Origin of the sequence: Streptomyces sp. NRRL S-337 (assembly GCF_000720175.1) — a bacterium.
Classification (GTDB): domain Bacteria; phylum Actinomycetota; class Actinomycetes; order Streptomycetales; family Streptomycetaceae; genus Streptomyces; species Streptomyces siderophoricus.
Genome location: NZ_JOIX01000051.1, coordinates 1 through 53097, shown reverse-complemented (window position 1 = coordinate 53097; position 53097 = coordinate 1). Strand labels below are relative to the sequence as shown.

The 53097-nt window shown below is 71.6% G+C and carries 49 protein-coding genes and 1 pseudogene; 28 read left to right on the top strand and 22 right to left on the bottom strand.

Annotation, left to right across the window (positions count from 1 at the left end):
• Window positions 1–1011: 1011 nt before the first annotated feature.
• Genes IG62_RS0128470 through IG62_RS45350 form a run of 9 tightly spaced genes read left to right on the top strand, consistent with a single transcriptional unit; the run spans window position 1012 to window position 12205 of the window.
• The gene (locus IG62_RS0128470; protein WP_030809364.1) at window positions 1012–1590 is read left to right on the top strand and encodes an acyl carrier protein; all 579 of its coding nucleotides are present in this window, start codon (window positions 1012–1014) and stop codon (window positions 1588–1590) included.
• 48 nt (window positions 1591–1638) lie between these two features.
• Complete coding sequence (locus IG62_RS0128465) at window positions 1639–2943, top strand: beta-ketoacyl-[acyl-carrier-protein] synthase family protein (protein ID WP_030809361.1); 1305 nt, start codon at window positions 1639–1641, stop codon at window positions 2941–2943.
• Between the two features lie 8 nt (window positions 2944–2951).
• A complete protein-coding gene (locus IG62_RS0128460; RefSeq protein WP_030809358.1) occupies window positions 2952–4130 on the top strand; it encodes a beta-ketoacyl synthase N-terminal-like domain-containing protein in 1179 nt (392 codons plus the stop codon).
• The gene (locus IG62_RS0128455; protein ID WP_030809355.1) at window positions 4127–5416 is read left to right on the top strand and encodes a beta-ketoacyl-[acyl-carrier-protein] synthase family protein; all 1290 of its coding nucleotides are present in this window, start codon (window positions 4127–4129) and stop codon (window positions 5414–5416) included. The genes IG62_RS0128460 and IG62_RS0128455 overlap by 4 nt, the downstream gene beginning before the upstream one ends.
• Entirely contained in the window at window positions 5406–6788 is a 1383-nt protein-coding gene (locus IG62_RS0128450; RefSeq protein ID WP_078872298.1) for a beta-ketoacyl synthase N-terminal-like domain-containing protein, read from the top strand. Before IG62_RS0128455 ends, IG62_RS0128450 begins: the two co-directional genes overlap by 11 nt.
• A gap of 21 nt (window positions 6789–6809) precedes the next feature.
• Entirely contained in the window at window positions 6810–9695 is a 2886-nt protein-coding gene (locus IG62_RS0128445) for an aminotransferase class III-fold pyridoxal phosphate-dependent enzyme (protein WP_030809348.1), read from the top strand.
• Between the two features lie 33 nt (window positions 9696–9728).
• Window positions 9729–10475 (top strand): 3-oxoacyl-ACP reductase family protein, encoded by a 747-nt coding sequence (locus IG62_RS0128440; RefSeq protein ID WP_030809345.1) that lies wholly within the window; start codon window positions 9729–9731, stop codon window positions 10473–10475.
• Between the two features lie 13 nt (window positions 10476–10488).
• Window positions 10489–11319 (top strand): SDR family NAD(P)-dependent oxidoreductase, encoded by an 831-nt coding sequence (locus tag IG62_RS0128435; RefSeq protein ID WP_234326788.1) that lies wholly within the window; start codon window positions 10489–10491, stop codon window positions 11317–11319.
• Window positions 11309–12205 carry a thioesterase II family protein gene (locus IG62_RS45350; protein WP_078872297.1) on the top strand — a complete coding sequence of 299 codons (897 nt, stop codon included), beginning with the start codon at window positions 11309–11311 and terminating at the stop codon, window positions 12203–12205. Before IG62_RS0128435 ends, IG62_RS45350 begins: the two co-directional genes overlap by 11 nt.
• Here the strand turns inward: IG62_RS45350 and IG62_RS0128425 are convergent.
• The 7 genes from IG62_RS0128425 to IG62_RS49670 all read right to left on the bottom strand — a co-directional run bounded on the left by IG62_RS0128425 (window position 12095) and on the right by IG62_RS49670 (window position 20213).
• Entirely contained in the window at window positions 12095–13759 is a 1665-nt protein-coding gene (locus IG62_RS0128425; RefSeq protein ID WP_420711120.1) for a type VI secretion protein, read from the bottom strand. The two genes, IG62_RS45350 and IG62_RS0128425, sit on opposite strands and share 111 nt — an antisense overlap.
• The gene (locus IG62_RS0128420; protein WP_030809334.1) at window positions 13756–15183 is read right to left on the bottom strand and encodes an ATP-binding protein; all 1428 of its coding nucleotides are present in this window, start codon (window positions 15181–15183) and stop codon (window positions 13756–13758) included. The genes IG62_RS0128425 and IG62_RS0128420 overlap by 4 nt, the downstream gene beginning before the upstream one ends.
• A gap of 29 nt (window positions 15184–15212) precedes the next feature.
• Complete coding sequence (locus tag IG62_RS0128415) at window positions 15213–16778, bottom strand: SCO6880 family protein (protein ID WP_030809331.1); 1566 nt, start codon at window positions 16776–16778, stop codon at window positions 15213–15215.
• Complete coding sequence (locus IG62_RS0128410; RefSeq protein WP_030809328.1) at window positions 16775–18103, bottom strand: membrane protein; 1329 nt, start codon at window positions 18101–18103, stop codon at window positions 16775–16777. Before IG62_RS0128410 ends, IG62_RS0128415 begins: the two co-directional genes overlap by 4 nt.
• Window positions 18093–18953, bottom strand: a complete 861-nt coding sequence (locus tag IG62_RS0128405) for a hypothetical protein (protein ID WP_030809325.1) — start codon at window positions 18951–18953, stop codon at window positions 18093–18095. Before IG62_RS0128405 ends, IG62_RS0128410 begins: the two co-directional genes overlap by 11 nt.
• 549 nt (window positions 18954–19502) lie before the next feature.
• Window positions 19503–19811, bottom strand: a complete 309-nt coding sequence (locus IG62_RS0128400) for a hypothetical protein (protein WP_030415911.1) — start codon at window positions 19809–19811, stop codon at window positions 19503–19505.
• A gap of 279 nt (window positions 19812–20090) precedes the next feature.
• A complete protein-coding gene (locus IG62_RS49670; protein ID WP_267887923.1) occupies window positions 20091–20213 on the bottom strand; it encodes a hypothetical protein in 123 nt (40 codons plus the stop codon).
• 192 nt (window positions 20214–20405) lie between these two features.
• Between IG62_RS49670 and IG62_RS0128390 the strand changes: the two genes are divergently transcribed.
• Together IG62_RS0128390 and IG62_RS0128385 are read left to right on the top strand one after the other, a co-directional pair.
• Window positions 20406–21407: a bifunctional lytic transglycosylase/C40 family peptidase gene (locus IG62_RS0128390; RefSeq protein WP_030809321.1), complete on the top strand. Its 1002-nt coding sequence runs from the start codon at window positions 20406–20408 to the stop codon at window positions 21405–21407.
• Between the two features lie 204 nt (window positions 21408–21611).
• Window positions 21612–22337, top strand: coding sequence for a phosphatase PAP2 family protein (locus tag IG62_RS0128385; RefSeq protein ID WP_030809318.1), 726 nt, complete (start codon window positions 21612–21614; stop codon window positions 22335–22337).
• 107 nt (window positions 22338–22444) lie between these two features.
• On the opposite strand, the gene IG62_RS0128380 is transcribed toward IG62_RS0128385, so the two are convergent.
• Both IG62_RS0128380 and IG62_RS42425 read right to left on the bottom strand, forming a co-directional pair.
• Window positions 22445–24052, bottom strand: a complete 1608-nt coding sequence (locus IG62_RS0128380; protein ID WP_030809315.1) for an FAD-binding oxidoreductase — start codon at window positions 24050–24052, stop codon at window positions 22445–22447.
• Window positions 24053–24198: 146 nt separating this feature from the next.
• Complete coding sequence (locus tag IG62_RS42425) at window positions 24199–24378, bottom strand: hypothetical protein (RefSeq protein ID WP_037839533.1); 180 nt, start codon at window positions 24376–24378, stop codon at window positions 24199–24201.
• A gap of 173 nt (window positions 24379–24551) precedes the next feature.
• On the opposite strand from IG62_RS42425, the gene IG62_RS0128370 reads away from it, so the two are divergent.
• Window positions 24552–25418 carry a hypothetical protein gene (locus IG62_RS0128370; RefSeq protein WP_030809312.1) on the top strand — a complete coding sequence of 289 codons (867 nt, stop codon included), beginning with the start codon at window positions 24552–24554 and terminating at the stop codon, window positions 25416–25418.
• Between the two features lie 96 nt (window positions 25419–25514).
• Window positions 25515–25754: a hypothetical protein gene (locus IG62_RS0128365; RefSeq protein ID WP_051798716.1), complete on the top strand. Its 240-nt coding sequence runs from the start codon at window positions 25515–25517 to the stop codon at window positions 25752–25754.
• A gap of 7 nt (window positions 25755–25761) precedes the next feature.
• On the opposite strand, the gene IG62_RS0128360 is transcribed toward IG62_RS0128365, so the two are convergent.
• The gene (locus IG62_RS0128360) at window positions 25762–26166 is read right to left on the bottom strand and encodes a metal-sensitive transcriptional regulator (RefSeq protein WP_030809306.1); all 405 of its coding nucleotides are present in this window, start codon (window positions 26164–26166) and stop codon (window positions 25762–25764) included.
• Window positions 26167–26360: 194 nt separating this feature from the next.
• Between IG62_RS0128360 and IG62_RS0128355 the strand changes: the two genes are divergently transcribed.
• Together IG62_RS0128355 and IG62_RS0128350 are read left to right on the top strand one after the other, a co-directional pair.
• Entirely contained in the window at window positions 26361–26981 is a 621-nt protein-coding gene (locus tag IG62_RS0128355; RefSeq protein ID WP_030809303.1) for a DUF47 domain-containing protein, read from the top strand.
• A 9-nt stretch (window positions 26982–26990) separates the two neighbouring features.
• Complete coding sequence (locus tag IG62_RS0128350) at window positions 26991–27989, top strand: inorganic phosphate transporter (RefSeq protein ID WP_030809300.1); 999 nt, start codon at window positions 26991–26993, stop codon at window positions 27987–27989.
• Between the two features lie 135 nt (window positions 27990–28124).
• Here the strand turns inward: IG62_RS0128350 and pstB are convergent, their stop codons facing one another.
• The 4 genes from pstB to pstS all read right to left on the bottom strand — a co-directional run bounded on the left by pstB (window position 28125) and on the right by pstS (window position 32285).
• Entirely contained in the window at window positions 28125–28901 is a 777-nt protein-coding gene (pstB, locus tag IG62_RS0128345; RefSeq protein ID WP_030809297.1) for a phosphate ABC transporter ATP-binding protein PstB, read from the bottom strand.
• Between the two features lie 52 nt (window positions 28902–28953).
• The gene (pstA, locus tag IG62_RS0128340; protein ID WP_030809294.1) at window positions 28954–30036 is read right to left on the bottom strand and encodes a phosphate ABC transporter permease PstA; all 1083 of its coding nucleotides are present in this window, start codon (window positions 30034–30036) and stop codon (window positions 28954–28956) included.
• A complete protein-coding gene (gene pstC, locus IG62_RS0128335) occupies window positions 30033–31025 on the bottom strand; it encodes a phosphate ABC transporter permease subunit PstC (RefSeq protein ID WP_030809290.1) in 993 nt (330 codons plus the stop codon). Before pstC ends, pstA begins: the two co-directional genes overlap by 4 nt.
• A 135-nt stretch (window positions 31026–31160) precedes the next feature.
• A complete protein-coding gene (gene pstS, locus IG62_RS0128330; protein WP_030809287.1) occupies window positions 31161–32285 on the bottom strand; it encodes a phosphate ABC transporter substrate-binding protein PstS in 1125 nt (374 codons plus the stop codon).
• Window positions 32286–32630: 345 nt separating this feature from the next.
• On the opposite strand from pstS, the gene IG62_RS0128325 reads away from it, so the two are divergent.
• Together IG62_RS0128325 and IG62_RS0128320 are read left to right on the top strand one after the other, a co-directional pair.
• Window positions 32631–33818, top strand: a complete 1188-nt coding sequence (locus IG62_RS0128325; protein ID WP_078872296.1) for a C40 family peptidase — start codon at window positions 32631–32633, stop codon at window positions 33816–33818.
• A gap of 323 nt (window positions 33819–34141) precedes the next feature.
• Window positions 34142–35530, top strand: a complete 1389-nt coding sequence (locus IG62_RS0128320) for a PP2C family protein-serine/threonine phosphatase (RefSeq protein WP_030809284.1) — start codon at window positions 34142–34144, stop codon at window positions 35528–35530.
• A gap of 51 nt (window positions 35531–35581) precedes the next feature.
• Here IG62_RS0128320 and IG62_RS0128315 read toward each other — a convergent pair whose 3' ends face one another.
• The 4 genes and pseudogenes from IG62_RS0128315 to IG62_RS49135 form a co-directional block, all read right to left on the bottom strand.
• Complete coding sequence (locus IG62_RS0128315; RefSeq protein ID WP_030415896.1) at window positions 35582–35929, bottom strand: DUF2516 family protein; 348 nt, start codon at window positions 35927–35929, stop codon at window positions 35582–35584.
• 190 nt (window positions 35930–36119) lie between these two features.
• A complete protein-coding gene (locus tag IG62_RS0128310) occupies window positions 36120–36764 on the bottom strand; it encodes a hypothetical protein (protein ID WP_030809283.1) in 645 nt (214 codons plus the stop codon).
• Between the two features lie 31 nt (window positions 36765–36795).
• Window positions 36796–37239, bottom strand: a complete 444-nt coding sequence (locus IG62_RS0128305) for a helix-turn-helix domain-containing protein (RefSeq protein ID WP_030415894.1) — start codon at window positions 37237–37239, stop codon at window positions 36796–36798.
• A gap of 98 nt (window positions 37240–37337) precedes the next feature.
• Window positions 37338–37430: pseudogene (locus tag IG62_RS49135) on the bottom strand (VOC family protein); the annotation flags it as partial.
• A 159-nt stretch (window positions 37431–37589) separates the two neighbouring features.
• Here IG62_RS49135 and IG62_RS0128300 point away from each other — a divergent pair.
• Window positions 37590–39977, top strand: coding sequence for an ATP-binding cassette domain-containing protein (locus tag IG62_RS0128300; protein ID WP_030809281.1), 2388 nt, complete (start codon window positions 37590–37592; stop codon window positions 39975–39977).
• Window positions 39978–40292: 315 nt separating this feature from the next.
• Entirely contained in the window at window positions 40293–41357 is a 1065-nt protein-coding gene (locus IG62_RS0128295; protein ID WP_030809279.1) for a methyltransferase, read from the top strand.
• Here the strand turns inward: IG62_RS0128295 and IG62_RS0128290 are convergent.
• Window positions 41354–42238, bottom strand: a complete 885-nt coding sequence (locus tag IG62_RS0128290) for an NAD(P)H-binding protein (protein WP_030809277.1) — start codon at window positions 42236–42238, stop codon at window positions 41354–41356. The genes IG62_RS0128295 and IG62_RS0128290 overlap by 4 nt on opposite strands.
• A gap of 70 nt (window positions 42239–42308) precedes the next feature.
• On the opposite strand from IG62_RS0128290, the gene IG62_RS0128285 reads away from it, so the two are divergent.
• From IG62_RS0128285 to IG62_RS0128260, 6 genes are all read left to right on the top strand, one after another.
• Complete coding sequence (locus IG62_RS0128285) at window positions 42309–42755, top strand: winged helix-turn-helix transcriptional regulator (RefSeq protein WP_030809275.1); 447 nt, start codon at window positions 42309–42311, stop codon at window positions 42753–42755.
• 120 nt (window positions 42756–42875) lie between these two features.
• The gene (locus IG62_RS0128280; RefSeq protein ID WP_030809272.1) at window positions 42876–43421 is read left to right on the top strand and encodes a hypothetical protein; all 546 of its coding nucleotides are present in this window, start codon (window positions 42876–42878) and stop codon (window positions 43419–43421) included.
• A gap of 247 nt (window positions 43422–43668) precedes the next feature.
• Window positions 43669–44511, top strand: a complete 843-nt coding sequence (locus tag IG62_RS0128275) for a DUF4097 family beta strand repeat-containing protein (protein WP_030809271.1) — start codon at window positions 43669–43671, stop codon at window positions 44509–44511.
• A gap of 60 nt (window positions 44512–44571) precedes the next feature.
• The gene (locus tag IG62_RS0128270; RefSeq protein ID WP_234326787.1) at window positions 44572–45747 is read left to right on the top strand and encodes an ATP-binding cassette domain-containing protein; all 1176 of its coding nucleotides are present in this window, start codon (window positions 44572–44574) and stop codon (window positions 45745–45747) included.
• Window positions 45744–46553, top strand: a complete 810-nt coding sequence (locus tag IG62_RS0128265) for an ABC transporter permease (RefSeq protein ID WP_030809266.1) — start codon at window positions 45744–45746, stop codon at window positions 46551–46553. The genes IG62_RS0128270 and IG62_RS0128265 overlap by 4 nt, the downstream gene beginning before the upstream one ends.
• A 123-nt stretch (window positions 46554–46676) precedes the next feature.
• Window positions 46677–48005 (top strand): cytochrome P450, encoded by a 1329-nt coding sequence (locus IG62_RS0128260; RefSeq protein ID WP_078872294.1) that lies wholly within the window; start codon window positions 46677–46679, stop codon window positions 48003–48005.
• A gap of 93 nt (window positions 48006–48098) precedes the next feature.
• Here IG62_RS0128260 and IG62_RS0128255 read toward each other — a convergent pair whose 3' ends face one another.
• The gene (locus IG62_RS0128255; RefSeq protein ID WP_030809259.1) at window positions 48099–48908 is read right to left on the bottom strand and encodes a maleylpyruvate isomerase family mycothiol-dependent enzyme; all 810 of its coding nucleotides are present in this window, start codon (window positions 48906–48908) and stop codon (window positions 48099–48101) included.
• 95 nt (window positions 48909–49003) lie between these two features.
• Window positions 49004–49816 (bottom strand): putative protein N(5)-glutamine methyltransferase, encoded by an 813-nt coding sequence (locus tag IG62_RS0128250; protein ID WP_030809257.1) that lies wholly within the window; start codon window positions 49814–49816, stop codon window positions 49004–49006.
• 558 nt (window positions 49817–50374) lie between these two features.
• Here IG62_RS0128250 and IG62_RS0128245 point away from each other — a divergent pair.
• The 3 genes from IG62_RS0128245 to IG62_RS0128235 all read left to right on the top strand — a co-directional run bounded on the left by IG62_RS0128245 (window position 50375) and on the right by IG62_RS0128235 (window position 52481).
• A complete protein-coding gene (locus IG62_RS0128245; RefSeq protein WP_030809254.1) occupies window positions 50375–50800 on the top strand; it encodes a hypothetical protein in 426 nt (141 codons plus the stop codon).
• Window positions 50797–51123, top strand: coding sequence for a winged helix-turn-helix domain-containing protein (locus IG62_RS0128240; RefSeq protein WP_030809251.1), 327 nt, complete (start codon window positions 50797–50799; stop codon window positions 51121–51123). The genes IG62_RS0128245 and IG62_RS0128240 overlap by 4 nt, the downstream gene beginning before the upstream one ends.
• 365 nt (window positions 51124–51488) lie before the next feature.
• Window positions 51489–52481, top strand: a complete 993-nt coding sequence (locus IG62_RS0128235; protein ID WP_030809248.1) for an aldo/keto reductase — start codon at window positions 51489–51491, stop codon at window positions 52479–52481.
• Between the two features lie 64 nt (window positions 52482–52545).
• On the opposite strand, the gene IG62_RS0128230 is transcribed toward IG62_RS0128235, so the two are convergent.
• Window positions 52546–52920 (bottom strand): VOC family protein, encoded by a 375-nt coding sequence (locus IG62_RS0128230; protein WP_030809245.1) that lies wholly within the window; start codon window positions 52918–52920, stop codon window positions 52546–52548.
• Between the last annotated feature and the right edge of the window lie 177 nt (window positions 52921–53097).

The window sequence follows — 53097 nt, the reverse complement described above, 5'->3', positions numbered from 1 at the left end:
TCTTCGTCGGCAGCGTCAGATGTGTATAAGAGACAGGCCGGGGGCCGGGGGCTGCGGGCTGCGGCTCGGGTCGGGCTCGGCTCGGTTGCGGAGGGTCGGGTGGGGCAGGGCCCGGTGGGTGGCGGTCTTCGGGGGTGGGGCCAGGTCCCGTAGGGGGCGCCGGTCTTCAGCAGGCAAGCGGGGTTCAGAGTTCCGGTCCCGGGCGGGGGTCCGGTGCCCGGTGGGATGCCAGTCCAGCCAGTCCGGGGCAGGGGAGTGGGGGGCCTGAGTTCCGGCCCCAGGTGGGGTAAGGGGCGGTGTGGTGGCGGGCTTCGTTCGGGAATAACCGGCCCGGGGGTATGTGAATCCCGCGTTAAGTTTTTCATTACCACGGAACCTTTTGAGTTGACCCCGCGGGTATGCGATTGGGTCACGTGACCTATCGCACAATCCCGTGACGCTTCTGGGGAGCTCTGGTAACGTTTTTGTCGCGCCTCCGGGAGAGGCGGTGCAGGTCCTTTCGGTGGGGCACGACGTGGTGGTCGCCGACGTTTTAAGGCCTGTTCCTGTGTAAGCAGGAATCGGGGGATCATTTGCTACGGGGGATGGCATGTGTCACGCGTTCAGAGATGTCTGAAGCGATATCCGAAGTGATGTCCGAAGCGGCGTCCGTCACGATGTCCGGCGCGATGACCGTCGGGATGTCCGGTGGTCGGGCATTCCGCTTCCCGGGAGGGTTTCCCGGCGTTCTGTGTCCCTGGGCCGAGTGTGCCGCCATGGCGGCCGCCGCCTCTTGTCGGGCGTACTGAGCTGAATTTTCCGACGGTTTTCCGGTAATTCATTCCGGCTTTTCGAAGCCGTTCCTTACCGTGCCGTTTTGGCGCTCAGTGATGTCCTCTCACCGCACTTTCCTTCCGGTTTCCATCCGGTTGACGAAACGTGCCGCCGGGTAATTTCCGCTGCCGTTTTCCAGCATTTTCCATGGCCGGTAAAAGGTGGCGTGCAGAGTGCTTACGAAACGAGGAGAGAACCATGCAGAACCCTTACGAGGCAGACCGGATCCACGACATCGTCCGCGAGGGACTGGCGCAGGTGCTGGGCAGCAGCGTCGACGAGATCACCGCGGACGCCACCCTCGTCTCCGACCTCGGGGCCGAATCCCTCGACCTGGTCGAATTCCGCTTCGAGATGGAGACCAAGCTCGGCGTGGCGCTGCCCAAGTCCAATGTGCTCGACCAGCTGGCGTCGGCGCTCGGCGGGTCGGAGCAGCTCTACGACGAGCGCGGCGGGATCTCCGAGCTGGCCGCCGAGGTGCTGCGGCGCAGTGCGTTCGGCTACAGCGAGGAGCAGGTGCACGCCGGGATGCGTCCGTACGAGGTCGCCGCGGCGGCCACCAGCGCGCACTGGGCCGCGTTCACCCACCGGATCTTCGACCACCTGCCCGAGGTCTGCACCGAGTGCGCCGCCGACAAGGCGCAGATCGCGCCGTCCGGCAAGGTCCAGTGCGCCGGCTGCGGTGCCGCGCTGGAGGCGGCCGCCGGTGACGAGGTGATGGCCGAGGGCGTCCGCGCGGCGCTGGCCGCCCTGGGGCACGCCCAGCCCGTCGGCTGACCCGAGCCGGCCGCCGCCGAAGCCGTTCGACGTGCGAAAGGAAAGCAAGTGAACCCCCACATACCCACCGGGGCCGGTCATGAGGTCGTGGTGACCGGAATCGGCCTGGTGGCCGGTCGAATGACCGACCCCGAGGCGCTGTTCGACCATCTCGCGCAGGGGAACACCCTCATCGCCGAGCACCCGCTCCACAAGGAGTGGGGCGTGCCCTGCGCCGTCTCGGCCCACATCGACCCCGAGGTGCGGCGGTCCCTGGAGGAGGCGGTGCCGCCGGAGGCCCGCCCGCTGGGCCCGGCCGGCACGCTCGCCTGGCACGCCGCCGCCCAGGCCTGGGAGCGCAGCGGGCTGCCGCGGCGCCTCGAATCCGAACGCGGCGGCGTCTTCCTGGCCTGCAACCGCATGGTGATGGAGCCCGCCGAACTCGTCGCGCTGGCGGGTCATGTGGACTTCGAGGCGGGCGCGCTGGATCTGGACGGCTACCTCGACGCGGGCGGGCCGGACCCGCGGCGGCACGAGCGGGTCCAGCCGGACACCGCCACCGCGCGGCTGGCCGACTGGTTCGGTGCGGCCGGGGTGCTGGAGACGCACGCGGACGCCTGTGCCGCGGGCGGGATGGCCATCGGCAGTGCGTACCGCTACATCCGCAGCGGCACGCTCGACGTGGCGCTGGCCGGCGGTGCGGAGAGCCTGACGACGCTGTCCTCGGTCGCCGCGTTCTACGGGATCGGCGCGCTGGCGCCCGCCGGCGACCGGGACGCGGCGGAGCTCAGCCGCCCGTTCGACAAGGACCGTTCCGGGTTCGTCATCGGTGACGGCGCCGCGTTCCTGGTGCTGGAGTCGCGGGCGCACGCCGAGGCCCGGGGCGCGCGGGTGCTGGCCCGGGTCGCCGGTTACGCCGGGGTGACCGAGGCGGTGAAGATGACGTCCAGCTCCCGCGACGGCTCCGACTACGCCACCTGTATCCGGGCGGCGCTCGCGGACGGCGGGCTGACCCCGGACGACATCGACCACGTCAACGCGCACGGCACCTCGACCGAGGCCAACGACACCTGTGAGGCGGCGGCGCTGCACACCGTGTTCGGGGAGCGGGTGGGCCGGATCCCGGTCACCGGCAACAAGTCCGCCATGGGGCACTCGCTGGCGAACAGCGGGGCGGCCGAGGCGGTGCTGTCGGTGCTCAGCCTGCAGCGGCAGGCCGTGTTGCCGACCCTCAACTTCCACGAGCCGGACGAGGTGACCCGCGGCCTGGACATCGTCACCGAGCAGCGGCACACGCCGGTGACGACGGTGCTGTCCAACTCCTTCGGCTTCGGCGGGCAGAACTGCTCGCTGATCCTGGCGCAGGCGGGGTGAGCGAAGTGATGACGAACCTCGATGGGGTGCGGTTGACCGCACCCGGCTTATACACCGCGGCGGGCGCGGATCCCGCGTCGCTGTGGGAGGCCCTGGTGGCCGGCAAGGACACCGGCCGGCCCTACGAGTCGCTCGCGGGCACCTGGCCCGGCGCGGGCACCGTCTTCCTCGTCGACGACCCGGACGCGGCGACGCTCGGGGTGCACCGGCGGGTGCTGCGCACCTCCGAGAAGCAGGCCCGGATGGCGCTCTTGGGGGCGCGGCTGGCACTGACCGGTCCCTCGGTGACCGGTCCGGTGGGCGGGGAGGGCTGGGGGCTGTACCTCGGACTGCCCACCGTCGACGAGCAGTTGTTACGGTTCTCCGCCCTCGACGGGCTGCGGCGGGCGGCGGACGATTCGCCCGGTGCGGTCGCGGCGCTCTACGGCCGGGAGGTCCCGCCGTTCAGCGGGCTGTCCCACCTCAACAGCACGGCCGCCGCGCACATTTCGGCGACGTTCGGGCTGACCGGTGCGATGGCCGCGTACTCGCCGTTCTCCGACGCGGGCCTTACGGCCCTGGTCGACGGGGTGCTCTCGGTTGCCGAGGGCGAGAACGAGGCGGCCGTCATCGGTGCGGTCAGCCCGAAGGTGCATCCGCTGCTGTTCCCGCAGTACGAGGAGCTGGGGTGGACCGGTGCCGCCCCCGGGGAGGGGGCCGCGTTCCTCGTCGCCCGGCGCGCCGCGGACGTACCGGCGGCGCCGGACGGGCCGGCGGTGCGGCTGGCCGGTTACGGGCGCGGGTTCGGTGCGGACGATGCGGACCTGACCTCGGCGCTCACCGAGGCGGTGCGGGCGGCGCTGGAGATGGCCGGTACCGACGCCGCGGGGATCGGCTGGGTGCTGCCGGACGCCGGGTGGACGGCGGCCGGCGAACAGGCCCAGCGCGCCGCGCTCGGCCGGGTCTTCGGGCCGGCCGGCGGATGGCCCGCGGTGGCCGGGGCCGAGCGCGCCACCGGTGTGCTCGGGCCCGCCCATCCGCTGGTCCACGGGGTGCTGGCACTGCACGGGCTGGCCACCGGGCGGCTCCTCGCGGACGACGGGGAAACCGTCCGCGAGGAGCCGCTGCCGGTCGACCGGGCGCTGGTGCTGGCCTGCGGCGCACGCGGTCAGGTGTGTGCCGTCGTACTGGAAGGAGCCGGATCATGAGCCGCCGCGTCGTGGTGACCGGGCTGGGCGCCGTCTGCGGACTGGGGCTCGACTGGCAGACCATGTGGGAGGGCCTGTGCGAGGGCCGCTCGGCGATCCGCGGCTGGCAGCCGCCGGGCGTGGACGACTTCCCGGTGCGCTATGCGGCGCCGGTCGACGACGCGGCGTTCGCGGCGCGGTACGGGACCGACGCGGACCCGGCGGAGCCGGTGGAGCGGCGGGTGCGGTTCGGGCTGGCGGCGGCCGGCCAGGCGCTGGCCGACGCCGGTCTCGCGGCCGGCGGGGACGGGGCGCCGCAGGCGGGCCGGATCGGCACCGCGGTCGGCTCGGGCGTACCGGAACGTGACCCGCTGGAGCTGCTGCCGGCCCTCGGCGAGGACGGGCAGCCCAGCTGGCAGGCGCTGTACGCGCGGCGCGACCAACTGGACCGGGCCAGCGGCCTGTTCTGCACCAATGACGCGCTGGCCGCCGGGATCGCGGCCCGGCACCGGCTGCGCGGCCCGGCGCTGAACTTCAGCACCGCCTGCGCGGGCGCCACGCACGCCATCGGGCACGGGTTCCGGATGATCCGGCGCGGTGAGGTGGACGCGATGGTGGTGGGCGGCGCCGACTCGGTGCTGAACCTGCCCACCATGACCGGGCTGCACCTGCTGGGCGCGCCGTCCACTTCCGAGCTGTTCGGGGACCGGCTGTGCCGGGCCTTCGACCGGGACCGCAGCGGTCTGGTCGCCGCGGAGGGCGCGGCGATGCTGGTGCTGGAGAGCGAGGAGAGCGCCCGGCGGCGGGGCGCGACCGTCTACGCCGAGGTGGCGGGTTTTGGTAGCTCCCTCGACGCCTATCAGGTCACCGCCCCGCATCCGGACGGCGTGGGCGCGGCGCTGGCAATGCGCCGGGCGCTGGCCGACGGCGGGGTGGACCCGGAGGCGGTGGACTCGGTCAATGCGCACGGCACGTCCACGCCCCTGAACGATCCGATCGAGACCCGGGCGATCAAGGACGTCTTCGCCGGCGGTGAGCACTACCGGAAGCTGGCGGTGACGGCCAACAAGACGATGCTCGGGCATCTGATCGCGGCGGCCGGCGCGCCCGAGCTGATCGCGACGGTGCTGTCCGTGCGCGACGGCATCGTGCCCCCCACGCTCAACCTCACGAACCCGGACCCGGCCTGCGATCTCGATTACGTCCCGGACAAGGCCCGGCACCAGGAGGTGTCGGTGGCAGTGAGCAATTCCTTCGGCTTCGGCGGCCTCAACGCCAGTCTGGTGGTACGCGGTTATGACGACTGACCTCCCGAGTACGAACCCCTCGGACGAGCTCCACGACAACACCGACCCCCACACCCCCGACCTCTCTCGTGCGGCCTTCGACCCGGACGCGGTCGTCGTCACCGGCATCGGCGCGGTGCTGCCCACCGGGCGCGGCCCCGAGGCGCTGTGGTCGGCCTGGCGGCAGGCGCAGCCGGCGCTGTCGCCGTACCGGGACCCGTATGTGCGGACCCGGAAGATCAGCCACTTCGGGCATGTGCCGGACGCGCTCCAGGAGGAGAGCCGGGACAGCGTCCCGCACAAGCTGCGCAAGTTCGGGACGCCGTTCACGTTCAACGCGGTGCTGGCCGCGCAGGACGCGATGGCGGCGGCCGGGGAGAGCTGGCAGCAGGTGCCGGAGGAGCGGCGCGGACTGTACGTCGCGCAGGACGACTCCACCGACCTGAGTGCGGCGGCCTTCCACAAGGCGCTGGACAACGCCCGCACGGACCACTCGCCGGAGGCGGGGGTGAGCATGACGCGGCTGGTGGCGGAGGCGTTCGGCAACGCGGCCACCTTCAACCCGTTCACCGTCATCCGGGCGCTGAACAACAACACCCTCGCGTTGATCAGCATCGCGCAGCGCTTCCGGGGGGACTGTGCGGCGTTCGTGCAGGACGCCGGGGCGGCGCTGGGAGCCTTGCAGCGGGCCGCTTTCACGCTGCGCGAGGGGACGTGCGACACCGCGCTGGTGGTCGGCGCCGGCAGCTACAACGAGCCGCTGAAGCTGGCCGCGCAGTACCGCGCCGGCCATCTGACGCCCGGTGGGCCCGACGGGGCGGCGCTGCGCAGCTTCGACGCCGAGCGGGACGGCACCGTGCTGGCCGAGGGCGCGGTGGCGCTGGTGCTGGAGCGGGCCGGGGACGCGGTGGCGCGCGGGGCGCGGCCGCTGGTGACGTTCCTGGGGGCGGCGCTGCGGCCGGCGGTGGACAGCGGCGTCGGCCCGTCCGCGCTCGCCGAGGGCCCGCGCGGGTTGCTGGCCGAGCACGGCCTGACGCCCGACACGCTGGGCGCCGTCCTCGCCGACGGCAAGGGCACCGTCCGGCACGACGCCGCGGAGGCGGAGCTGCTGCGGGCGCTGCTGAAGGACAGCGGGGTTCCGGTCGGCTCGCTGCGGCCGGTCACCGGCACCCTCGGTGCCGCCGGGCCGCTGGCCGAACTCGCCCTGGCGCCACACCTGTTCGCCACCGGGGAGCTGCCGCAGATCGCGCATCTGCGGACCCCGCCGGACGACGGCACCGACTTCGTCATGGGCGCGCCCAGGAAGCGGCGGATCGACTCCGTCCTGAGTCTGCACAGCACCTTCAACGGGTTCGCCGGAGCCCTGCTGGCCCAGCGGCCGCACACGGACTGACGCACGAGGGGACACCAACACATGTCGCAGTTCACCGAGTTCGTGCAGCCTCAGATGGGCCGGATCTTCACCGCCCTGGGGCTGGACGTGGAGTACGTCCGGGCGGAGGGCAACACCCTCCACCACCGTGACGAGCAGGGCGCCGAGGTGCCCGTCCTGGACCTGATGGGCGGCTACGGCTCGCTGATCCTGGGCCACAACCACCCCGAGATCGTCGCCCACGCGCACGAGCTGCTCGACCAGCGGCGGGCCGTGCACGCGCAGTTCTCGCTGCGGGAGGAGGCCGGCCGGCTCGGCGCCGCGCTCAGTGACGTCGTCCGGCGGGAGACCTCCGTCAAGGAGCCGTACGTCGCGACGTTCGGCAACAGCGGTGCCGAGGCCGTCGAGGCGGCCGTCAAACACGCCGAACTGGTCCGGGTGCGTGCCGTCATGGAGCTCGCCGAGACGGTCGCCGCCCACGTGGAGCGGGCGCGGGAGGCGGTCGGCCGGGGCGAGGCCGTCGTCGACGAGGACGCCTTCCGCGCCGCCGCGGTGCGGGAGCGGGCACCGGAGGGCGGGGGGATCGAGGCGCTGCTGGCGGCGGTCGGGGCGCACAACGCGGCGGCGCTGGCCACCCGGCCGCTGTTCCTGGCGCTGGAGCGGTCCTTCCACGGCAAGCTCGTCGGCAGCGTCCAGCTGACGTACAACAGCGGCTTCCGGACCCCGTTCGCGAACCTCGGGACGCGGGTGCGGTTCGTGCCGATGGACCGGCCCGAGCTGCTGGACGACATCGCCGACGAGGAGCGGGTGACGCTGCTCGACGTCGAGACCGACGGCGGGCGGGTCCACGTCGTCGAGCGGGACCTGCCGGTGATCACCGCGTTCCTGGTGGAGCCGGTGCAGGGTGAGGGCGGCATCCATGCGCTGACCGTCGAGCAGGGCCGGGCCATCCGGCTGTTCTGCAACAAGGTCGGCACCGCGCTGATCATCGACGAGGTGCAGAGCGGTCTGGGCCGCTGCGGGGCGTTCCTCGCCAGCTCGCTGATCGGGCTGCGCGGCGACTACTACACGCTGTCCAAGTCGCTCGGCGGCGGGCTCGCCAAGATCTCCGCGATGCTGGTCCGGAAGTCGCTCTACCAGGGCGAGTTCGACATCATCCACAGTTCCACGTTCGCCATGGACGACTTCTCCTCAGCCATCGCCCGCAAGGTCGTCGAGCTGCTGGAGGCCGGCGACGGGCAGCTGTACCGGCAGGTCACCGAGCGCGGCGAGAAGCTCACCGCGGTGCTGAACGGCCTGAAGGCCGCCTACCCCGACGTCATCGAGGACGTCCGCGGCAAGGGCCTGTTCCTCGGCGTGCAGCTGCGCGACCAGGGCGGTGCCCGCTCGATGGTGCTGCGCGGCAGCGCGTACACCGGGTCGCTGGGCTATCTCCTCTCGGGCTACCTGCTGCGGCAGGAACGCATCCGGATCGCGCCGACCGGCAGCGCCGGCAACGTGCTGCGCATCCAGCCGTCCGCATATCTCACCGACGAGGAGATCGAGCAGCTGCGCGGGGCGCTGGACCGGCTCTGCCGCATCCTGCGGTACGAGGACACGCTCCACCTGGTCCACCCGGCCAGTGACCGCCGGATCCCCAAGCCGCGCGCCGAGATCCGGGACTTCCGGGGCGCGCTGCCCGGCTACGAGCAGGGCGCGCCGCGGCCGGTGACCGGGCCGGTGCGCAAGGTCGCGTTCCTCAACCACCTGATCGAACCGGCGCACCTGCGGCAGGTCGACCCGGCGCTCGCCGAGCTGAGCGACGCCGCGCTGCGCTCGTTCGTCCTGGGCATGGACCCGGTCAAGAAGGCCGCGCCCTATCCGGGCGTGCGGATCGACTCGCCGCTGGGCAGCGCCGTGGAGTTCGCGCTGTACCCGCTGATGGTGTCGTCCGAGCAGATGGGCGGCTATCTGGCGTCCGGTGACGTGGCGGGGATCCGCGCGGACATCGAGGAGCGGGTGCAGGCGGCCCGCGAGGACGGCTGCACGGTGGCCGGTCTGGGCATGTACACCTCGATCGTCACGAACAACTGCACCTCGCTGAAGGTCCCCGGCATCGCGTTGACCAGTGGTAACGCGCTGACCGTGGCGATGGGTGTGCAGGCGATGGAGCGGGGCGCGCAGGACCGGGGCTGGAAGGTCGAGGACGCCACGCTGGCCGTGGTCGGCGCGGCCGGCAACATCGCGTCGGTCTACAGCCAGCTGTTCGCCGAGCGGCTCGGCCGGATCGTGCTGGTCGGCAGCCGCCGCGACGGCTCCGCCCGGCGGCTGGGCAACACGGTGCACGGCATCTACCAGGAGTGCTGGTCGCGGATCGCGGCCGGCGGCGAACTCGCCGGCATCCCGGCGCGGCTCGCGGAGGAGCCGCTGATCACCAAGTGGCTGGCCGAGGGGCCGGGCGGCGACGACGCCGGGCGCGGCCGGGCCATCGCCGAGTACCTGACGGAGCGTTACGGCAGCGACCCGTTCCTGACCGTCACCCAGGACAGTGCGGCGCTGCGCGAGGCACAGCTGGTGCTTGCCGCCTCCAACAGCCCCGAACCGTTCCTGACCGGCGAGCACTTCGCCGACGGCGCGGTGATCTGCGACATCGCGGTGCCCAACAACGTGGTGCCGGGCGTGCCCGAGCAGCGGCCCGACCTGGCGTACATGCTCGGCGGGATCGTCGCCACCCCGAACGGCGAGAGCCTGCACCCGTCGGCGCGGGCCTTCCTGGAGGCCGGCCAGCTGTTCGCCTGCATGGCGGAGACCGCGCTGATGGGTCTGGCCGGCCTTACCCACCACTACTCGTACGGGAACATCAGCCGCCAACAGGTCATCGACATCGCGGCGCTGGCCGACGCGCACGGGCTGCGGCTGGCCGACTACAAGAGCGCCCACTCGGTCTGAGACCCCACTTCACGAAGCGTGCGAGAGGACATCATGGAATTCGAAGGCCAGGTGGCGCTGGTGACCGGCGGCAGCCGGGGCATCGGCCGGGCCATCGCCCTGAAACTGGCGGAGGGCGGCTCGGACATCGCGCTCAACTACCGCAGCGCGACCCGCGAGGCGGAACAGGCCGCCGAGCAGATCGCCGCACTCGGCCGCCGCGTCGAGCTCTTCCAGGGGGACGTCTCCGACCCCGTCGTGCCGCAGCAACTGGTCGCGGACGTACGGGCCGCCTTCGGGCGGATCGACGTCCTGGTCAACAACGCCGGCATCACCCGCGACGAACTGCTGGTCAACCAGAGCCTGAAGGACATCGAGCAGGTGCTGGCCACCAACCTGGTCGCGCCGATGCTCACCGTCCAGGCCGTGGCGCCCCTGATGATGCGCCAGCGCTACGGCCGGATCGTCAACATCTCCTCGTCGGCCGCCTCCAAGCCGGGCCGCGGGCAGTCCAACTACGCGGCGGCCAAGGGCGGTCTGGAGGCGTTCACCAAGGCGATGGCGGTGGAGCTGGCGTCCCGCGGGATCCTGGTCAACGCGGTCGCCCCCGGCGTCATCAACACGGAGATGACCGACGCCATCCGCAGCCACGGCGAGGACGAGATCATGCGCCGGCTGCTGGTGAAGTCCTACGCCGAACCCGAGACCATCGCCGACGCCGTGGCGTACCTGGCAAGCCCGCGCAACACGTACGCGACGGGCGAGGTGCTCCACATCGACGGCGGCCTGAAGATGGCGTGAGGGGACCACGATCATGACCGACGACATGACAACGGCCGGGGTCGCCGGCCTGCCGGACGGCGGTCCGGTGCCCGGCGAACTGGCCGGGAAGACGGCCGTGGTGACCGGCGCGGCCCAGGGCATCGGCCGGGAGACGGCCCTGCTGCTGGCCGAGGCCGGCGCCGCCCGGCTGATCCTCCTCGACCGGGACGCCGGGCAGCTGGAGACGGTCGTCAAGGAGGCCGCCGACCTCGGCGCCACCGCCGTGGCCGTCGCCGCGGACCTGCGCGACCGGGAACTGGTCCGCACCCGGCTCCGCGCCGAACTCCGGGCCGCCGGCACCCTCGACATCCTCGTCAACAACGCCGGCGTGGCCGACGAGAACGGGCCCGACGACGAGACCACCTGGCTGCGGGTGCTGGACATCAACCTGCACGGCACCTTCGCGGTCACCGCGGCCTGCCTGGAGTACCTCGTCGACCACGGGCGGATCGTCAACGTCTCGTCGATCCTCGGCAAGGCCGGCAAGATGCGGAACACCGCCTACTGCGCCTCCAAGCACGGCCTGATCGGCTACACCAAGGGCCTCGCCCTGGACCTCGCGGCCCGCGGCATCACCGTCAACGCCGTCCTGCCCGGCTGGATCGACACGCCCATGCTGCGCCGCGAACTCGCCGCGCAGGCCGAGGAGATCGGCGCCGACCCGGCCCGGATGCTGCGCCAGGCCCGCAAGGGCATCCCGCTGCGCCGGCTCGTCGAGGCGCGGGAGGCCGCGGAGCTGATCGGATTCCTGGTCTCCGGCCGGGCGTCGGCGATCACCGCGCAGAGCCTGACCGTCGACGGGGGCTACACCCGTGGAATGTAGCCGGTGGCTGCGCCGGCTGGGCCCGGCGCCCGCCGCGGACGGGGCGCAGCCGGCCGCCCGGGTGGTGTGCTTCCCGCACGCCGGCGGTGGCGCGGCCGCGTTCCGGCCGCTCGCCAAGGCGGTGGCGGCCGCCACCGCGGAGGCCGCGGCCGGCCCGTACGAGGTGCTGGCGGTGCGCTACCCGGGCCGCCACGACCGTATCCGCGAGGAACGCCTGGAGGACCTGCGCGAACTGGCGGCCCGGGCCTGCCGGGGGCTGCTGCCGCTCACCGGGCGGCAACCCCTGGTCCTGCTCGGGCACAGCATGGGCGCGCTGATCGCCTACGAGGTGACCCGGCTGCTGGAGGGGGCGGGCGCCGGCCGGCCGGTGCGGCTCGTCGTCTCCGGCGCCTGGGCGCCCTCCCGGGTCCGCGGTGGCACCGTCCACCTGCGCGACGACGACGGGCTGATCGAGGAGATCCGGCGCACCCAAGGCACCGACCCCCGGGTGCTGGACGACCGGGAGCTGCTGGCCATGGCGCTGCCCGTGGTCCGCAGCGACTACAAGGCCGTCGAGACCTACCGGTACCGCCCCGGCCCGCTGCTTCGCACCCCCGTCACCGCCCTGGTCGGGGACGCCGACCCGCTGGTGACGGTCGACGACGCGGCGGCCTGGCGGGCGCACACCGTGGGGGACTTCCGGATGCGGGTCTTCCCGGGCGGCGACCACTTCTACCTGACCCGGCACTGGCCGGACCTGGCGCGGGCCGTCGTCGCGGCACCGGACCGGGCGGCCTCAGACCGGCAGGGAGCGGTGTGGCCAGCGGGCCCGGGCCTGCTCGGGGGAGCGCAGGGTCGCCAGCGTCATCAGGCCGCGGGTCCGGCCCGCTTCCAGCAGGTCCGGTAGCGCGGGCAGCGGCGCGAGGGCCGCGATGTCGTCCAGGACGAGGGTGAGTGGTGGGTCGAGCCGACCGGCGGATGACCGTTCGGCCATGCGGCGGCCGTGCTCGACCACGTACGAGAGGAGTGCGGTGAGCAGCGGCATCGCACCCGGGTCGGTACGCGGATCCTCGACGGGCTCGCCTACCACGTAGAGCGTTCCCCCTTCGTCGATGAATGATTCGAGAAGGAGCGAATCCGCGCGCAGCGGATTGCAGGCGTCCCGGATGTGGATCGACGACAGCGCGCCCAGCGCCCGCCCGACCAACTCCTTGGCGGCCTCCCGGCGTTCGGCGTGCGCGGTGAGCACCGACTCCAGCTCACCGGCCTGCCCGGCGGACGCCTGGGCGCTGGTGCGCAGGATGCGGACCGGCTCCTGTGCGCCGCCCGCGGCGTGCGCCCAGCGGTGCAGCTGACGGAACGGCCGGCCGTCCACCGCCGCGGCGTGCAGCCAGCAGCGCAGCAGCGTCTGCGCGGCGTCCGCGAGCGCCGAGTCCAGGGAGCCGGCGGGGCGTACGGGGGCCAGCAGGGCGGCGGCGCGGGCGGTCGCGGTGGCGAGGTCCTCGCAGCCGGCGGTGGGCGACCAGCGCATCCGGGCCGGGGTGTCGAGGCGGTGGGTGGGGTCGTAGGTCAGCAGCGGGCCGAGCTTGGCGCGGGCGTCCTTGGTCCCGGCCCACAGGGCGGGGTCCGTGGTGGCCACGATCAGTGCGCCGGGGGCGGCGGCCGCGACGGCGCCGGCGGCGGTCCGCGCGGCGGACCGGTCGGAGGTGAACTCGACGCGGGGCAGCGCCGGTTCACCGGGCGCGGCGACCGCACCGGGCGCGCCCGGGGACGCGGTGCGCTGCTCGGGGACCGGGCCGGGCGGGACGGGGGCCGCCGCATCGGCCGGTGTCCCGGGAACGGCCGGCGGTTCCGGAGCGGCCGGTGTCTCCTGGGCGGCCGCCGTCGGTACGGCCGGGGCTTCCGGGGCGGCCGGTACAGGCTGTGCGACGGGGGCGGTCGGGGCGGCCGCCGCGAGCGGAGGGCCCGGTGCGTCCTCGACGAGCCCCGCCCGCGCGGCCCTTGCCGCCGCCCGGGCCTTGGCGCGGCGGGCGGCCCGTACGGAGCGGTAGCGGGTGACCGTGCCCATCGTGAAGATCGTCAGGACGAGCAGGACCATCAGCTCGCCGATGAGGATGCCCCAGAACAGGCCGTACCCGGAGAGCTGGCCCTTGGGGGTGTCCGGCCAGGCGGCGGCCATGTCGTGCGGCGCGGACACCAGATGGCGCAGGGCCAGCGGCGTACCGGAATAGTCCACGCCCTTCGGCCAGGCGCCGTGCGCGAACAGCCCGGCCAGCCCGGTCGCCGTCCACACGAGCAGGGTCAGGCCCAGCAGGAAGGCGAGCAGCCCGACCAGCAGGGAGTCCGGGATGCCCCGCCCCCGCCCGCCGCCGTACCGTTCACCGTGCCGTTCGCCGTGGCGTCCGTCGTACCGTTCGCCGTGCCGTCCGTCGTAGGGCCCGTCGTCGTATCCGCGCGTCACGCCACCGTCTCGCTCGACTCGTCTCTCCACCGGCGCTCCATCGCCATCGCCTCGGCGCGTGCCTCGGCCTCCGCGTCCGCCGCCGCGTTGAGGGCGGCCCGGGGGTCGTCCGCCGGCAGCGGGGACGACTCGGTCATCGCCCGGTCGGTGTAGACCAGCGGGCGTTCGGCCTCCGTGATGAGGTGCTTGACGACCTGGACGTTGCCGTTGACGTCCCAGACCGCGATGCCGGGCGTCAGGGTCGGGATGATCTCCACGGCCCAGCGCGGCAGGCCCAGCACCCGCCCGGTGGCCCGCGCCTCGTCGGCCTTCTGCGCGTAGATGGTCCGGGTCGAGGCCATCTTCAGGATCGCCGCGGCCTCCCGCGCCGCCGCGCCGTCCACCACGTCCGACAGGTGGTGCACGACCGCCACGAACGACAGGCCCAGCCGGCGGCCGAACTTCAGCAACCGCTGGAACAGCTGCGCCACGAACGGTGAGTTGATGATGTGCCAGGCCTCCTCGACCAGGAAGATGCGTTTCTTCCGGTCGGGGCGGATCCAGGTGTGTTCCAGCCAGACGCCGACGATCGCCATCAGGATCGGCATCGCGATGGAGTTGCGGTCGATGTGCGAGAGGTCGAAGACGATCAGCGGGGCGTCCAGGTCGATGCCCGCCGACGTCGGCCCGTCGAACATGCCGCGCAGGTCACCGTCGACCAGCCGGTCCAGCACCAGCGCCACGTCCAGGCCCCAGGCCCGTACGTCGTCTATGTCGACGTTCATCGCCTCGGCCGACTCGGGCTCCGGGTGCCGCAGCTGCTCGACGATGTCCGTCAGCACCGGCTGCCGGTCGGTGATCGTCTCGTTGACGTAGGCATGGGCGACCTTGAGGGCGAAGCCGGCCCGCTCGTCGAGGCCGTGGCCCATCGCCACCTCGATGATCGTCCGCAGCAGGGCAAGCTGGCCGGTCGTGGTGATGGACGGATCGAGCGGGTTGAGCCGGATGCCGCCGTTGAGCGCCGCGGTCGGGTCCAGCCGGATGGGAGTTATCCCCAGCTCCTGCGCGATGAGGTTCCACTCGCCGACGCCGTCCTCGCCCTGCGCGTCGAGCACCACGACCTGCCGGTCCCGGAACCTCAGCTGCCGCAGTACGTACGTCTTCTCCAGCGCGGACTTGCCGTTGCCGGACTCGCCGAGCACGAGCCAGTGCGGGGCCGGCAGCTGCTGTCCGTACAGCTGGAACGGGTCGTAGATGTAGCCCTTGCCGCTGTAGACCTCACGGCCGATGATCACGCCGGAGTCGCCGAGGCCGGGCGCGGCGGTGGGCAGGTAGACCGCCTGGGCCTGGCCGGTGGAGGTGCGTACCGGCAGCCGTGTCGTCTCCACCTTCCCGAACAGGAAGCTGGTGAACGCCTCGGTGAGCGCTCCGAGCGGATCGAGCATGACCATGACGTACGCGCCTCCCAGCGGCTTTAGCGGCGGATCCCGGTCGCGAACGGCAGGGTGTTGACGAACGCCCGGTGGTGCTCCCGGTCGCACCACTCCAGCTTGAGGTACGACTTGCCGGCCGAGGCCCGGATGGTCCGCTTGTCCCGGGCCAGCGCCTCCGGTGACCGGGACGAGACGGTGAGGTAGCCGACGAGGTTGACGCCGGCCGCGCCGGACGCCAGGTCCTCGCCGCGCTGGTCGACGCGGCCGTGGTGGGCGACGTCGCGCGGGTCGACGACCCGGTTCATCTTCGCCGCGCGGCTCGCCTCCGCGTCGTCGTTGGTCTTCTCCGTCAGCATCCGCTCGATGGCGACCTCGGTGGGCTCCAGGTCCATGCAGACCGCGACCGTACGGATCACGTCCGGGGTGTGGACCAGCAGCGGCGCGAGGAAGTTGACGCCCACCGGGGTCAGCGGCCACTCCTTGATCCAGGCGGTGGCATGGCACCAGGGCGCCCGGGTCGACGACTCCCGGGTCTTCGCCTGCAGGTACGTCGGCTCCATCGCGTCGAGCTCGGCCGGCCAGGCGTTGCGCTTGCTCATCGCCTGGATGTGGTCGATGGGGTGGTCCGGGTCGTACATCGAGTGCACCAGCGACGCCAGCCGGGCCTGGCCGAGCGGCTGGCGGACCCGGATGTCGGCCTCGGCGAGCCGGGCGCAGATGTCGGTCAGTTCACGGGCCATCACCACCGCGAGTCCGGCGTCCCGGTCGAGCTTCTTGCGCAGCAGCCCGCCCTGGTGCATCCGGGCGGCCCGCGCCATGGTGTGCGCCTCGGAGGCCAGCTCACGGGTGTAGTGCATACAGGCGACGAGGTACGCGCGGTGCTGCTCACTGCTCGTCGACACCATCGACTGCAGCTGGTCGTAGGAGTCCCGCAGCCACTGCGGGGAATTCCGGTCGCCCCGCTGGGCGACGTCCTTGGCGTGCGCGTCCGGGTCGGCCGGGAGGGTACGCGCCAGCATCTGCAGCCGGGTCACGAAGCCGTCGCCGTTGGCCACGTGCTTCAGCAGCGTCCCGAACCGGTCGACCAGCGCCTCCTGGTCCTCGCTGTCCCGCAGCCCGACGCCCGGGCCCTCGATCTCGATCGCGGCGGTCACCGTGCGCCGGTCGGCGTGCAGCAGCACCGCGATCTCGTCCGGGCCGAACGGCGCGCTGAGCCAGTTGATCCGGCCGATGCCGGGCGGCGGGCCGATCTCCACCTCGCGGCCGTCCAGCCGGGTGCCGGCCTCCGCCGCGCCGGAGCGGTAGACCGCGCCGCCCTTGCGGACCGTGCGCCGGAAACTGCGCCGGATCTCGAACCACCGGTAGAACGTACGGCCCTTGTACGGGACGTAGACGGCGGCCAGGCCCAGCATCGGGAAGCCGGTGAGGGAGACGATCCGCAGCGGGAGACTCGGGACCAGCAGCCCGCACATCATGCCGAGGAACGCGCCCGCGATGATCAGCGCGATCTCGCCGGTCTCGCGGTTCTTGCCGACGATCGCGTTCGGCCGGGCGCGGCCGATCAGATACGTACGGCGGGGCGTGACCGGGTGGGACTGGGTGCTCAACGCCCGTCACCTCCTGCTGTCTTGCCGGTGCGGGCGCTGCTGCTCGGGCCGGGGCCGGGATTCGTACGGGGAGCGGGGGCGGCGGGGGACGGGCCGCGGCCGCCGCCGGTGCGGGAGCTGTGCGCGGCGACGCCGCCGGAGACCGCGTCGGCCGGCCGGGACTGGCCGCCCTGCGCGCCCTGCGGCTGGCCGCCGCCGTCCCCGCCGGAGCGGCGGGTGCTGTGCGTCTTGATGCCCTGCGAGACCAGCGCGGCGGGGGAGCTGAGCACGGCGGCGGCGGCGTTCTCCGCACCCCGGCTCATCCGGTTGTTCCGCGAGGCGGCGATCTCGTCGCCGAACCCGGGGACGAACCGGTAGATCACCGCGCTCGCGAAGATCGCCAGCAGGATGATGGCGAGGCCGGACACCACCGCGGAGATGGCGTTCGGGCCCTTGTCGCCGGAGAGCGCCCCGGCGATGCCCAGCACGATCACGATCACCGGCTTCACCATGATCACCGCGATCATGATGCCCGCCCAGCGGCGCACGTGCCCCCACATGTTCTTGTCGACCAGCCCGGCGTACACCACCGTCCCGAGCAGCGCCCCGACGTACAGCAGCGCGGCCCGGATCACCAGCTCCAGCCACAGCACACCGGCGGCCAGCACGGAGACCAGGCTGACCACGATCAGCATGATCGGCCCGCCGCCGATGTCGGTGCCCTTGGTGAGCGCCTGCGAGAACGACCCGAAGAAGGTGTCGGTCTGCGCGCCCGTCCCCTTCGCGATGATCGCGGTGACCCCGTCCGTCGCCGACACGACGGTGTACAGGATCAGCGGCGTGAACGCCGACGCCAGCACGGTCAGCCACAGGAACCCGACCGCCTCACTGATCGCCTCCGTCAGCCGCACCCCGCGCACCGCCCGCTTGGCCACGGCGAGCAGCCACAGCACGAGCGTGAGCACGGTGGACGCGGCGAACACCACGGCGTACTGCCGCAGGAACGCCGCGTTCGTGAAGTCCACCTGCGAGGTGGCGGTCACGGCATCGGACAGCTTGTTCACGATCCAGGCGGCGGCTTTGGCACAGCCTTTGGCCAGGGATTCGAGGGGGTCGAGGGGGTTGGAGTCGGTGAGGCCACCGCCCCCCGGGTCCGGTGTCTTGCTGCCGCCCGAGCGCTGCTCGCAGAGCTCCTTGGCCTTGTCCGCGAGCAGATCGCAGGCGCCTTCGCTGGGTTTGGGCGAAGGAGCCGCGAACGCCCGGGCGGAGAGGAGCACCAGGGCGACCTGAAGGCCGGTCAGCGCCGAGGTGACCGCGAGAGCCCGGCGTCGGTTGTTACCTCGCATAGGTGAGCCCTCCGAACCCTTGGACCGCCTTGGACATGTCCTTGGCCGTCGAGGCGGTCTGGTCGCCACCGACCGGAGCCGGCCCGTCCTTCTGCGTGAAACCGGCGACCTTCCAGTCGCCGTTCACCCACTGGAGCTGCATCGTGGACGTGTACCAGCTCTCCGCGACCGGATTCTGGGACCCCTGCCCGGCGATGCCGAACAGGAGGGAGTACCAGACCGCGACCTCGGCGGTGCTGTCCTTGAACTTCTCCGTCTTCGTACCGACCGGGTTCGCCCGGGAGACGAAGGTCGCCCCGTCCGGCGCGGTGCCGTTCGCCTTGAGCCCGATCCGGCCGAGGAACTTCGGGTCCGTGTAGACCTTGCGCAGGCTGTCCTTGCGCGCCTTGGCAGCGGCGGGGGTGTAGACGGCATCGACGATCACATCGCGCCGGCCCGACGCATACATTCCGTCACTGCTCAACGCCACCACATAATTCGCCGCCGCCGACTGCGCCCCCTGTTCCGTCTTGGGGAAGCCCGAGGCGATGCCGCCGTTCTTCGTGGTGACGGGCTTGGTGCCGGTGGGGGTGGTGGGGCGGGCGGGGCCGGGGGCGTTCTTGGGGGAGTCGCCGGAGGTGTCGGAGTCGGTGCTGGTGCTGCCGCCGCGGTTGGCGAAGGCGATGGCCGCGAGGAGCAGGACGATCACGCCGACGACCGTGATGAGGTTGCGGCTGGACAGCCCGCTGCGGGGCCGGCGCCCCGGGCCGTAGGGGTCGCCGCCGCTGTCGGGAAGTCTGGTGCGGGTCTGGCCCGTCTCGGGGCCGTGGTGGCCGTCGCCGCCGTAGCCTCCGTCGTCGCTGAGACTCATCGCCCCTGTGCCCCCTCTGCCTCTACCGCGGTCGCCGTCCGTGCCGTCGTTGTGCCGCCCTCATATGACCGTAGCTGCGCGGGCGGCAGCTCGGGTGCGGGGATACGAGTACATCTCACGGTGACGATTCCTCAGATGCGGTGCCGCGGAGGCGAATGGGGGACTGTGGGTTATTTGTGCTCATCGCCTCGCTCCGCGTCGGCCGTCGCCCTCTTGCGCCTTTTCGGGCCTTCCTTCCCCCGGATCCACCTGTCCCCGTCCGGCGGGCAGCCCAATCGGCCCGCTGGTCGCGGGGGTGCGAAGGGTGCGCGACGGGCCCGGCGGGCCGGGGTGAGTGGGCGTCAGCATGGGGACTTCACAGGTGGCCTTCGCAGGGGAGGTACGGCCGGGTGGAAGCGGGCGGGGGCACGGGGCGGCGGAGAGAGGACGGGCGGGGGCGCAGGGGGGCGGCGTGGGGACGGACGCCTGCCCGGCTGCGCCCGGGCGTGGCGGTCCGAACCGCTCCAGCCCCGGACCTCGCCCTGCCCCCCGGCTCTCGCCGCCGGCGCCCTACACCGCCATCCCGTACACGATGGTGAACAGCGTCCCCAGGGAGCCGATGATGAAGACGCCGGTCAGGCCGGCCACGATCAGGCCCTTGCCCTGTTCGGCGCTGAAGGTGTCGCGCAGCGCGGTGGCGCCGATGCGCTGTTTGGCGGCGCCCCAGATCGCGATGCCGAGGCACAGCAGGATCGCCACCGCCATGACCACTTCGACCATCACGCGGGCCTCGTTGCCCAGGCTTCCGAACGGGCCCCAGTCCGGGGCGATTCCGCCGATGATGGTGGTGATGTCGCCCTTTTCGGCTGCAAGGACCATGTGTGACATCTGCGCCATGTGTGAACTCACCGCCCCTTATGGGTCGTTGCTGGTGCCGCTGCGCCGGCCGGCGCAGGTCGGCCGCTCTCTTCGCCCTCTATCTTCGCTGACAAAGACGCCGTCAGAAGTCGACTTGACGCCTTTCTTCGACGGATCCCATGGGGGTGGCGTGTACGTGCGGGTGCGGGCCACCCATTGAGCCGACGGTTCTCACTGTGTGTATCACGGGCGATAACCGCGAGCAATGATCATCGGTGCGGCGGGGAGGTGCGCGGACGGCTACTTCGGCGCGTGGGTCATGGCGAAGACCATCACGAGGGCCACCAGGTGGATCGCGAAGAGGAAGTACGCCACCCGCCACCACAGGTGACGGTTCATCTGCTGCTGATTGTTCGGGTCCATGGCTCTCGTCCTGGTTCGGGGCGTCCTGTGCAGTGTCGCTCATCCGGCGGTGCGCCGGGCGCCGCGAGGGGCGGATGTGAGCGGGATCGCGTCCCGGCGGCGCGCCCCCTGCGCCGCCGGTGTGACGCGCGACGCGCGGCGCACGGCCGGAAAAGGGCAGTGAACCACGCCTGAATGGGGGAGGGTTGGAGGGTGCGGAAATTCTGGGTGGCCGGTGGGCTCGGGACGGGGCTGGTGCTCCTGCTCGGGCTGCTCGTGATCGGTACGTACGTGGCGGCGGCCGGGCTGGCCGGGGTCGGCGGGCGGGCGCTCGGGCTGGCCAAGGGCGCGGTGCCGGCCGCGTACCAGGACCTGGTGCAGAAGTGGGGCACGCTCTGCCCGGCCATAAGCCCCGCGCTGCTGGCGGCGCAGCTCTACCAGGAGAGCGGGTGGAACCCGAAGGCGCAGAGCCCGGCGGCCGCGCAGGGCATGGCGCAGTTCATCCCGGGCACCTGGCAGACGCACGGGATCGACGGCAACGGTGACGGGAAGAAGGACGTCTGGGATCCGGAGGACGCCATCCCGTCGGCCGCCTCGTACGACTGCGAGCTGGCCAGTTACGTGAAGAAGGCGCCGGGCGACGCCACGCACAACATGCTCGCCGCCTACAACGCCGGTGCGTACCGCGTCATCCAGTACAACGGCGTCCCGCCGTACCGCGAGACCCAGAACTACGTGAAGACCATCACGACCCTGGCCAAGAGCTTCGAGGCGCCGCGCGGGCCGGTGGCGCCGTCCCGGCAGGCCGCCGGGGCCATCTACTACGCCCAGGACAAGCTCGGTACGCCGTATCTGTGGGGCGGGACCGGCACGGCCGCGCAGGGCGGGCGGTTCGACTGCTCCGGGCTGACCCAGGCCGCGTACCACTCGGTGGGAATCGAGCTGCCCCGGGTGGCGAACGACCAGTGGAACGCCGGGCCCCACCCCAAGCGCAGCGAGCTGCTCCCGGGGGACCTGGTGTTCTTCGCGTACGACCTGAACGACCCGCGCTCGATCCACCACGTGGGTCTCTACGTCGGTGGCGGGTACATGATCAACGCGCCGTACACCGGGGCAGTGATCCGGTTCGACAAGATCGACACACCGGACTACATCGGGGCGACCCGCGTCACCTCGGATGGCGCAAAAGCGCTCCCCGCTGCGAACGCTGCGTGAACATAGGGCCCTGAACTGCAGTGATGAGTCAAGCTTCGATAACGTCCTGGTGATCATCCGGTGGAGAGTGGAACGACCGGGGCGGTCATCACGTTTCCTAGGCGTGGGGACGTAGCAGCTCGCAGCAGCACCCGCTCGACGACCACGGGGGTTGGCAGCACACGGACGGCGCACGCGCGCGCGAAAGATAAGGGGCCGCGGTAGATGGCTGGACTCGCATTCGAGGGGCCGAACCCCGACGTCGACGTGCTCGACGGCATCAACGGCCTCGCGAAGGACGCGCCCCACTGGGTCAACCAGGCCATGGAGTACATCGGCGAGTACGGCATCATCGCCGCCCTCGCGGTGCTGTGCCTCATCGCCTGGTGGTCCGCGCGCCGCCGGCCGGGCGCCGCCGGCGCCGTCGCCGGCCTGGTGTGGGCCCCGCTGGCGGCCGGCATCGCGCTGCTGGCCAACATCCCGATCCGCGAGTTCGTCGAGCGGCCCCGGCCGTTCAAGGACCACGCCGGACTGGCGGTGCTGATCCCCGGCAAGAGCGACTTCTCGTTCGTCAGCGACCACGCCACGCTGACCATGGCGGTCGGCGTCGGACTGTTCATCGCGCACCGCACCTACGGCCTGATCGGCATCGCCCTGGCGCTCGCGGAGGGCTTCTGCCGCGTCTACATGGGCGTTCACTACCCGACCGACGTGATCGGCGGCTTCGCGCTGGGCACCGCCGTCGCCCTGCTGCTCGCGCCGCTCGCCCAGGCGCTGCTGGTGCCGCTGACCACCGCGATCGGCCGCTCGAAGGTGTTCTGGCTGGTCCGGGCGTCCGGGGTGCCGGTGGACGGCCGTCCGGGGCAGGACGGCGAGGGCAGCCGGGTGGTCGCCACCGGGCCGGCGCTGCCGCGCGGCCCCAAGGAGCGGGACAAGGATCTGGCGGCCTGACGGACGGCCCACCGGCCCGGCTCCCCTCGGGGGAACGAAGACCTGGCGGATGAGGACGGCCCGGACCCCGTGCGGGGGCCGGGCCGTCCCCATGTCCGCCGGCGGGATCAGAGCGCCTGCGGGAAGGTGCTGAACAGCCGCTGCGGGTCGTAGGTCTTCTTGACCTGGGCGAGCCGTCCGGCGGCCGCCCCGTAGTAGGCGGTCTTCCAGTCGGTCAGGTTCGGGTCGGTGTAGTTCTGGTACGCGGCGCCCGAGGAGTACCGGTGCATCGCGGCATGGAAGGAATCCAGCCACGCTGTGCGGGTGCCGGGCGAGCCGCTCGCCGGCCAGGACGTCAAGTACTGGGCCAGGAACCGCGATCCGCGGTGCACGAACGCGGTGTCGGTGCGGCCCACGCGGTTGATCGCCCCGCCCAGCGCGGTCAGCGCCACGTTCCCGGCGACGCCCTTGCGGCCGCCGCGCTCGATCTGGTCCATCAGGGTCCGGATGCCGGTCGCCGACAGCGAACGGTCGAAGAAGTGCGAGCGGGCGGCGTAGGTCTCGCGGCCCAACTGGCCGCTGCCGGTGTGCCCGGGCAGCGAACCCGGCATGTGGCACTGCGCGGAGGTCTTCGACGAGCAGCCCGCGTAGGTCTCCATGGCGTCCAGATAGCCGATCGGGGTCAGGTGCACGGTGGACGCCGGGCCGGGGCCGCCCGCCTGGTCGGCGAGCCGGTCCACGGCGTTCTTCAGGTCGCCGTACGTGCCCAGGGAGAACGCCGCCACCGACACCGCCGGGGTGCCGCCGGGGCGGGCGTCGAGATGGCAGGCGGACCATATCTCGTCCGCCTGCACCGGCCCCCACTTCTGCCAGGACGCGACCACCTTCGCCGCCTTGGCCCACGGCCAGGTCATGTACGCCATCACCGCGCGCGGCGCCGGATGCGTACGGAAGCGCAGCTCGGTGACCACGCCGAAGTTGCCGTTGCCGGCGCCGCGCAGCGCCCAGAACAGGTCGGCGTGCTGCTTGGCGTCGCAGTCGACGGTCTTCCCGTCCGCCGTCACGACGGTCGCGCCGACCAGGCTGTCGCAGGTCAGCCCGTACGCCCGGGAGACCACGCCATGGCCGCCGCCGAGCGTGAGCCCGGATATCCCGACGGTGGGGCAGGAGCCCCCGGGTATGGTCACGCCGTGCGCCGCGAGGCCCTGGTAGACGTCGATGAGCTTGGCGCCGGCGCCGATGCGGGTCACGCCGCCGGAGGGCGCGCCCACCTTCGCGAGCGCCGAGACGTCGATGATGAGCTTGCCGTTGCCGCTGGACCAGCCCGCGTAGGAGTGGCCGCCGCTGCGGATCGCCACCTGGGTGCCGTACCGCCGGGCGAACGCCAGGCATTCGGCGACGTCGGCCGGGTGCTTGACGTACGCGATCGCCGACGGCCTCAGGTCGTCGTAGCGGGTGTTGTAGAGCCGCCGGGCGGCCGCGTAGGCGGCGTCCGAGGCGCGGACGAGCTTGCCGTCCAGGCTCTTGCCGAGCGCCGTCCAGGACGCCGGTGTGGCCCGGCCGGCGGCGATCCGCGCGGGCGCGGAGGCCGCGTTGGTCTGCACGGCGTCGGAGCCGGCCGTGGCGGAGGAGGAGGCCGCGCCCGTCCCGCCGCTCTTGTCGTCGCAACCGGTGGCCCAGACGACCGAGGTCGCCGCGAGTCCGCCGCCGGTCTGCAGGAGTGTGCGCCGCTTCACTGGGTTGGATCCCCCTCGATGTCGAACGGTCCTGCCCCGTCCGCCGGTGGCCCGACTGGTCGTCGCGGGGCTGTCACGGGACCGCTGTTGCTTCCCTCACTAGGCAGATGCGTGAGGGGCGTTGGGGGTTCCAGGAACGGATTCCCTCATTCCACGGAGTGTCCGGGGCGGGGCCCGTCGCCGGCCTCCGACAGGTGCCGCTCCGCGTCCGTCCGCGCCTGCGAGCGGGCGCGCCGGGCCGGCCCGCGCCAGCCGCAGTCGCAGCGGGCCGTGCAGAAGGAACCGCGTTCGGTGGTGGAGGTCGCATGCAGCGCTCGGTCGGGCACCCGCGTCACGCTACGCGTCTCGGATGTCGCCAGCGTGACGAGCCCCCTCAACGGTCGTTGAACGGATCGGTCGACGGAACGTCAGGCGCACACGGGCGGGACGTCGAACCCTCCCGAGCGAACCGGCCGGCCAGGCCGGTCCCGAAGACAGCGGCCGAGGGGGCTCGTACGCGATGGTGGTGCAGGACAGGCGGGGCGGCCGGACGGCCGCCGTGGCCCTGGCGTGCGGGACGGGTCTGGCGGTCGGGCTGCTGACGGCGGGCTGTTCCTCCGAAGGCGCCGCGGCCGACGACCACGAGCCGCCCGGCGGGTCCGCCGCCGCGGTCGCCGCCCGGGTCCACGGCAGCGCCGACGCCCTGCTCCGGGCCCGCTCGGCCCGGGTCCGTACGGCCCTGGAGACGAACAGCGGCGGCACCCGCGTCGCCATCCGCGGCACCGGCGGCTACGACTTCACCACCGGCACCGGACGGCTCGTCGTCGTCCTCCCGGACCCGGCGGACCGGCCCGGCGAGGGCCGCCAGCCGATCACCGAGATCCTCGCGCCCGGCGCGCTGTACATGAAGAACCGGGGGGCCGGGGTGCCCGCCGACAAGTGGGTGCGGGTGGAGACCGCCTCGCTGACCGACGGCAACCTCGTCACCGGCGGCGCCACCGATCCGCTCGCCGCGGCGGAACTGCTGCGCGGCGCACGGCAGGTGACGTACCAGGGCGAGGAGCGGCTGGACGGCGTGCCGGTGCGGCACTACCGCGGGACCACGGACATCGCCGTGGCCGCGCGGGCCGCCTCGCCGCGGACGAAGCCGGCGCTGGTCGCCGCGGAGAAAGGGTTCACCACCCGCGCGGTGCCGTTCGACGCGTATCTGGACGAGGCGGGCCGGCTGCGCAAGGTGCGCGAACGCTTCCGTTTCGCCAATGGCGCGCCCGAGGGGGCATCGGTGACGTCGACCACCGAACTGTCCGGATTCGGGACTCCTGTGGTGGTCCGCCTGCCGGACCGCCGCGACATCTACGCGGGCAAGATCGCTTCGGCCGCTCCGTAGGAGCCCACCCTTCCGTCCCGGCCGCCGGGAGCGGAAATGGTCCTTCCGTGCCATGCGCGCGGTGCGGGCCCGTCCTTACGCTGGCGGTACCACCGCATGCGTGCGAGGCGCCTGGAGGAGGAGGTGTTGTCCGTGGCCGGCCACCGCCGTCCGACGGCCTGGGACCACGTGGCCCTCGTGGAGATCGACCTGACCGGTGAGTTGATGATCGCGGCGGCGACCGCGAGCGAGGACCGGCTCAGTCCGGACCGTATCGACGAGGTGCTGGACGTGGACGTGGAGGCGGACGGGGACGGGGGCGGTGGCGAGCCGTCCGGTGCCGCGGGCCGTGGATAGCCCGCCGTCAGCTCCGCAGCATCCGCTCGATGGCCTTGGTGGCCTCCTGGACCTTGGCGTCGATGGCCTCGGGCCCCTTGACCGCCGCGTCGGCCACGCAGTGCCGCAGGTGCTCCTCGAGGAGCTGGAGCCCGAAGGACTGCAGGCCCTTCGTGCTCGCCGAGACCTGGGTGAGTATGTCGATGCAGTAGACGTCCTCCTCCAGCATCCGCTGGAGTCCGCGGATCTGGCCCTCGATGCGGCGCAGTCGCTTGAGGTGTGCGTCCTTCTGCTGTGCGTAGCCGTGGACGCCGTGCGCCGGGGCGGTCTCTGCGGTATCCGTCACGGTCCGGGGGGCGGATTCCGGCTGCGTGGGGTGGCCGGCCGCGGCGGCTGCGGTGCGGCCGGTGGTGTCGGCGTCCGTGGTCGTCATGGCCGTCTCCCGTGGTATTTAGGCGATCTATATACCCCTGGTGGGTATATGGTACCGAACTTTGCGGGCACTCGTGGTACCCCGTGCAGAGCATGCTGCCCGATGGGCGACACTGAAGGAATGCCGGTTAGCAGTGGCTGGATGATGCGCCTAGCATCAACTCGACCGAATCCGATGCACCCCGAGGATTTCACGTGCGTTTTCGTCTGACCCCCAGGGAGACGAGCTTCTACGACATGTTCGCCGCCTCCGCGGACAACATCGTCACGGGCTCGAAGCTCCTGATGGAACTGCTCGGGGCGGACGCCTCCGCGCGGACCGAGATCTCCGAGCGGATGCGAGCGGCGGAGCACGCGGGGGATGACGCGACCCACGCGATCTTCCACCAGCTGAACTCCTCGTTCATCACGCCGTTCGACCGCGAGGACATCTACAACCTCGCCTCGTCGCTCGACGACATCATGGACTTCATGGAGGAGGCCGTCGACCTGGTCGTCCTGTACAAGGTCGAAGAGCTCCCCAAGGGCGTCGAGCAGCAGATCGAGGTGCTGGCGCGGGCGGCGGAGCTGACCGCCGAGGCGATGCCGAACCTGCGGACGATGTCGAACCTCACCGAGTACTGGATCGAGGTCAACCGCCTGGAGAACCAGGCCGACCAGATCCACCGCAAGCTGCTCGCGCACCTCTTCAACGGCAAGTACGACGCCATCGAGGTGCTCAAGCTCAAGCAGATCGTGGACATCCTGGAAGAGGCGGCGGACGCGTTCGAGCACGTCGCCAACACCGTCGAGACCATCGCGGTCAAGGAGTCCTGAGCCCCGGCCATGGACACCTTCGCGCTCATCGTGACCATTGCGGTCGCGCTCGGTTTCACCTATACCAACGGCTTCCACGATTCGGCGAACGCGATCGCGACCTCGGTCTCGACCCGGGCGCTGACCCCGCGGGCCGCCCTGGCGATGGCCGCGGTGATGAACCTCGCCGGTGCCTTCCTGGGCAGCGGCGTCGCCAAGACGGTCAGCGAAGGGCTGATCGCCACCCCGCACGGTGACCAGGGCATGGGCATCCTGTTCGCCGCGCTGCTCGGTGCGATCGCCTGGAACCTCGTCACCTGGTACTTCGGCCTGCCCTCGTCGTCCTCGCACGCGCTGTTCGGCGGCATGGTCGGCGCCGCGCTGGCCGGCGGCACCACGGTGATCTGGTCCGGGGTGATCGAGAAGGTCGTCCTGCCGATGTTCATCTCGCCGGTGATCGGCCTGGTGCTCGGCTATCTGGTGATGGTCGTCATCCTGTGGCTGTTCCGGCGGTCCAACCCGCACAAGGCCAAGCGGGGCTTCCGCATAGCCCAGACCGTCTCGGCCGCCGGCATGGCGCTCGGGCACGGCCTGCAGGACGCGCAGAAGACCATGGGCGTGGTCGTCATGGCCCTGGTCATCGCCGACGTCGAGGACAAGAACGCGGCCATCCCGATCTGGGTCAAGCTGGCCTGTGCGATCACCCTGTCGCTCGGTACGTACGCGGGCGGCTGGCGCATCATGCGCACCCTGGGCCGCCGCATCATCGAGCTGGACCCGCCGCAGGGCTTCGCCGCGGAGACCACCGCCGCGTCGGTCATGTACACCGCGTCGTTCATGTTCCACGCGCCGATCTCCACGACCCACGTCATCACGGCCGGGATCATGGGCGTCGGCTCGACCAAGGGCTCGCGCGCGGTCCGCTGGGGCGTGGCCAAGAACATCGTGATGGGCTGGTTCATCACGATGCCCGCGGCGGCGCTGGTCGCGGCGCTCGCGTACTGGCTGATCCAGCTGGTCTTCGGCTGACGCACCGGCCGGAGCACCCACCGGCCACCACACAGCAGTGGGCCCGCCCCCCGGGAAGGAGGGGCGGGCCCTTCGCCTTGCGGTGGCACCGCCATGCAGCACCGCAGGACGCTCGGGGGTGGCCGGCCGGACGGCCTAGCCGAAGCGGCCGGAGATGTAGTCCTCCGTGGCCTGCACCGACGGGTTGGAGAAGATCCGCTCGGTCTCGTCGATCTCGATCAGCTTGCCGGGCTGGCCGACCGCCGCGAGGTTGAAGAACGCCGTACGGTCCGAGACCCGCGCCGCCTGCTGCATGTTGTGCGTCACGATGACGATCGTGAAGCGCTCCTTCAGCTCACCGATCAGGTCCTCGATGGCGAGGGTGGAGATCGGGTCGAGGGCGGAGCAGGGCTCGTCCATCAGCAGCACCTGCGGTTCGACGGCGATCGCGCGGGCGATGCACAGCCGCTGCTGCTGGCCGCCGGAGAGGCCCGAGCCGGGCTTGTTCAGCCGGTCCTTGACCTCGTTCCAGAGGTTGGCGCCCTTGAGGGACTTCTCGACGATGTCCTTGAGCTCGTTCTTCTTGTACGAGCCGTTCAGCCGCAGCCCGGCCGCGACGTTGTCGAAGATCGACATCGTGGGGAACGGGTTGGGGCGCTGGAAGACCATGCCGACGGTGCGGCGGACCGCCACCGGGTCCACACCGCTGCCGTAGAGGTTCTCGTCGTCCAGCATCACCTTGCCCTCGACGCGGCCGCCGGGGGTGACCTCGTGCATCCGGTTCAGGGTGCGCAGGAACGTCGACTTGCCGCAGCCGGAGGGGCCGATGAAGGCGGTCACCGTGCGCGGCTCGATCGTCATTGAGATGTCGTCGATGGCCTTGTGGCCGCCGTAGTACGCGGAGAGGCCGCTGACGTCGATTCGCTTGGCCATGGAAATCACTGCTTCTTTCGCGGGGGTACGTCTGGTCGCTGTCTTGGCCGCGTCAGCGACCGGCGTGCTGGGGGGCCTTCCAGCGGGCGATGCCGCGGGCCACCAGGTTGAGGATCATGACGAAGGCGATGAGGACCAGTGCCGCGGCCCAGGCGCGGTCGTAGGAGGCCTCGGAGCCCTGCTGCCACTGCTGGAACACGTACAGCGGGAGCGACTGCTGGGCGTCTTCGAAGGGGTTGTTGTTGATCGTCTTCGCGCCCCACACCAGGAGCAGGACCGGGGCGGTCTCACCGGTGATGCGGGCGATGGCGAGCATCACGCCGGTGGTGATGCCGCCGATCGACGTCGGCAGGACGACCTTGAGGATGGTGCGCCACTTCGGGACGCCCAGGGCCAGCGAGGCCTCGCGCAGCTCGTTGGGGACGAGCTTGAGCATCTCCTCGGTGGAGCGGACCACGACCGGCATCATCAGGATGGCCAGTGCCATCGACCCGGCGAAACCGGACGGGCCGAAGCCGAGGATCAGGATCCACACGGACAGGACGAACAGGCCGGCGACGATCGACGGGATGCCGGTCATCACGTCGACGAAGAAGGTGACGGCCTTCGCGAGCCGGCCGCGGCCGTACTCGACGAGGTAGATCGCGGTGAGCAGACCGACCGGCGCGGCGATCAGGGTGGCCAGGCCGACCTGCTCCAGGGTGCCGATGATCGCGTGGTAGATGCCGCCGCCGGGCATGGCGTCCGGCAGGGTGCCCATCGAGTGCGACAGGAAGTAGCCGTCCAGGACCTTGCTGCCGCGGGCGACGGTCTCCCACAGCAGGGAGGCCAGCGGGACGACGGCGAGCAGGAAGGCGACCCAGACCAGGCTGGTGGCCAGCCGGTCCTTGGCCTGCCGGACGCCCTCGACGGCCGCGGACAGCACGAAACTGCCGGCGATGAACAGCAGGGCGGCGATCAGGCCCCACTGGATGGTGCTGTCCAGTCCGGCGGCCAGCCCGATGCCGCAGCCCGCACCGACCGCGACCAGCGCGAGCACCGGCGGGGTCCAGCGGGGCAGCCGGGCCTGCTTGAGGGAGACCGGGAGCGGGTTGCGCCCATTGGCGACCGTCCGGCGGTCCGTCACGACACTCATGCGGCGGCTCCCGAGTACTCCTTGCGGCGGGCGATGATCAGGCGGGCCGCGCCGTTGACGAGCAGCGTGATCACGAAGAGGACGAGGCCGGAGGCGATCAGGGCGTCCTGGCCGAACTGGTCGGCCTCGCTGAACTTGCTGGCGATGTTCTGCGCGAACGTGCCGCCGCCCGGGTCGAGCAGGCTGGCGCTGATCAGGAAGCTGGGCGAGAGGACCGTGGCGACGGCCATGGTCTCGCCGAGCGCGCGGCCGAGGCCGAGCATGGAGGCGCTGATGACGCCGGAGCGGCCGAAGGGGAGCACGGACATCCGGATGACTTCCCAGCGGGTGGCGCCGAGGGCCAGCGCGGCCTCCTCGTGCATCCGCGGGACCTGCAGGAACACCTCGCGGCTGACGCTGGTCACGATCGGCAGGATCATGATCGCGAGCAGGATGCCGACGGTGAACAGCGAGCGGGCGGCGCCCTGGGAGTAGCTGAAGATCCCGGTCCAGCCGAGGTAGTCGTCCAGCCAGCTGTAGAGGCCGGACAGGTGCGGGACGAGGAACAGCGCGCCCCACAGGCCGTAGACGATGCTGGGCACCGCGGCGAGCAGGTCGATGACGTAGCCGAGCGGCGAGGCCAGCCTGCGCGGGGCGTAGTGCGAGATGAACAGTGCGATGCCGACGGCGACCGGGACCGCGATCAGCATGGCGATGACCGAGCTGACGACCGTGCCGAAGGCGAGCACCGCGATGCCGAACTTGGGCTCGGTGCCGGTGGCGTTCCAGTCGAACGTGGTGAGGAAGTCGGCCTTGTCGCCGGAGATGGCGAGCACGGACCGGTAGGTGAGGAAGACCGCGATGGCGGCCATGATCACCAGCAGGGCGATGCCGGAGCCCCGGGAGAGCCCGAGGAAGATCCGGTCGCCGGGGCGGACCGCCTTGCCCGAGACGGGGGAACGCACGTCCTGGGGTGGTGGCGGGTTGTCGGCTATGGAAGAAGCAGTCATGGATTCTCCGGTCTGCGGAGTCCGCGGGGGACTCCAGGTGCGGCGGTGCACCGGACGGGCGGCGGCCCGGAAGGGGCCCTGGTCAAAGGGCCCCTCGGGTCGTGTGGCGACGGTCGGGCCGCCACCCGGGGTTGGTCAGGAGAGCGTCTTGACGGTCGCGCGGACCTTGTCGGCGATCTCGGTGGGGAGCGGGGCGTAGCCGAGGGCCTTCAGCGCGTTCTGGCCGTCCGTGCTGGAGACGTAGGTCAGGAAGGACTTGGTGGCCGGCAGGGTCTCGGCCTTGTTGCCCTTGTCGCAGGCGATCTCGTACGTCACCAGGGTGATCGGGTAGGCGCCCTCGGCCTTGGTGGTGTAGTTGAGCTGCAGGGCCAGGTCGTTGCCCTTGCCGACCTGCTTGGCCTCGGAGATGGCCTTGGAGGCGTTGTCGACCGTGGCCTCGACCGGGGCCTTCGCGCCGGTGTTCAGCTTGACCGTGGGGATCTTGCCGGAGGTCGCGTAGGACAGCTCGAAGTAGGAGATCGCGCCGCTGGTCTGCTTGACCTGCGAGGAGACGCCGGCCGAGCCGGACGCCGCCTGGCCGCCGGTGCCCTCCCACTTCTTCGCCGGCTCGTGCTTCCAGTCGCCGGGGGCTGCGCCCTTGAGGTACTTGGTGAAGTTGTCGGTGGTGCCCGAGTCGTCGGAGCGGTGGAAGGCCTGGATCTTCAGGTCCGGCAGCTTGGCGCCCGGGTTCAGCTTCTTGATCGCGGCGTCGTTCCACTTGGTGATCTTCGAGTCGAAGATCTTCGCGAGGGTCGGGGCGTCCAGGACCAGGTTGTCCACGCCGGGGACGTTGTAGCCGACCGCGATCGGGCCGCCGACCATGGGCAGGTCGACGGCCTGGCCGCCCTTGCAGACCTGCTTGGACTTGGTGACCTCTTCGGGCTTGAGGGCCGAGTCGGAGCCTGCGAAGGCGGTCTGGCCCTGCAGGAAGGTGGTCACGCCGGCGCCGGAGCCGGTCGGCTGGTAGTTGATCTCGGTGTCCTTGCAGGAGCCCGAGTAGTTCTGCACCCAGACGTCCATGGCGTTCTTCTGCGCGGACGAGCCGGACGCGAGCAGCTTGCCCTTGCCCTCGCACTTGATGTTCGCGGACTTGGCGGAACCGCTGCCACCGCTGCCGCCGGTGGTGTCGTCGGAGCCGCACGCCGTCAGGGCCAGGGCACCGGAGACGGCGAGAGCGCCAACGGCGAGGGCGCGAACCCGGTTCTTGCGCTGAAGCTTCACTGTCGGGAATTCCTTCCTGGGGCGCGCCGCATCGTCGGCGTGCGAGGTGGTGAGCTGTGTGGTGACCGCCGTGGGGGTGCGGTTGAGGCTTGTCCTGCGCCGTGTCGCGCTTGCCTTCCGGGCGTGACGCGCACTCGGTACGGCCGAAATTAGGCAGATCAAGTGAAGCGGCCGATGGAGGAGAGTGAACGCACGGTGAACCTCGGCCATCGGCTGGGTGCGTGGAAAGAAGTGCTCGCGCACCCGTACTAAAGGGCCCGTCGCTCTGTTGAATTACCGGCCGGTATGGCAGCATCCGCGCCGGAGAGTTGACGCGAATCGGTGCGGAACGACCGGAGGTGGCTGGTGGGGAGCCAGGGGGCACGGCAGGGCGTTCGGGAGGTACGGGGTGAACGGCGCGAACGGGGCATAGGGGGCGAAGCGATCGGGCCGGCCGGCACGGGCCGCCGGCTGGCGGTGTGCACCGCCGTCGTCCTGTGCGCCACGGGGCTGCTGGGCGCCACGGCGTCCACCGCGTACGCCGCCGACCCGAAGGACCCGCCGACGGGCTCCGGGCGGGCCTCGAAGGCCCCGGACGACGCGGAAGCCGGCGCCCGCCACCTCGACGACGTGCGCAAGAAGATCGACGCCCTCTACCGCAAGGCCGAGCAGGCCACCGACGCCTACAACGCTGCCAAGGAACAGGTCGAACGCCAGCAGAAGGAGATCGTCAAGCTGGCCCGCACCATCGACCGCACCCAGCACGACCTGGCCGCCCTCAAGCGGCAGGCGGGCGCCCTGGCCAGCGCGCAGTACCGCGGCGGCGGGCTGCCGGCCGAGGCGAAACTGATGCTCAACGCCGACCCGGAAGCGTTCCTCGACAACGCCACCCTGGCCCGGAAGGGCCAGCTGGCCGCCAAACGCGTGATCACTCAACTCGGCCGACTCCAGGGCGATTTGCAGAACTATTCCCATGCCGCGACCGACCGCTGGGAACGGCTGGAGGCGAACCGCAAGAAGAAGGAAAGCGCCCGCAAGGACATCGAGAAAAAGATCGACGCGGCAAAGAAGCTGGAATCCCGGCTGGCTGCGAAGGAAAAGGCCCGGCTGCAGAAGCTGGAGGACGAAGCGGCCTTCCGGGAGCAGCAGAAGTGGCTCGACTCGGGCGTACTGGACGAGATCAGCAACAAAGCGTCGGCGGCCGGCCGAAAGGCGATTTCCTACGCCACCGCACAACTCGGCAAGGATTACGTGTGGGGCGCCGAGGGCCCGGACACCTTCGACTGCTCCGGGCTCACCCTGCGGTCCTGGGAGCACGGCGGGCGGACGATTCCGCGGACCTCGCAGGAGCAGTGGCGGCAGCTGCCGCACGTCGCCGTCCGGGACATGCGGCCGGGCGATCTGATCATTTACTTCTCCGATGCCAGCCATGTCGGGATGTATCTCGGTGACGGCGCGATCGTGCACGCCCCGCGGCCCGGCCGGCAGGTGACGATCACGGGTGCCGGCTCGATGCCGATCCTCGGGGTGGTCCGGCCGGACGGTGACCGGTAGCACATGACGCGGATCACGTCCGCGATAAATGACCGGATTGTTTCCTCTCCGAGAGTTGTCGGCTTGTCGCCGATTGCACTCAAGCGGGGTGATATTCGTCATTCCGCATTCCCCCCGGCCCAGGTCAAATGCCTTATCGGCCGCGGCATATGACGATGGCCGATTGCCGACGGCCATTCCATACCGCTCCGTTCTGGCGCTATGGTCGCCTCTCAGTGCCGGTGCGTGCCCGTTCGATCGACCGACGAGCGGAGCGGAGCCGGCACCGTGGTGCGCCGGTCGGCGCCCATGCACCCCTCGGGGGGAGGGAAGGAAGCAGACCGATGCCCGTACCCGTACCGCACCAGCGGACGGTCGTGCTGCCGCACCAGGCAGGACCGGTGGACGACGCCTGCGCGCGGACCGCGCGGGTCGCCGGCGCGCCGGGCGCGGGGGACGCGACGGACCGGGGCCCCGACGCCCCGGAAATCGAACAGCGACTTTCGGCCGATCACAGTCCCGCGCACCAGGGCCTGACCCTGCTCCTCATCGGCGAGGACCCCAACAGCCACGTCCCCGAGATGTGGGACTGGGCCGGCCGCAAGGTACGGCTGCGCACCGCCCGTAACCTCACCGAGGCCGAGCGGCTGCTCACCGACGACGTGCACTGCATCCTGCTCGACCTGCCGCCGGCCGAACCCGCCGACCGCACCGCGGGCGAGCGCGGCACCGCCCCCGGCAGCGCCCCCGGCAGCGCCCCTGGCGACGCCCTGGGCATGCTGCACGACGTCCTGCGGATGGCCCCCTCGCACGCTGTCCTCGTCCTCACCTACGAGACGGACGCCGAGCGCGCCGCCGACGCCGTGCGCGTCGGCGCCCAGGACTACCTCTTCCGCGACGAACTGGACGGTGCGGTCCTCAGCCGCGCCGTGCGCTACGCCGTCGAACGCAAACGCGCCGACCTCGCCCAGCGCCAGCTCACCGAGTCGCGGATGCTCGCCCAGGAGAACGCCCGGCTGGAACGCGGCCTGCTGCCCACTCCGCTGCTGGACGGCTCCGACCTGCGGTTCGCCGCCTGCTACCGCCCCGGCCGCAGCCGCGCGCTGCTCGGCGGCGACTTCTACGACACCGTGCGCACCGCCGACGGCACCGTGCACGCCATGATCGGCGACGTCTGCGGCCACGGCCCGGACGAGGCCGCCCTCGGCGTCGAGCTGCGGATCGCCTGGCGCGCGCTGACCTTCGCCGGGCTGTGCGGCGACGAGCTGCTCGCCACCCTCCAGAAGGTGCTGGAGCACGAGCGCGCGGACGACGAGATCTTCGCGACGCTGTGCACCGTCGACATCTCCGCGGACGGCCGCCGCGCCGGGCTGTGCCTGGCCGGCCACCCCGCGCCGCTGCTGGCCCGGGCCGGCGAGCGCCCGCAGCTGCTGCCGTACGAATGCGGCGGCCCGGCGCTCGGCCTGCTGCCGGAGGCCCGCTGGCCGCGCCGTCAGGTCGAGCTGGGCGGCTCCTGGAGCCTGATGATGTACACCGACGGCCTGATCGAGGGCCGGATCGGCGAGGGCAACCAGCGGCTCGGCCAGGAAGGCATGGCGGAGCTCGTCGGCCGGCAGATGGAGTCCGGCCTCCAGGGCGACGCCCTGCTGGACGCGGCCGTCCGGGAGGTACGCGACCTCAACGGCGGCGAGCTGACGGACGACGTGGCCGTGCTGCTGCTGGACCGCCGCTGAGCGGCGGGGCCGGGGGGCTTTCCGAACGAAGGACTCCGGGGGCCCCGGGGCTCAGCGCCCGCCGTTGAACGGCCCGTACGGCCCGTCCGAGCTGGAACCGCCGCGCCGCGGCCCGCGGCCGCCGCCGCCCGAGACCGCACGCAGCGCCGGCCGGACGTCGACGGTGTAGACGATCACCGCGATCACGCCGATGATCGGCAGGAACGACATCACCGGCAGGATGAACAGCAGGGCCGTGGCGATCGCCAGGAAGATCAGCCACATGCCCTTGGTCTGCTTGCTCGCCGCGCGGTAGGCGTCCTCGCGGCGCACCGCGGCGTCGATCAGCATCACGGCGGCATAGATGCCCAGGGCGAGCTGCGCCCAGCTCAGAATCGACTGGAACCCGTAGATCAGCACGCCGTCCTCCGCCCGTTCGCCTGCCGTGTGGTCTGGTGCAGTGTGGTTTCCGCTGCCCGGCCCTCGGGGCCAGGGGGCTGCTGGCTGCCGCCCGTGCCGCCCCACCGTACCCGCACAACGGGCCGGGCACGCCAGGTGTGCCCGGCCCGGCCGTGATCCGCGCCTCAGCGCGTGGTGCGCGGCCGTGCGCTCACTTCGCGGACGGCGGGGTGCTCTTCTTCACCGGAGCCGGCGCCGGCTTGCGCTGCGCGACCGGCTTCTTCGCCGCGGCCGGCTTGGTCTGGGCCGAGGTGGTCGTCTTGGCCGACGGGGTGGCCTTGCCCGTGGTCTTGGAGCCGTTGGCCGTGCCGGTCTTCGCGGGGCCGCTCTTGGCGGCGGACTTGGGGGCCGGCTCCGGCTCGATCGCCACCGCGACGTCCTCGGTGCGGTTGGCCACCTCGCCGCGCCAGGTCGCCACCGCGCCCCGGCCGCGCTCGGCCAGCTCCTCGTAGCCCTCCCGGGCCTTCACCGCGGTCTCGGCGACCCGCCCGACGCCCTGCAGCGCCAGCTCCTGCGCCTGGTCGCGGAACTTCTTGAAGTCGCCGTCGAGCGACTCCAGCAGCTCGGCCAGCTTCTCCTGCGCGTCCTTGGCCTGCTTGGTGACCAGCGCCTGGACCTCCTTGGGATCGGTGCTGCGGACGGAATCGAAGCGCTTGGGCGCCTCGGCCTTGAGCCGCTCCACCAGCTGCGGCACCTCGCCGAGCTTCTCGGCGGCCAGATCGATGGTGCCGGCCACGGCGTAGAGCGGGGTTGCGTCGGTCAGGACCTTGCGGAGCTCATCGGTGTTGATGGCCATGACGTGGTTCCTCCTGGAACGAATCGGTTGCTCAGGTGGCGTGCGGGCCGTCGTCGGCCTCGGTCTCATGGGCGTCCGCCTCGCGTCCGTCCGCATGGCCGCCCGCTGCCCGGTCCTCGCGGCTGACCAGTCCGTTCTCCTTGCGGAAGGACTCGTAGATCTGCAGCAGGACCTGCTTCTGTCTCTCGTTCAGCGCCGGGTCGGTGAGTATCGCGGTCTGCACCTCGACCCCGTCCAGACCGCGCCGCTCATCCAGGATTCCGGCCTGGACGTACAGCGTCTCCGCGGATATCCGCAGCGCCTTGGCCAGCTGCTGGAGGATCTCCGCACTGGGCTTGCGCAGGCCGCGCTCGATCTGGCTGAGGTACGGATTGGACACCCCGGCGGCATCCGCGAGCTGCCGCAGGCTCAGCTGCGCGGTGCGCCGCTGCTCCCGCAGGAACTCGCCGAGATTGCCGACGTTGAGTGATGCCATACGTCGATGGTGCCTTGCCGTGCTAACTATTGCAAGCAAGCGCTAGCAAAAGTGGTACGCGTACACCGGCTTCCCCCACCCAGCTCCGGCAACCGTGCTTCGAGTCCGGTGGCCTGCTGGGAGAACGCCGCCAGAGCCAGCGGATCGGGACGGTCGAGGGTGATCGCGCACAACTTCCTCTGCAACGGCATGGCATCGCACCTCCGGGCCGAGGGCCACGAAACCGGTCAGGAAAGAAGAAGCGTGGCCTGCCACCCGCCCGTAGCGTGAGCTGCAGGTCGCGGTTGCCGCAGTACCGCAGACGCAGTTCCGCAGCCGCAGTTCCGCAGTTCCAGCAGATGGAGACACCGATGAGCATGGCCCCGAGAGCGGACGCGCAGTCGCCGGCGCCGCACGTTGCCGACCGCCACGAGTGGATCCGCGTGCACGGCGCACGCGTGAACAACCTCAAGGACGTCAGCATCGAGATACCGAAGCGCCGGCTGACGGTGTTCACCGGCGTCTCCGGCTCGGGCAAGAGCTCGCTGGTGTTCGACACCATCGCCGCCGAGTCGCAGCGGCTGATCAACGAGACGTACAGCGCCTTCGTGCAGGGCTTCATGCCGAACCTGGCCCGGCCCGAGGTCGACGTCCTCGACGGGCTGACCACCGCGATCGCCGTCGACCAGCAGCGGATGGGCGGCGACCCCCGCTCCACGGTCGGCACCGCCACCGACGCCAACGCGATGCTGCGGATCCTCTTCAGCCGGCTCGGCCGGCCGTACGTCGGCCCGCCCGGCGCGTTCGCCTTCAACGTGCCCTCGGTCAGCGCGTCCGGTGCGATCAAGGTGGAGCGCGGCGCCAAGAAGGCGGAGAAGGTCACGTTCAACAGGGTCGGCGGTATGTGCCCGCGCTGCGAGGGCCGCGGATCGGTCTCCGACCTCGACCTCACCCAGCTCTACGACGACAGCAAGTCGATCAACGAGGGCGCGTTCACCGTCCCCGGCTACACCGGCGGCGGCTGGAACTCCCGGCTGTACGCGGAGTCCGGCTTCTTCGACCCGGACAAGCCGATCCGCACGTTCACCAAGAGGGAACTGCACGACCTGCTGCACCGCGAGCCGACCCGGATGAAGATCGCGGGCATCAACATGACCTACGAGGGCCTGATCCCGCGCCTCCAGAAGTCGATGCTGTCCAAGGACAAGGAGGCGATGCAGCCGCACATCCGGGCCTTCGTGGAGCGGGCGGTCACCTTCGCCACCTGCCCCGAGTGCGACGGCACCCGGCTCGCCGCGCACGCCAGGTCCGCCAAGATCAAGAAGCTCTCCATCGCGGACGCTTGCCGGATGGAGATCCGGGACCTGGCCGACTGGGTGCGCGGGATCACTGAGCCGTCGGTGGCACCGCTGCTCACCGCGCTGCAGCAGACCCTCGACTCGTTCGTCGAGATCGGCCTCGGCTACCTCTCGCTCGACCGCCCCGCGGGCACCCTCTCCGGCGGCGAGGCGCAGCGCGTCAAGATGATCCGCCACCTCGGCTCCTCGCTCACCGACGTCACGTACGTCTTCGACGAGCCGACCGCGGGCCTGCACCCGCACGACATCCAGCGGATGAACGGCCTGCTCCTGCGGCTGCGGGACAAGGGCAACACGGTGCTCGTCGTGGAGCACAAGCCGGAGGTGATCGCGATCGCCGACCACGTCGTGGACCTCGGTCCCGGCGCCGGCACGGCGGGCGGCACCGTCTGCTTCGAGGGCACCCTCGACGGGCTGCGCGGCAGCGACACCGTCACCGGACGCCACCTCGACGACCGCGCCACCCTCAAGGACTCGGTCCGCGAGCCCACCGGCACCCTGGAGATCCGCGGCGCGACGGCGAACAACCTGCGGGACGTCGACGTGGACCTCCCGCTCGGCGTGCTCTGCGTGATCACCGGCGTCGCGGGCTCCGGCAAGAGCTCCCTGGTGCACGGCTCGATCCCGGCCGCGGAGGGCGTGGTGGCGGTGGACCAGACGCCGATCCGCGGCTCCCGGCGCAGCAACCCGGCGACGTACACCGGGCTGCTCGACCCGATCCGCAAGGCGTTCGCCAAGGCCAACGGCGTCAAGCCGGCGCTGTTCAGCGCCAATTCCGAGGGTGCCTGCCCGACGTGCAACGGCACCGGCGTCCTCTACACCGACCTGGCGATGATGGCCGGCGTCGCCACCCCCTGCGAGGACTGCGAGGGCAAGCGGTTCGACGCGGCGGTCCTCGACTACCACCTCGGCGGCCGCGACATCAGCGAGGTGCTCGCGATGCCGGTGACCGAGGCCGAGGAGTTCTTCGCCGACGGTGAGGCCCGCACGCCCGCCGCCCACCGGATCCTGCGCCGGCTGTCCGACGTCGGCCTCGGCTACCTCACCCTCGGCCAGCCGCTCACCACCCTCTCCGGCGGCGAACGGCAGCGGCTCAAACTGGCCACGCACATGGCCGAGAAGGGCGGCGTCTACGTCCTCGACGAGCCGACCGCCGGCCTCCACCTCGCCGACGTCGAGCAGCTCCTCGGCCTGCTCGACCGGCTCGTCGACTCCGGCAAGTCGGTCATCGTCATCGAGCACCACCAGGCGGTCATGGCGCACGCCGACTGGATCATCGACCTCGGCCCCGGCGCCGGCCACGACGGCGGCCGCATCGTCTTCGAGGGCACCCCGGCCGAGCTGGTCGCGGGCCGCGCCACCCTGACCGGCGAACACCTCGCGGACTACGTCGGGCGCTGAACGGCGGGCGGGGCGGTGGCAGGGGCGGCGGCTGGGTCGACGGCCGGGGTGGTGGTCGGGACAGGTGGCCAGGGCCGTCGCCGTGGCGCGTCCGAAAAGTCATGGTGGCGCGCCCGGAAAATCGGCCCGCGCGGAGGCGCGGAGGGGGTCTTGGTGGGTTCGCGGCCCGGGGAGGGAGGGGCGGGGCAGCGGCGTCCGTCTGCGGCCCTCCGCCGGTCGTACGCGGCTTCCCGAAGTCTCCAAAACCGCCCGTGACCTGGGCAAATGCTCGATAATGGAGACCTGCCGACAGCTCACGACAACAGGAGTGAACCCTTGGCCACCACCCCTGACACCACCCCGGAGACCCGCCCGGACGCCCCCGCCGCGGGCGCCCGTTTCTCGCCGCTGCAGGACCTGATGTACGGCCACATATACGCCGACGCCGTGCGCGCCGTCATCGTGCACGGCATCGCGGACCTCCTGGCCGACGGCCCGCGGACCGCCGAGGACCTGGCCGAGCGCTCGGGCACCCAGGCCGTACCCCTGCGCCGGATCCTGCGGATGCTCGCCACCCGCGGGCTGTTCCGCGAGGAGGACGGGGCGTTCGCCCTGACGGAGAGCGGTACGGGCCTGCGCGCCGATGTGCCCGGCTCCCAGCGCGCCACCGCCCTGCTGTTCACCGACGAGATGTTCCGCCGGTCCGCCGAGAACATCCCCGACACCCTGAGAACCGGGGAGCCCGGCTTCGAGACCGCCTACGGCGTCCCCTTCTTCGCGCACCTGTCCGCCACGCCCGACAAGAGCCGCCTCTTCGACGCCGCGATGACCTCGCGCACCGGCCAGGCGAACGAGGACATCGCCGGCGCCTACCCGTTCCCCGACCGCGGCACGGTCGTGGACGTCGGCGGCGGCCGGGGCGGCCTGCTCCGCGAGGCCCTCACCCGCTCCCCGGGCCTGCGGGGCGTCCTCTTCGACCGCCCCGAGACCGTCGCCGACCACCTGCTCGACACCGAAGAACTCGACGGCCGCTGGCGCACGGAAGGCGGCGACTTCTTCACCGCCGTACCGAAGGGCGGGGACCTCTACCTGCTCAAGAACATCCTGCACGACTGGCCGGACGAGGACTGCCTGCGCATCCTGCGCACCATCCGCCGGGCCGTGACACCCGGCACGCGGCTGCTCGTCATCGACGCGGTCCTGCCCGCCGACGGCTCCCCGCACCCGGCCCTCGCCCTCGACATCGTCATGCTCATGGTCGTACGGGGCCGCGAACGCACCGCCGCCGAGTTCGAGGACCTCCTCACCCGTTCCGGCTTCCGCCTCCGCCGCATCCTGGCGACCCGCGCCATGTCCTCCGTCATCGAGGCCGAGGCCACCGGCGAGGCGGTGCCGGACTAGGAAGCGGAGAGCGCGGAGACCGCGGTCCGGTAGGCGTCCAGGGCGGGGCGGGGGGCGCGGCCGAGGAGCGTACGCAGCGCGTTCTCCTCGATGCCGGAGCCGTCCAGGAAGCCGCCGGCGATCGCCGAGTACGTGCCCACCAGCATCGGCACCTGGTACGGCAGGGCCCCGCCGGACCCGGCGATCGCCTCCCGGGCCGCGCCGAGCGAGCCGGGTTCGTACGAGCCGCCCACCGCGTCCGCCAACTCGGCGCCGCCCAGCGCCCGTTCGCCCACCAGCTCGTACACCCGCCCGGCGTGCCGCTCCGGCTCGGCCGCCACCCGCGCCGCCACCGCCGCGAGGTCGGCACGGGCCACCGCGGCCAGCCGGCCCGCGCCCAGCGGCGCCGCGATCGTGCCGTCGGGCCCCGGCGCGGCGATGGTGGCGAGGAACTCGGCGTAGAGCCCGTTGCGCAGCACCGTCCACGCCAACGGGCCGCGCGCGAGGCGGCGTTCGGTCCAGCGGTGCGCCAGCGCGTAGGCCAGGTGGTCGCCGTCGCCGCTGAGGCTGGTGTAGACGAGGTGCCGTACGCCCGCCTTCTCGGCCGCCGTGATCGCGGCGTCGTGACGGGCGATGACGACGTCGTCCTCGCCGTATCCGGCGGAGATGAGCAACAGGGTGTCCACGCCGGTGAGGTCGAGGGAGGACGGATCGTCGAAGTCGATGCGGCGTCGGGCCGGCCGGGGGGCGTGAGTGGACCCGGTGTCGGCGGACCCGGGGGCCGCAGAGCCGGGGGCCGCGGAGCCGGGGTTGCGGGTGCCGAGGACGACGTCGTCCCGGTCGGCCAGTTCCGCGGCGACGAGCCGGCCGAGGGCGCCGTTGGCGCCGGTGATCAGAATCATGGGATCCCCCTCCTGAGCTGTGTGATCCCATCATCGAGAGGGCAACTGCAGCGCGTAAGGAGGCACTTTGATGTCAGTAGGGCACACGGGGGTAACCACCTCGGCGGAATCGGAATCGGAATCGGAATCGGGGTCGGTGGGGCCCGTGATCGTGTGTGAGACGCCCCAGGACGAGTGCGGTGTCCGGGACGTGCTGGACCGGCTCGGGGACAAGTGGTCCGTCTACGTGGTGGTGGAACTCACCCCCGGCACCAAGCGGTTCAAGGAGCTGCAGCGCGCCATCCCCGGCAACATCTCGCAGCGCATGCTGACCCTCACCGTCCGGCGCCTGGAGCGGGACGGGCTGGTCAAGCGGACCGTGTACCCCACCGTCCCGCCCCAGGTCGAGTACGAGCTGACGGAGCTGGGCCGCAGCCTCACCCACCTCGTGAAGGCCCTCGCCGACTGGTCGATCGCCCACCGCCCGGCCATCGCCGCCTCCCAGGCGGCCTGGGACGCCGCACAGGCGGATCGCTGAGGCGTCATCGTGGCACCGGTTGGTGCTGGTCGGTGCTGGTTGGCGCTGTCGGCGCCGTGATGGCGCCACTGTTGCGCCATGGAGCTTGCCGTGGCGCCATAGTGGTGCCATGATGGCGTCATGGATCTCACGCCGTACGTGGACAATCTCCGGCACGAGCTCGCGGTCGCCGCGGACGCCGGAGGTGACGAAGCCCGGGCCCTCGCCGAGCGGCTCACCGCCCCGTTGGAGTCGGCCGCCCGGCTCACCCTGCTCAACGCGCTGTCCGCGGCGATGGGCGAGGTCACCCGTGATCTGGCGCCGGGCTCGGTCGACGTACGGCTGCGCGGGCTCGACCCCGAGTTCGTGGTGACCCCGCCGCCGGGGCAGGAATCGTACGCGGACGCCGAGGAGCGGGGAGGCGGGCCGGGCGGGACCCTGGCGGCGCCGGCCCAGGTGCCGGCGGCCCCCGCGGAGGCGGAGGAGGGTGGCACCGCACGGATCAACTTCCGGCTGCCCGCCCACCTCAAGACCCGGATCGAGGACGCCGCCGGCCAGGAGGGGCTCTCGGTCAACGCCTGGCTGGTGCGGGCCGCGGCCACGGCGCTGGAGCCGGGCGACCACGGCCGCCCCGCCGCCCGCCGCCGTCATTCGGGCTCCCAGGGCTACACCGGCTGGGTCCGCTAGCCGGCCGTTCGGCGGCCCGTTGCGGCCCGTTGCGGCCCTTAGTGGCCCTTGATGGCCCGCTGTCCTTGACGGGTGCCACGCTGGCGCCACTGTGGCGCCACGCCGGGTGTACGTCCCTGAACCGCTTGCCCACACGTCGCCGCACCTCGCCGCACGTCGCCGCACCCCGTCCCGCACGTTCGCGGGACGACGCCCACACCTGCAACGCCCACACCCATCACGCTCACGCCAAGAGGACGGATCAGTCATGCCTCATTTCGACTTCGAGACACCCGAACCGGTCTCCGCCACCGTCGAGTTCGACATCGGGGCTGTCCGGATCATCGCCGGCAAGCGCACCGACACCGTCATCGAGGTGCTGCCCGCTGACGCGGCCGCCGCCGCCGACGTACGGGCCGCGGAGCAGACCAAGGTCACCTGCGCGGGCGGAACCCTGCAGGTCAAGGGCCCGCGCAAGCGCTCCATGTTCGGCCGGAGCGGTTCGCTCGACGTACGCATCGAGCTGCCCGCGGGGTCGGACGTCCACGGCACCTCCCCCATGGGGGACTTCCACTGCACCGGCCGCCTCGGGGAGTGCCGGATCAAGACCTCCTACGGTGACGTCCACGTCGACGAGGCCCACACCGCTTCCCTGCGGACCGACCTCGGCGACATCCATGTGAGCCGGGTGACCGGGGACGCCGAGGTCATCGCGGCCGGCCGGATCGAGGTGGGGGAGGTCGAGGGCGCGGCGACGGTCAAGAACGGCAACGGCGCGACCACGATCGGGGAGGTCACCGGCGACCTGACGGCCAACTCGTCCAACGGCCGGCTCTCCGTGGGCGTTGCACACGGCGGCGTCGAGGCCAAGACGGCCCACGGGGGCATCCACATCGGCGAACTGGTACGGGGCCGGGCCAACCTGCTGACGGCCACCGGCGACATCGAGGTGGGCATCCGCGCCGCCACCGCCGCCTGGCTCGATGTGCATACGCGGCTGGGCGGGGTGCGCAACACGCTCACGCCGTTCGACGGCCCGGGCGCGGGCGAGGAAACGGTCGAGGTCCGTGCGCGCACGGGCGTCGGCAACATCGAGATCCGCCGCGCCTGATCACCAGGCCGAAGGCGAAGTCCTCCACAACAGAACAGAGAGAGAAGGAAGTGACGTGACATGACGTCCACGACCCCGTCTTCCGCGCCGATGCCGTCCTCCGGCACCGTGCCGTCCTCCGGCACCTCCGGCTCCGTGCCGTCCTCCGCGACCGCATCCGTCGCCCCGGTGACCACGGCACCCGTCCCGGAGACCACCGCCGCCGCGATCACCGCCGCTGGGCTCACCAAGTCGTACGGCGACAAGACCGTCCTCGACGGCATCGACCTCCGCATTTCCGAGGGCACCGTCTTCGCGCTCCTCGGGCCCAACGGCGCGGGCAAGACCACCACCGTCCAGATCCTCTCCACCCTCCGCACCGCAGACGCCGGCCGGGCCCGCGTCGCGGGACACGACGTGCGCGACGCGGCCGACGCCGTACGGGCCGCGATCGGCGTCACCGGCCAGTTCTCGGCCGTGGACAATCTCCTCACCGCCAGGGAGAACCTGCTGCTCATGGCGGACCTGCACCACCTCGACCGCCGGGAAGGCCGCCGGCGCACCGCCGAACTGCTGCGCCGCTTCGAACTGACCGAGGCGGCCGGCAAGCCCGTCGCCACCTTCTCCGGTGGTATGCGCCGCAAGCTCGACCTGGCGATGACGCTGGTCGGCAACCCCCGGATCATCTTCCTCGACGAGCCGACCACCGGCCTCGACCCACGCAGCCGGCGCACCATGTGGGACATCATCCGCGGCCTGGTCGCCGACGAGGGCGTCACCATCTTCCTCACCACGCAGTACCTGGAGGAGGCCGACCAACTCGCCGACCGGATCGCCGTATTGGACGGCGGGAAGATCGTCGCCGAGGGCACCGCGGAGGAGCTCAAGCGGCGCATCCCGGGCGGTCACATCCGCCTGCGGTTCGCCGACGCGCACGGCCTCGAAGCGGCCGCCGCCCTCTTCGATCCCTCATCCTCTTCCTCTTCCGCTTCCTCTGCCTCAGCCTCTTCCCATTCCGGTTCTGGTTCCGGTTCGGGTTCCGTCGGCCGGGACGCCGAAGCGCTCACCCTGGACCTGCCCAGCGACGGCAGTGTCCCCGCCCTGCGCTCCGTGCTCGACGCGCTGGACGACGCCGCGATCGAGGCGGAGCGGCTCACCGTGCACATGCCCGATCTCGACGACGTCTTCCTCGCCCTCACCGGCCCCGCCGCGGACGGCCGCCGCGACGCCAACTCCCCGAAGGAGCAAGCCCGATGAGCACGCTGTCCTACGCCGCGCGGGACTCCGCGACGATGCTGCGGCGCAACCTCAAGCACGCCCTGCGCTACCCGTCCATGACGGTGTCGGTCGTCGCGATGCCCGTGCTGATGCTGTTGCTGTTCAACTACGTCTTCGGTGGCGCCCTCGGCGCCGGTATCGGCGGCACGTCCACCGGTTCCACTGGTTCCAGCGGTTCCACCGATTACATCGACTACGTGGCGCCCGGCATCATCCTGATGGCGGCGACCTCGGGGGCGGTGGTCACCGCGGTCTCCGTCTGCGTCGACATGACGGAAGGCATCGTCAACCGGTTCCGGACCATGGCGATCTCCCGGGCCTCGTTCCTGACCGGGCATGTCGTCGGCAGCGTGATCCAGACGATGGTCAGCATCGCGCTGGTGGTCGGGGTCGCTCTCCTGATGGGCTTCCGGCCCGACGCCACCCCGGTGGAGTGGCTGGCGGCGGCCGGCGTCCTGGCGCTGCTCACCCTTGCGCTCTCATGGCTGGCGGCGGCGATGGGTCTGGTGGCGAAAAATGCTGAAACAGCGAGCAATATGCCCATGCCGCTGACGTTCCTGCCGTTCCTCGGCAGCGCGATCGTCCCGCCGGAGTCGATGCCCGCGGGGCTGCGCTGGTTCGCCGAGTACCAGCCGTTCACCCCGGTCATCGAGACCCTCCGCGGCCTGCTGATGGGCACCGAGATCGGCACCAGCGGCTACCTCGCCGTCGCCTGGTGCCTCAGTCTCAGCCTCGTCGGCTACCTGTGGGCACGTACGGCCTTCAAGCGCGGCGTCGAACGCTAGCCGTCCGCGACACCTGCCGCGGCCCCTCACCTCACGAGAGCTCCCGGAGCACCGCCGTGTACCGCCCCGCATCGCACCACCCGTTACGGCACACCACCACTCACCCCAGGAGGACGAAGCCCCATGCGTAACGAACCGCCGACTGCCCCCACCGGGTCCACAACGGAGCAGCGACCGGCACAGGAACCGGCCGGGGAACCGGAACTGGTCCCGGCACACGACCCGGCGCCGGCCCCGGCATCCGCACCCGCCCCCGTCACCGCCCCCGTCACCGACCTCCCCCTGACCCGCCCCACCGGCTGCCCCTTCGACCCGCCCGCCGAACTGGCCCGGCTGCGCGAAGAACAGCCGCTGCGGCGGATGCGCTACCCCGACGGCCACGAGGGCTGGCTGGCCACCGGCCACTCCGCGGTCCGGGCGATCCTCGGCGACCAGCGCTTCAGCTCCCGCTACGAACTCATGCACCTGCCGATACCGGGCGCGCCCCCGTCGCTGCCCCCGGCCCCGGTCGGCGACCTCACCGGGATCGACGCACCCGAGCACACCCGCTACCGGCGGCTGCTGATGGGCAAGTTCACGGTCCGCCGGATGCGCGAACTCACCGCCCGCGTCGAGGAGATCACCGCCGAGCACCTGGACGCCATGGAGCGCCGGGGCGGCCCGCTGGACCTGGTGGAGGCGTTCGCGCAGCCCGTTCCCGCTCTGATGATCTGCGAGCTGCTCGGGGTGCCGTCCGCCGACCGTGATGTCTTCCAGCGGCATACGGCCCTCGTGACCGACCACGGCGTCACCCAGGAGGAACGGGCGGCGGCCTATCTGGCGATCCAGGAGATCCTGCACGAGCTGGTGGTGGCCAAACGGGATCGGCCCACCGACGATCTGCTCGGCGACCTGGCACGGAGCGGCGAACTCAGCGACGAGGAACTCGCCGGCATCGGCACCTTCCTGTTGGGCGCCGGCCTCGACACCACCGCCAACATGCTCGCCCTCGGCACCTTCGCCCTGCTGACCCACCCGGAACAGCTCGCCGCGCTGCGCGGGGACCCGGAACTCGCCGACCGGGCCGTGGAGGAGCTGATGCGCTATCTGAGCATCGCCGACATGGGGCTCCGCGCGGCCCTGGAGGACGTAGAGGTGGCGGGGCAGCTGATCAGGGCCGGTGAGTCGGTGACCCTGTCACTCCAGGCCGCCAATCGGGACCCGGCACGGTTCCCCGCCCCCGACACCCTTGACCTGCGCCGGAAGGCGACCGGGCACCTGGGCTTCGGCCACGGCAGCCACCAGTGCCTGGGCCAGCAGCTGGCCCGCGTCGAGATGCGGGTCGCCTTCCCGGCGCTGCTCACCCGGTTCCCGACGCTGCGGCTGGCCGTCCCACCGGAGGACGTACCGCTGCGCACCGACTCGAACATCTACGGCGTGCACCGGCTCCCGGTCACCTGGGACGAGGACTGAGCCGCCTCCCGCCCCGGCCCGTTGCCCGCTCCTGGTCCGGCTGACGGCTCACTCCGGGCCCGGCTCAGGGCCCCTCCCGGTCCGGCTGACGGCTCACTCCTTGAGCCAGAAGCTGGTGGCGTCGAGCCAGGCGTCGAGCAGCGCCTCATCGCCGAGGACCTCGACGCCGCCACCGGCGCCCCCGGGGGCGAACCGCCGGCCGTAGACGAACAGCAGCAGGTCGGCCAGGGGGCCTTGGGCGGTGACGGTGGCCGGGCCGCCGCCACGGCGTGAGGCGAGTGTGTCGCCGCCCAGACCGACCAGCCATTCTGCGCCGGCTTCGGGCGCAGTGTCGGTGGCCCGGAAGCACAGGGTCCGGCCGCCGGCCAGGAGGGCGGGCAGGTCGGGCCTGGTCTCGAACACGGGGGGCAGGTGGCCGAAGCTCATCCACTCGTCCAGGGCGTCGATGGCGACCTCGTCGTCCACGGTGAAGTCCGCTCCGACGGCGAACGCCGCGTCCGCGCGGTGCACCACCGTCTCGTGGGTCATACGGCGGGCCCAGAAAACCGGCGTGCCGCCGGGGGCCACGGTCCACACCGCGGCCTCCGGCCCCGCTGTCCGCAGCGCGTCCGCCAGTTGCCCGGCGCCTTCGGTGAGCCACGCGGCGAGTTCGGCCGGGTCCTGGTCCGTCGCGTCGGAGACCTTGTTGATCCGCTCCTCGGAGACCGGACCGCTGGCCCGGGTCCGGACGATCGTCTCCACCCAGCGATGCGCTTCACCGAGGTGGCGCAGCAACTGAACGAGGTTCCATCCGGGGCAGGCCGGTACGGGGGCGGACAGCTCGGCACCCTCGACGTGGGACACCAACAGGGCGGTCTGCGCGACGATTTCGGAACAGTGCCGGTCATAACTCATCGCAGCCATCGAAGCCATCGAAGGAGGCATGGCGCCACGATAGGACGCCACCGGACCGCCCCCCACCTGATTTCCCACCAGAATGCCCCCTGCCCCGAGCGGTGCTATCCCGGCCACGTCCCGACGATCACCGTGGCGTACAGCTCCTCCGAGCGGGCGATCCGCGGGCGCAGCCCCGCACCGGTGAACGCCTCTACGGCCCACGGCGCCTGCCGTTCGCTCGTCTCGACCAGCAGATGCCCGCCGGGCGCCAGCCACCGCGGGGCGGCCCCGGTCACCCGCCGCAGCACGTCGAGCCCGTCCTCCCCGCCGTCGAGCGCCACCAGCGGCTCGTACTCACGGGCCTCCGCGGGCAACAGCGCCACCTCTTCGGTGGGTACGTAGGGCACGTTGGCCACCAGGACGTCGACGCGGCCGCGGAGGCCCGGTGGCAGCGGGCCGAAGAGGTCGCCCTCGTAGACCTCGCCCCCGAGGGGCCCGACGTTGCGGCGGGCACATCGCACCGCTGCGGGCTCGACGTCGGCCGCGTACAGCTCGACCCGCTCCAGACCGGCGGCCAGTGCGGCGCCCACCGCTCCGGTGCCGCAGCACAGATCGACGATCACGGTGGGCCGCCGGCGCGCCCCGGGCTCCAGGCCGACGGACGGGCGCCGCAGGTCGAGCGCCTGCTCCACGAGGAACTCCGTACGGCGACGCGGCACGAAGACACCGGGGTCGACGGCGATCCGCAGCCCGCGGAACTCCGCCCAGCCCAGGACGTGTTCCAGGGGCTGGCCGAGGGCGCGACGTTCCACCATGGCGGCGAGTTCATCGGGCGTACGGGCGGTGTCGCACAGCAGCACCGCCTCGTCCTCGGCGAAGACACAGCCGGCGGCCCGCAGCCTGGCGACGACGTCCGACGCCGAACCGCGACACATGCCCTGTGATGAGGGGGTGGGATGCGACAAGGGTGCTGACAAGGCTCGTGAGGAGTCTGAGGGGCCTGAGGAGCCAGAGAAACCTGAAGGGTCTGGAGAACCTGAAGTTCCTGAAGGCCGGGCGGAGTTATCCGAGGAGCCGGAGGTATCTGAAGGGCCGGACGGTCGTGACAGATGCTGTGGCGGCATGAGAGGTGAGCCTTTCGGGGCGCCGAGGGCGGGCCTGGCTCACCTGTGCCGGAAGGTCACCTGAGGCGGTGGACCACGCGGACGGGAGACGGGCGCGCCTGCCTGGACTGGCGGGGTATCGGTCTCACCTCCTCGTCGCTCCACTGCTGGGACGGCACAGAGTACCTGACGGCGTGTGAGCGGGTGTCACCCGTCCGAACTGATTTTCAGGAAAGTACTTGTCAGAATGGAAAGTGCTTGGCACGCTGAAAACCACGAAGCCGAAGAGCTTTCGTCGGGGGAGACGACTCAACGACGAACAGCGAAGAACACAGTGACGAAGCAACGGCTGACCAACGGGGAAGTACGGGAACGTCAGGGGGGACTGACATGTCGGAGCAGGTATACGCATCCGAGGACGCGGCGGCCGCGCTGGCCCGCGCCCAGGAGTTGAGCAGTACGGTCCGGGCGAGCACGAAGTGGTCCGTCCGCTATCAGGTGATCTACGGCTGCGGATCCGGGGTGATGGTGCTGGCCCTCGGGTTGCTGGGGCAGCCGTACGGAGTGGTGCTCAGCAGCATCTTCTGGTGCGCCACCGTGGGCGGACTGTCGGTGTACGCCGCCCGGCAGCGGGTCGCCCGACGCGGCTTCGACCGCTGGCGCTCCGGCCTGATCATCGCCTGGGGCCTGCTCTACAACGCAGTGCTGGTGCCGGGCATGATCTGGTTCCAGGGCGTCACGGCATGGTGGGTGGCAGGAGCAGTGCTGGTGGCCCTTCCGGGGCTGATAGGCGGATATGCGGAGGCCCGCCGGTGAGCACCTCGCGGCAGTTGCCCCAGGGGGCTCATCCGCGGCACGGGCTCGACGAGGTCATCCACGCGCCCGTCCGCTTCTCCATCGTGGCGACCCTGGCGCCCGCCGACAAGGCCGAGTTCGCCTTCGTTCGCGACACCGTCGAGGTGAGTGACTCGGTGCTCTCGCGCCAGGTCTCCACCTTGGAGAAGGCCGGCTATGTCGCCGTCACCAAGGGGTACGTCGGCAAGCGCCCGCGCACCTGGCTCGCCCTGACACCAGACGGCCGCGCCGCGTTCGCCGCCCACTGCCAGGCCCTGCGCGCAATAGCCGAGGGCACCGGCTGACGAGGGAGGCTGACGGGTGACGGGTGACGGGTGACGGGTGGCGGGTGACGGGCGAGGGGTGATGAACGCTGGGCCAGACTCGGGTGGGGCGGAGACTGTGACCGGGACCGGGACCGGGACCGGGACCGGGACCGGGACCGGGGACTCGGGCGGGGGCCGGGGGCCGGGGGCCGCGACCGGAACCGGAGACTCGGGTGGGGCGCAGACCGCGACCGGGCCGGGGCCGGGGACTCGGACGGGGGCGAGGGCCGCGACCGAGCTCGATGGGCCGGCCCAGCGCCGTGTTGACTTGGAGCGCACTCCAACTCCTACGGTCCAGACCGCGATTGCTTGCACGACCAGCCCGTCCAGGAGGTACCAGCACTATGACCACGACGACCATTCCCCCGCGCAAGCTCGGTGAGCTGGAGGTGTCCGCGCAGGGCCTCGGCTGTATGGGGATGAGCCACGGTTACGGGGAGTCGGACGACGCGCAGTCGATCGCCACCATCAACCGGGCGCTCGACCTCGGTGTCACCTTCCTGGACACCTCCGACTTCTACGGCGCGGGGCACAACGAGGAGTTGATCGGCCGGGCCGTCGCCGGACGGCGGGACGAGGTCGTGCTGGCGACGAAGTTCGGGTTCGCCAACCGGCTCGGCGAGCCGACCGCGATCCGGGGCGACGCGGCATACGTACGCCAGGCATGTGACGCGTCGCTGCGCCGGCTCGGGGTCGACCACATCGACCTCTACTACCAGCACCGGGTCGACCCTCAGGTGCCGATCGAGGAAACCGTCGGGGCGATGGCCGAGCTCGTCGCGGCAGGCAAGGTGCGCCACCTCGGACTGTCCGAGGCGAGCGCGGCGACGCTGCGCCGGGCGCATGCGGTGCACCCGATCGCCGCGCTGCAGAGTGAGTGGTCGCTGTGGACCCGGGATCTGGAGCAGGAGGTGGCGCCGGCCTGCCGGGAGCTCGGGATCGGTCTGGTGCCCTTCTCGCCGCTGGGGCGGGGGTTCCTGACGGGGCGCTACACCAGTGTCGAGGGGCTGGCCGAGTCGGATGTGCGCCGGACCCAGCCGCGGTTCGCCGACGGCAACCTGGAACACAACCTGGCCATCGTCGAGAAGCTGAACGAACTCGCCGAGCAGAAGGGAGTCACTGCCGGGCAGCTCGCGCTGGCGTGGGTGCAGCGCCGCGGGGACGACGTGGTGCCGATCCCCGGCACCCGCCGGCAGAAGTACCTGGAGGAGAACATCGGGGCGCTGGCCATCGAACTGACCGCCGAGGACCTCGCCGCCATCGACGCCGCGGCCCCGGCCGGCCAGGTCGCCGGAACCCGGTACGACGAGGTGAGCCTGAGCTTCGTCGACGGCTGACCAGCCGGGGCCGGGCCCGGTCTGGCTCCGCAGGCTGGTTCTCCAGGCTGCTTCTGCAGTCTGTCTACGCCGGCGACATCACCTCGTAAAGGTTGCCGGAGTCGTCGGCGAAGAACAGGCCGCGAGGACAGAGCGGGTGGTCGGTCCGGCCGTTGTCCGGGGTGGCGGGGCCGTTGCCGTAGGGAATGCCGGCCGCCTCGATGCGGGAAAGGATCCCGTCGAAGGTCTCGGGGTCCACGTCGAAGGCGAGATGGTGGCCTTCCGCGTCCGGCACGGTCATGAAGTCGAGAGTGAGCGTCTCGTTGACCCGAACCGGCGCAAAGTGCCCCAGCCGCCCGGCCGGCGGCAGCTCCGCCAGCCCCATGACCTGCGCAAAGAGCCGAGCGGCCGCCCGGTGGTCGATGGCCGGAACGATGGTGTGGTTGAGGGTCACGGGCATCTGGAGCTCCTGAGGGTGAGGTCGAGCGACCGAGGCCGCTCGTCGCTGCCGGCCGCGATCGTTCGCCGGTGCCGGGCTCGATCGTTCATCGGTGCCGGACGCGGTTGCTCGTTGGTGTCGGGTGTGTCGTTCGTCGGGCGTTCGTTGTGGCCGAGGTGGGGGGATGGGAGGGGGCGG

Bases quoted from the DNA above. Each gene is read 5' to 3' on its own strand.
- IG62_RS0128470 (WP_030809364.1), top strand. From the start codon at position 1,012: ATGCAGAACCCTTACGAGGCAGACCGGATCCACGACATCGTCCGCGAG.
- IG62_RS0128460 (WP_030809358.1), top strand. From the start codon at position 2,952: ATGACGAACCTCGATGGGGTGCGGTTGACCGCACCCGGCTTATACACC.
- IG62_RS0128455 (WP_030809355.1), top strand. From the start codon at position 4,127: ATGAGCCGCCGCGTCGTGGTGACCGGGCTGGGCGCCGTCTGCGGACTG.
- IG62_RS0128450 (WP_078872298.1), top strand. From the start codon at position 5,406: ATGACGACTGACCTCCCGAGTACGAACCCCTCGGACGAGCTCCACGAC.
- IG62_RS0128445 (WP_030809348.1), top strand. From the start codon at position 6,810: ATGTCGCAGTTCACCGAGTTCGTGCAGCCTCAGATGGGCCGGATCTTC.
- IG62_RS0128440 (WP_030809345.1), top strand. From the start codon at position 9,729: ATGGAATTCGAAGGCCAGGTGGCGCTGGTGACCGGCGGCAGCCGGGGC.
- IG62_RS0128435 (WP_234326788.1), top strand. From the start codon at position 10,489: ATGACCGACGACATGACAACGGCCGGGGTCGCCGGCCTGCCGGACGGC.
- IG62_RS0128420 (WP_030809334.1), bottom strand. From the start codon at position 15,183: ATGCTCGATCCGCTCGGAGCGCTCACCGAGGCGTTCACCAGCTTCCTG.
- IG62_RS0128410 (WP_030809328.1), bottom strand. From the start codon at position 18,103: ATGCGAGGTAACAACCGACGCCGGGCTCTCGCGGTCACCTCGGCGCTG.
- IG62_RS0128405 (WP_030809325.1), bottom strand. From the start codon at position 18,953: ATGAGTCTCAGCGACGACGGAGGCTACGGCGGCGACGGCCACCACGGC.
- IG62_RS0128400 (WP_030415911.1), bottom strand. From the start codon at position 19,811: ATGGTCCTTGCAGCCGAAAAGGGCGACATCACCACCATCATCGGCGGA.
- IG62_RS49670 (WP_267887923.1), bottom strand. From the start codon at position 20,213: ATGGACCCGAACAATCAGCAGCAGATGAACCGTCACCTGTGGTGGCGG.
- IG62_RS0128385 (WP_030809318.1), top strand. From the start codon at position 21,612: ATGGCTGGACTCGCATTCGAGGGGCCGAACCCCGACGTCGACGTGCTC.
- IG62_RS0128370 (WP_030809312.1), top strand. From the start codon at position 24,552: ATGGTGGTGCAGGACAGGCGGGGCGGCCGGACGGCCGCCGTGGCCCTG.
- IG62_RS0128365 (WP_051798716.1), top strand. From the start codon at position 25,515: ATGCGTGCGAGGCGCCTGGAGGAGGAGGTGTTGTCCGTGGCCGGCCAC.
- IG62_RS0128360 (WP_030809306.1), bottom strand. From the start codon at position 26,166: ATGACGACCACGGACGCCGACACCACCGGCCGCACCGCAGCCGCCGCG.
- IG62_RS0128350 (WP_030809300.1), top strand. From the start codon at position 26,991: ATGGACACCTTCGCGCTCATCGTGACCATTGCGGTCGCGCTCGGTTTC.
- pstB (WP_030809297.1), bottom strand. From the start codon at position 28,901: ATGGCCAAGCGAATCGACGTCAGCGGCCTCTCCGCGTACTACGGCGGC.
- pstA (WP_030809294.1), bottom strand. From the start codon at position 30,036: ATGAGTGTCGTGACGGACCGCCGGACGGTCGCCAATGGGCGCAACCCG.
- pstC (WP_030809290.1), bottom strand. From the start codon at position 31,025: ATGACTGCTTCTTCCATAGCCGACAACCCGCCACCACCCCAGGACGTG.
- IG62_RS0128320 (WP_030809284.1), top strand. From the start codon at position 34,142: ATGCCCGTACCCGTACCGCACCAGCGGACGGTCGTGCTGCCGCACCAG.
- IG62_RS0128310 (WP_030809283.1), bottom strand. From the start codon at position 36,764: ATGGCCATCAACACCGATGAGCTCCGCAAGGTCCTGACCGACGCAACC.
- IG62_RS0128305 (WP_030415894.1), bottom strand. From the start codon at position 37,239: ATGGCATCACTCAACGTCGGCAATCTCGGCGAGTTCCTGCGGGAGCAG.
- IG62_RS0128300 (WP_030809281.1), top strand. From the start codon at position 37,590: ATGAGCATGGCCCCGAGAGCGGACGCGCAGTCGCCGGCGCCGCACGTT.
- IG62_RS0128290 (WP_030809277.1), bottom strand. From the start codon at position 42,238: ATGATTCTGATCACCGGCGCCAACGGCGCCCTCGGCCGGCTCGTCGCC.
- IG62_RS0128285 (WP_030809275.1), top strand. From the start codon at position 42,309: ATGTCAGTAGGGCACACGGGGGTAACCACCTCGGCGGAATCGGAATCG.
- IG62_RS0128280 (WP_030809272.1), top strand. From the start codon at position 42,876: ATGGATCTCACGCCGTACGTGGACAATCTCCGGCACGAGCTCGCGGTC.
- IG62_RS0128275 (WP_030809271.1), top strand. From the start codon at position 43,669: ATGCCTCATTTCGACTTCGAGACACCCGAACCGGTCTCCGCCACCGTC.
- IG62_RS0128270 (WP_234326787.1), top strand. From the start codon at position 44,572: ATGACGTCCACGACCCCGTCTTCCGCGCCGATGCCGTCCTCCGGCACC.
- IG62_RS0128265 (WP_030809266.1), top strand. From the start codon at position 45,744: ATGAGCACGCTGTCCTACGCCGCGCGGGACTCCGCGACGATGCTGCGG.
- IG62_RS0128260 (WP_078872294.1), top strand. From the start codon at position 46,677: ATGCGTAACGAACCGCCGACTGCCCCCACCGGGTCCACAACGGAGCAG.
- IG62_RS0128255 (WP_030809259.1), bottom strand. From the start codon at position 48,908: ATGGCTGCGATGAGTTATGACCGGCACTGTTCCGAAATCGTCGCGCAG.
- IG62_RS0128250 (WP_030809257.1), bottom strand. From the start codon at position 49,816: ATGTGTCGCGGTTCGGCGTCGGACGTCGTCGCCAGGCTGCGGGCCGCC.
- IG62_RS0128245 (WP_030809254.1), top strand. From the start codon at position 50,375: ATGTCGGAGCAGGTATACGCATCCGAGGACGCGGCGGCCGCGCTGGCC.
- IG62_RS0128235 (WP_030809248.1), top strand. From the start codon at position 51,489: ATGACCACGACGACCATTCCCCCGCGCAAGCTCGGTGAGCTGGAGGTG.
- IG62_RS0128230 (WP_030809245.1), bottom strand. From the start codon at position 52,920: ATGCCCGTGACCCTCAACCACACCATCGTTCCGGCCATCGACCACCGG.